General features: G+C 69.8%; 50 protein-coding genes, 1 tRNA gene and 1 riboswitch (1 of these 52 cut by a window edge). Of the genes, 31 read left to right on the plus strand and 20 right to left on the minus strand.

Features of this window, described 5'->3' with window-relative positions:
* The 5 genes from GZ64_RS0111120 to GZ64_RS0111140 form a co-directional block, all read right to left on the minus strand.
* A protein-coding gene (locus GZ64_RS0111120; protein WP_029260423.1) for a bifunctional 3,4-dihydroxy-2-butanone-4-phosphate synthase/GTP cyclohydrolase II crosses the window boundary here: on the minus strand, window positions 1–1,183 show its 5' portion. It extends 86 nt beyond the left edge of the window; 1,183 of the gene's 1,269 nt are visible here — the first part of the coding sequence; it begins with the start codon at window positions 1,181–1,183; its stop codon lies off the left edge, out of view.
* Entirely contained in the window at window positions 1,180–1,809 is a 630-nt protein-coding gene (locus GZ64_RS0111125; RefSeq protein WP_029266593.1) for a riboflavin synthase, read from the minus strand. Before GZ64_RS0111125 ends, GZ64_RS0111120 begins: the two co-directional genes overlap by 4 nt.
* Complete coding sequence (gene ribD / locus GZ64_RS0111130; protein WP_029266594.1) at window positions 1,809–2,864, minus strand: bifunctional diaminohydroxyphosphoribosylaminopyrimidine deaminase/5-amino-6-(5-phosphoribosylamino)uracil reductase RibD; 1,056 nt, start codon at window positions 2,862–2,864, stop codon at window positions 1,809–1,811. Before ribD ends, GZ64_RS0111125 begins: the two co-directional genes overlap by 1 nt.
* A 63-nt stretch (window positions 2,865–2,927) precedes the next feature.
* Window positions 2,928–3,072, minus strand: a riboswitch (FMN riboswitch).
* A gap of 93 nt (window positions 3,073–3,165) precedes the next feature.
* Window positions 3,166–4,029, minus strand: coding sequence for an Fpg/Nei family DNA glycosylase (locus GZ64_RS0111135; RefSeq protein ID WP_029266595.1), 864 nt, complete (start codon window positions 4,027–4,029; stop codon window positions 3,166–3,168).
* A gap of 51 nt (window positions 4,030–4,080) precedes the next feature.
* On the minus strand, window positions 4,081–4,644 hold the full coding sequence (locus tag GZ64_RS0111140) for a GNAT family N-acetyltransferase (protein ID WP_029260419.1): 564 nt from the start codon (window positions 4,642–4,644) through the stop codon (window positions 4,081–4,083).
* A 78-nt stretch (window positions 4,645–4,722) separates the two neighbouring features.
* Between GZ64_RS0111140 and mfd the strand changes: the two genes are divergently transcribed.
* From mfd to GZ64_RS0111160, 4 genes are all read left to right on the plus strand, one after another.
* A complete protein-coding gene (mfd, locus tag GZ64_RS0111145) occupies window positions 4,723–8,298 on the plus strand; it encodes a transcription-repair coupling factor (RefSeq protein ID WP_029266597.1) in 3,576 nt (1,191 codons plus the stop codon).
* A gap of 35 nt (window positions 8,299–8,333) precedes the next feature.
* Entirely contained in the window at window positions 8,334–8,960 is a 627-nt protein-coding gene (locus GZ64_RS0111150; protein WP_029260417.1) for a gamma carbonic anhydrase family protein, read from the plus strand.
* Window positions 8,957–11,926, plus strand: a complete 2,970-nt coding sequence (locus GZ64_RS0111155; protein ID WP_029266599.1) for an aminotransferase — start codon at window positions 8,957–8,959, stop codon at window positions 11,924–11,926. The genes GZ64_RS0111150 and GZ64_RS0111155 overlap by 4 nt, the downstream gene beginning before the upstream one ends.
* 159 nt (window positions 11,927–12,085) lie before the next feature.
* Window positions 12,086–13,513, plus strand: coding sequence for an APC family permease (locus GZ64_RS0111160; RefSeq protein WP_197020523.1), 1,428 nt, complete (start codon window positions 12,086–12,088; stop codon window positions 13,511–13,513).
* 71 nt (window positions 13,514–13,584) lie between these two features.
* On the opposite strand, the gene gdhA is transcribed toward GZ64_RS0111160, so the two are convergent.
* Together gdhA and GZ64_RS0111170 are read right to left on the minus strand one after the other, a co-directional pair.
* Window positions 13,585–14,955, minus strand: a complete 1,371-nt coding sequence (gene gdhA, locus GZ64_RS0111165; RefSeq protein WP_021199508.1) for an NADP-specific glutamate dehydrogenase — start codon at window positions 14,953–14,955, stop codon at window positions 13,585–13,587.
* Between the two features lie 132 nt (window positions 14,956–15,087).
* Window positions 15,088–17,784, minus strand: a complete 2,697-nt coding sequence (locus GZ64_RS0111170) for a phosphoenolpyruvate carboxylase (RefSeq protein ID WP_029266603.1) — start codon at window positions 17,782–17,784, stop codon at window positions 15,088–15,090.
* Window positions 17,785–17,894: 110 nt separating this feature from the next.
* Here GZ64_RS0111170 and nhaA point away from each other — a divergent pair, with 110 nt between their 5' ends.
* The 4 genes from nhaA to GZ64_RS0111190 all read left to right on the plus strand — a co-directional run bounded on the left by nhaA (window position 17,895) and on the right by GZ64_RS0111190 (window position 21,997).
* The gene (gene nhaA, locus GZ64_RS0111175) at window positions 17,895–19,064 is read left to right on the plus strand and encodes a Na+/H+ antiporter NhaA (RefSeq protein WP_029260412.1); all 1,170 of its coding nucleotides are present in this window, start codon (window positions 17,895–17,897) and stop codon (window positions 19,062–19,064) included.
* A 136-nt stretch (window positions 19,065–19,200) separates the two neighbouring features.
* The gene (locus tag GZ64_RS0111180) at window positions 19,201–19,806 is read left to right on the plus strand and encodes a MazG family protein (protein WP_208323757.1); all 606 of its coding nucleotides are present in this window, start codon (window positions 19,201–19,203) and stop codon (window positions 19,804–19,806) included.
* 69 nt (window positions 19,807–19,875) lie between these two features.
* The gene (hisS, locus tag GZ64_RS0111185; protein WP_029266605.1) at window positions 19,876–21,126 is read left to right on the plus strand and encodes a histidine--tRNA ligase; all 1,251 of its coding nucleotides are present in this window, start codon (window positions 19,876–19,878) and stop codon (window positions 21,124–21,126) included.
* A 64-nt stretch (window positions 21,127–21,190) separates the two neighbouring features.
* The gene (locus GZ64_RS0111190) at window positions 21,191–21,997 is read left to right on the plus strand and encodes an SGNH/GDSL hydrolase family protein (RefSeq protein ID WP_029266607.1); all 807 of its coding nucleotides are present in this window, start codon (window positions 21,191–21,193) and stop codon (window positions 21,995–21,997) included.
* On the opposite strand, the gene GZ64_RS0111195 is transcribed toward GZ64_RS0111190, so the two are convergent.
* Window positions 21,966–22,532, minus strand: coding sequence for a VOC family protein (locus GZ64_RS0111195; RefSeq protein WP_029266609.1), 567 nt, complete (start codon window positions 22,530–22,532; stop codon window positions 21,966–21,968). The genes GZ64_RS0111190 and GZ64_RS0111195 overlap by 32 nt on opposite strands.
* 87 nt (window positions 22,533–22,619) lie before the next feature.
* On the opposite strand from GZ64_RS0111195, the gene GZ64_RS0111200 reads away from it, so the two are divergent.
* Window positions 22,620–23,411: a helix-turn-helix domain-containing protein gene (locus GZ64_RS0111200; RefSeq protein ID WP_029266611.1), complete on the plus strand. Its 792-nt coding sequence runs from the start codon at window positions 22,620–22,622 to the stop codon at window positions 23,409–23,411.
* 79 nt (window positions 23,412–23,490) lie between these two features.
* Here the strand turns inward: GZ64_RS0111200 and GZ64_RS0111205 are convergent, their stop codons facing one another.
* From GZ64_RS0111205 to GZ64_RS0111225, 5 genes are read right to left on the minus strand one after another with little or no spacing between them, the layout of a single operon-like run.
* Window positions 23,491–24,720 carry an APC family permease gene (locus tag GZ64_RS0111205; protein WP_029266614.1) on the minus strand — a complete coding sequence of 410 codons (1,230 nt, stop codon included), beginning with the start codon at window positions 24,718–24,720 and terminating at the stop codon, window positions 23,491–23,493.
* A 4-nt stretch (window positions 24,721–24,724) separates the two neighbouring features.
* Window positions 24,725–26,428 (minus strand): CocE/NonD family hydrolase, encoded by a 1,704-nt coding sequence (locus GZ64_RS0111210; RefSeq protein ID WP_051667988.1) that lies wholly within the window; start codon window positions 26,426–26,428, stop codon window positions 24,725–24,727.
* Window positions 26,425–27,723 (minus strand): MFS transporter, encoded by a 1,299-nt coding sequence (locus GZ64_RS0111215; protein ID WP_029266617.1) that lies wholly within the window; start codon window positions 27,721–27,723, stop codon window positions 26,425–26,427. Before GZ64_RS0111215 ends, GZ64_RS0111210 begins: the two co-directional genes overlap by 4 nt.
* 35 nt (window positions 27,724–27,758) lie before the next feature.
* On the minus strand, window positions 27,759–28,775 hold the full coding sequence (locus tag GZ64_RS19110; RefSeq protein WP_051667990.1) for an alpha/beta hydrolase fold domain-containing protein: 1,017 nt from the start codon (window positions 28,773–28,775) through the stop codon (window positions 27,759–27,761).
* A complete protein-coding gene (locus GZ64_RS0111225; RefSeq protein WP_029266621.1) occupies window positions 28,772–29,782 on the minus strand; it encodes an alpha/beta hydrolase in 1,011 nt (336 codons plus the stop codon). Before GZ64_RS0111225 ends, GZ64_RS19110 begins: the two co-directional genes overlap by 4 nt.
* A 104-nt stretch (window positions 29,783–29,886) precedes the next feature.
* Here GZ64_RS0111225 and GZ64_RS0111230 point away from each other — a divergent pair, with 104 nt between their 5' ends.
* On the plus strand, window positions 29,887–30,891 hold the full coding sequence (locus GZ64_RS0111230) for a LacI family DNA-binding transcriptional regulator (protein ID WP_029266623.1): 1,005 nt from the start codon (window positions 29,887–29,889) through the stop codon (window positions 30,889–30,891).
* Here GZ64_RS0111230 and GZ64_RS0111235 read toward each other — a convergent pair.
* Window positions 30,872–31,342, minus strand: coding sequence for a PaaI family thioesterase (locus GZ64_RS0111235; protein WP_029266625.1), 471 nt, complete (start codon window positions 31,340–31,342; stop codon window positions 30,872–30,874). The genes GZ64_RS0111230 and GZ64_RS0111235 overlap by 20 nt on opposite strands.
* A 108-nt stretch (window positions 31,343–31,450) precedes the next feature.
* Here GZ64_RS0111235 and GZ64_RS0111240 point away from each other — a divergent pair, with 108 nt between their 5' ends.
* The 11 genes from GZ64_RS0111240 to GZ64_RS0111290 all read left to right on the plus strand — a co-directional run bounded on the left by GZ64_RS0111240 (window position 31,451) and on the right by GZ64_RS0111290 (window position 41,999).
* The gene (locus tag GZ64_RS0111240; protein ID WP_231479877.1) at window positions 31,451–31,879 is read left to right on the plus strand and encodes a GntR family transcriptional regulator; all 429 of its coding nucleotides are present in this window, start codon (window positions 31,451–31,453) and stop codon (window positions 31,877–31,879) included.
* The gene (locus GZ64_RS0111245; RefSeq protein ID WP_029266629.1) at window positions 31,876–32,946 is read left to right on the plus strand and encodes a DUF1648 domain-containing protein; all 1,071 of its coding nucleotides are present in this window, start codon (window positions 31,876–31,878) and stop codon (window positions 32,944–32,946) included. The genes GZ64_RS0111240 and GZ64_RS0111245 overlap by 4 nt, the downstream gene beginning before the upstream one ends.
* The gene (locus GZ64_RS0111250; RefSeq protein ID WP_029266631.1) at window positions 32,943–33,893 is read left to right on the plus strand and encodes a CPBP family intramembrane glutamic endopeptidase; all 951 of its coding nucleotides are present in this window, start codon (window positions 32,943–32,945) and stop codon (window positions 33,891–33,893) included. The genes GZ64_RS0111245 and GZ64_RS0111250 overlap by 4 nt, the downstream gene beginning before the upstream one ends.
* A 31-nt stretch (window positions 33,894–33,924) precedes the next feature.
* On the plus strand, window positions 33,925–34,584 hold the full coding sequence (locus GZ64_RS0111255; RefSeq protein ID WP_021199526.1) for an O-methyltransferase: 660 nt from the start codon (window positions 33,925–33,927) through the stop codon (window positions 34,582–34,584).
* A gap of 132 nt (window positions 34,585–34,716) precedes the next feature.
* On the plus strand, window positions 34,717–35,997 hold the full coding sequence (gene eno, locus GZ64_RS0111260) for a phosphopyruvate hydratase (protein WP_021199527.1): 1,281 nt from the start codon (window positions 34,717–34,719) through the stop codon (window positions 35,995–35,997).
* A 75-nt stretch (window positions 35,998–36,072) separates the two neighbouring features.
* Complete coding sequence (locus GZ64_RS0111265; protein WP_021199528.1) at window positions 36,073–36,648, plus strand: FtsB family cell division protein; 576 nt, start codon at window positions 36,073–36,075, stop codon at window positions 36,646–36,648.
* A 47-nt stretch (window positions 36,649–36,695) separates the two neighbouring features.
* Window positions 36,696–37,238 carry a DUF501 domain-containing protein gene (locus GZ64_RS0111270; protein ID WP_029266633.1) on the plus strand — a complete coding sequence of 181 codons (543 nt, stop codon included), beginning with the start codon at window positions 36,696–36,698 and terminating at the stop codon, window positions 37,236–37,238.
* The gene (locus GZ64_RS0111275; protein ID WP_029266635.1) at window positions 37,235–38,542 is read left to right on the plus strand and encodes a S8 family serine peptidase; all 1,308 of its coding nucleotides are present in this window, start codon (window positions 37,235–37,237) and stop codon (window positions 38,540–38,542) included. The genes GZ64_RS0111270 and GZ64_RS0111275 overlap by 4 nt, the downstream gene beginning before the upstream one ends.
* Window positions 38,543–38,567: 25 nt before the next feature.
* A complete protein-coding gene (locus GZ64_RS0111280; RefSeq protein ID WP_036271870.1) occupies window positions 38,568–40,094 on the plus strand; it encodes an NAD(P)/FAD-dependent oxidoreductase in 1,527 nt (508 codons plus the stop codon).
* A gap of 294 nt (window positions 40,095–40,388) precedes the next feature.
* On the plus strand, window positions 40,389–41,327 hold the full coding sequence (locus GZ64_RS0111285; protein WP_029266639.1) for a hypothetical protein: 939 nt from the start codon (window positions 40,389–40,391) through the stop codon (window positions 41,325–41,327).
* A gap of 6 nt (window positions 41,328–41,333) precedes the next feature.
* Window positions 41,334–41,999: a DedA family protein gene (locus tag GZ64_RS0111290; RefSeq protein WP_029266641.1), complete on the plus strand. Its 666-nt coding sequence runs from the start codon at window positions 41,334–41,336 to the stop codon at window positions 41,997–41,999.
* Window positions 42,000–42,023: 24 nt separating this feature from the next.
* Here the strand turns inward: GZ64_RS0111290 and GZ64_RS0111295 are convergent.
* Window positions 42,024–42,096 (minus strand) — tRNA-Leu (locus tag GZ64_RS0111295).
* Between the two features lie 86 nt (window positions 42,097–42,182).
* Here GZ64_RS0111295 and GZ64_RS0111300 point away from each other — a divergent pair.
* The 3 genes from GZ64_RS0111300 to GZ64_RS0111310 all read left to right on the plus strand — a co-directional run bounded on the left by GZ64_RS0111300 (window position 42,183) and on the right by GZ64_RS0111310 (window position 45,395).
* Window positions 42,183–43,430: an alanine racemase gene (locus tag GZ64_RS0111300; RefSeq protein ID WP_021199534.1), complete on the plus strand. Its 1,248-nt coding sequence runs from the start codon at window positions 42,183–42,185 to the stop codon at window positions 43,428–43,430.
* Window positions 43,427–44,740: a D-arabinono-1,4-lactone oxidase gene (locus GZ64_RS0111305; RefSeq protein WP_029266643.1), complete on the plus strand. Its 1,314-nt coding sequence runs from the start codon at window positions 43,427–43,429 to the stop codon at window positions 44,738–44,740. The genes GZ64_RS0111300 and GZ64_RS0111305 overlap by 4 nt, the downstream gene beginning before the upstream one ends.
* 88 nt (window positions 44,741–44,828) lie before the next feature.
* A complete protein-coding gene (locus GZ64_RS0111310; protein ID WP_021199536.1) occupies window positions 44,829–45,395 on the plus strand; it encodes a LemA family protein in 567 nt (188 codons plus the stop codon).
* A gap of 25 nt (window positions 45,396–45,420) precedes the next feature.
* Here the strand turns inward: GZ64_RS0111310 and GZ64_RS0111315 are convergent, their stop codons facing one another.
* Complete coding sequence (locus GZ64_RS0111315; RefSeq protein ID WP_029266645.1) at window positions 45,421–46,326, minus strand: hypothetical protein; 906 nt, start codon at window positions 46,324–46,326, stop codon at window positions 45,421–45,423.
* Window positions 46,323–47,576, minus strand: coding sequence for a winged helix-turn-helix domain-containing protein (locus tag GZ64_RS0111320; protein ID WP_029266647.1), 1,254 nt, complete (start codon window positions 47,574–47,576; stop codon window positions 46,323–46,325). Before GZ64_RS0111320 ends, GZ64_RS0111315 begins: the two co-directional genes overlap by 4 nt.
* An 87-nt stretch (window positions 47,577–47,663) precedes the next feature.
* Between GZ64_RS0111320 and GZ64_RS0111325 the strand changes: the two genes are divergently transcribed.
* Both GZ64_RS0111325 and ilvA read left to right on the plus strand, forming a co-directional pair.
* The gene (locus tag GZ64_RS0111325; protein WP_021199539.1) at window positions 47,664–48,860 is read left to right on the plus strand and encodes an AI-2E family transporter; all 1,197 of its coding nucleotides are present in this window, start codon (window positions 47,664–47,666) and stop codon (window positions 48,858–48,860) included.
* Window positions 48,857–50,086, plus strand: coding sequence for a threonine ammonia-lyase (gene ilvA / locus GZ64_RS0111330; RefSeq protein ID WP_029266649.1), 1,230 nt, complete (start codon window positions 48,857–48,859; stop codon window positions 50,084–50,086). The genes GZ64_RS0111325 and ilvA overlap by 4 nt, the downstream gene beginning before the upstream one ends.
* A gap of 69 nt (window positions 50,087–50,155) precedes the next feature.
* Here ilvA and greA read toward each other — a convergent pair whose 3' ends face one another.
* Complete coding sequence (gene greA / locus GZ64_RS0111335; protein WP_021199541.1) at window positions 50,156–50,644, minus strand: transcription elongation factor GreA; 489 nt, start codon at window positions 50,642–50,644, stop codon at window positions 50,156–50,158.
* A 98-nt stretch (window positions 50,645–50,742) separates the two neighbouring features.
* Complete coding sequence (locus tag GZ64_RS0111340) at window positions 50,743–51,129, minus strand: DUF4307 domain-containing protein (protein WP_021199542.1); 387 nt, start codon at window positions 51,127–51,129, stop codon at window positions 50,743–50,745.
* A 67-nt stretch (window positions 51,130–51,196) separates the two neighbouring features.
* On the opposite strand from GZ64_RS0111340, the gene GZ64_RS0111345 reads away from it, so the two are divergent.
* Window positions 51,197–51,496 carry a hypothetical protein gene (locus GZ64_RS0111345; RefSeq protein ID WP_021199543.1) on the plus strand — a complete coding sequence of 100 codons (300 nt, stop codon included), beginning with the start codon at window positions 51,197–51,199 and terminating at the stop codon, window positions 51,494–51,496.
* 7 nt (window positions 51,497–51,503) lie between these two features.
* On the opposite strand, the gene trhA is transcribed toward GZ64_RS0111345, so the two are convergent.
* Entirely contained in the window at window positions 51,504–52,235 is a 732-nt protein-coding gene (trhA, locus tag GZ64_RS0111350) for a PAQR family membrane homeostasis protein TrhA (protein ID WP_231479878.1), read from the minus strand.
* A 97-nt stretch (window positions 52,236–52,332) separates the two neighbouring features.
* Here trhA and GZ64_RS0111355 point away from each other — a divergent pair, with 97 nt between their 5' ends.
* The 4 genes from GZ64_RS0111355 to GZ64_RS0111370 all read left to right on the plus strand — a co-directional run bounded on the left by GZ64_RS0111355 (window position 52,333) and on the right by GZ64_RS0111370 (window position 56,930).
* On the plus strand, window positions 52,333–53,112 hold the full coding sequence (locus GZ64_RS0111355) for an isoprenyl transferase (protein ID WP_029266653.1): 780 nt from the start codon (window positions 52,333–52,335) through the stop codon (window positions 53,110–53,112).
* Between the two features lie 55 nt (window positions 53,113–53,167).
* The gene (locus tag GZ64_RS0111360; protein ID WP_036331437.1) at window positions 53,168–54,298 is read left to right on the plus strand and encodes an aminotransferase class V-fold PLP-dependent enzyme; all 1,131 of its coding nucleotides are present in this window, start codon (window positions 53,168–53,170) and stop codon (window positions 54,296–54,298) included.
* 158 nt (window positions 54,299–54,456) lie between these two features.
* Entirely contained in the window at window positions 54,457–55,839 is a 1,383-nt protein-coding gene (locus tag GZ64_RS0111365; protein ID WP_021199547.1) for a PhoH family protein, read from the plus strand.
* Between the two features lie 260 nt (window positions 55,840–56,099).
* Window positions 56,100–56,930 carry an endonuclease domain-containing protein gene (locus GZ64_RS0111370; RefSeq protein WP_081859747.1) on the plus strand — a complete coding sequence of 277 codons (831 nt, stop codon included), beginning with the start codon at window positions 56,100–56,102 and terminating at the stop codon, window positions 56,928–56,930.
* The last annotated feature ends 125 nt before the right edge of the window (window positions 56,931–57,055 follow it).

Here is a 57,055-nt window from a genome sequence, read left to right on the forward strand (position 1 = left end):
GGTACTGATGGTTGTTGGGTCCCACACCGACGATCAGCGGCACCTGCTCGACGACGTCGAGGCCGAGCTCGCGCAGCTGCGCGACCTTGTCGGTGTTGTTCGTCAGCAGGCGCACCTTCGACACGCCCAGGTCGGAGAGGATGCCGGCCGCCGCTGCGTAGTCGCGGGCATCGGCCGGCAGCCCCAGCGCGAGGTTGGCGTCGACCGTGTCGAGCCCCTCCTCCTGCAGGCTGTAGGCGCGCAGCTTGTTGATGAGGCCGATCCCTCGACCCTCGTGGCCGCGCATGTAGATGACGATCCCGCCTTCCTTCTCGATCGCGTCGAGGGCGGAGTCGAGCTGCGGGCCGCACTCGCATTTGAGCGAGCCGAACGCCTCGCCGGTCAGGCACTCCGAGTGCACCCGCACGAGCGCGGTCTCGCCGAGTTCGCCCGAGACGACGGCGATGTGATCGGTGCCGGTGATGCGGTCCTTGTAGGCGAGGAAGCGGAAGGTGCCGTGCGTGGTGGGCACGGTGGCGTCGGCGCGCAGGCTCACGCGACGGCCGCGATGCGCACTCGGGGTGGCGCCCTCGGGATCGATCTCGTTGAGGTGGGCGATCAGCTGCTCGATCGTGATGACCGGCACGCCGTCGCGCGCACCGAGCTCGATCAGGCCGGGAAGGCGCATCATGCTGCCGTCCTCCGCCACGACCTCCGCGATCGCGCCGACGGGGCGGAGACCGGCGAGCTTCATGAGTTCGACCGCGGCCTCGGTGTGGCCACTGCGCTCGCGCACTCCGCCGTCGACCGCCCGCAGCGGCAGCACATGGCCGGGCCGGATGATGCTGGTCGACGTGGACTCCGGGTTCGACAGCACGTTCAGCGTGTGGGCGCGGTCGTGGGCGCTGATGCCGGTCGTGACCCCCTGCGCGGCGTCGACACTCACCGTGTATGCGGTCGAGCGGGCGTCTTCGCTGGCGGCGACCATCGGCGGCAGGTTCAGGTGATCGGCGAGATCGGCGGGCATCGGGGCGCAGATGAAGCCCGAAGACCAGCGCACGGTCCACGCCACCCACTCGGGCGTCGCGAGCTCTGCCGACAGGATGACATCGCCTTCGTTCTCGCGGTTCTCGTCGTCGGCGACGAGGACGGGGCGCCCGGCGCGCAGCGCCTCCAGGGCTTCGGCGATGGTGGAAAGGCTCATCGCGAGCCTCCTTCCGGTGCGGCGCGGAACGCGAGCAGGCGCTCGACGTGCCGGGCGAGGATGTCGGTCTCCAGGTTCACGCGGTCGCCGACGGCGCGGACGCCGAGCGTGGTCGCGGCGAGGGTCTCGGGGATCAGCGAGACCTCGAACCAGGGGGAGGGGTCTGCAGGGGCGCTGACGGCGCTCACGGTCAACGAGGTGCCGTCGACCGAGATCGACCCCTTGTCGACCACGAGCGGGGCGAGGTCGAGGGGCAGGCTGATCCGCAGCACGCTCCACTGCGCGCCGGGGCGCACCTCGAGCACGTCGCCGGTGCCGTCGACGTGGCCCTGCACGATGTGACCGCCGAGACGGGCGCCGACCGGCATCGCCTTCTCGATGTTCACGCGGGTTCCGACCGTCGCCGACCCGATCGCGGCGACGTCGAGAGTCTGCTTCATCACGTCGGTGTCGAAGGTGTCGGCGGTCGAACCCACCACGGTGAGGCACACACCCGAGACAGCGATGGACTCGCCGTGCACGGCGTTCGCTGCGGCCCGGGGCGCGCGGACGGTCAGGCGCCAGCCGTCACCCGCGGGGGCGATCGCGGTGATCTCGCCCATCTCCTCGATGATTCCGGTGAACATCAGGCGGCTCCTTCGTTCTGCGGGTCTTCCGCGGGATCGGTGGCGTGCGCGGGGTGCGCGATCGCGAGCAGGTCATCTCCGAGGGGAAGCCACTCGTCGACGGTCAGGCGTCGGGCCTCGTCGATGGAGCCGACACCGATGTCGGTCAGGGCGAGTCGGCTGCCGCCGAGCAGCACCGGGGCGATGTAGGCGAGCACGCGATCGGCGAGCCCGGCCTCGATGAAGGCGCTGGCGAGCGTCGGGCCGCCCTCCACGAACAGGCTCTGCACGCCGCGGGTGTGCAGGTCGGCCACCACCGCACGCAGATCGCGGGTGTCGAAGAACAGCGGGGTGTGGGGATGCCGGTGCACAGCGGCGTCGGACGGGGTGGGCCGGGAGCCGATGACGACCGGGATCGGCTGGTGCGGCAGCAGGGCGTCGCCGTCGCGAGCCGTCAGAGCGGGGTCGTCGGCCAGCACCGTTCCGGTACCGACCGCGATCGCGTCGGCCTCCGCACGTCGGCGGTGCACGTCGGCGCGTGCGGTCGGCCCCGTGATCCACTGGCTCGATCCGTCGGCGGCGGCCGCGCGGCCGTCCAGGCTCTGCGCCCACTTGACAGTGACATGGGGGCGACCGAGTCGCTGGGCGGTCAGCCATCCGGCGATGAGCGCGTGTGCAGCGTCCGCCTGCTCACCCGACTCGACGTCGACGCCTGCGGACCGCAGGCGTTCCGCCCCGCCGCCTGAGGCGACGCCGGGATCGTCGAGCGCGTACACCACGCGTGCGACGCCCGCGTCGATGAGAGCGACGGCGCAGGGGCCCGTGCGGCCGGTGTGGTTGCAGGGTTCGAGGGTCACGACGGCCGTCGCTCCTCGCGCCTCGCCGGGGGCGAGCTTCGAGAGCGCGTCGACCTCTGCGTGGGGGGTGCCGGCGCCGTGGTGCCAGCCCTCGGCGATGACCCTGCCGTCGGGGGAGAGGAGGACCGCGCCGACCTGCGGGTTCGCCCCGCGCGGTCCACGGGCGGCGAGGTGGAGCGCGCGATCCATCGCGTGGCGCTCTGCCGCGTTCACTGCCATCCGTCGTCCTCCTCTGAGGCTCCGGGTTCAGACAGGGGTGGCGGAACGGACGCACGGATGCGTCTCGTGCTGCCTCCCTTCCGGACTAGCGAGGTCGCCCTCGCATCACCGTCGGTCCCGGAATTCCACCGGATCGGCATCCCGATCTCTCGAGACGCTCGCGGACTGTCACCGCCGGTTCGGATTCCCACCGACCCCGGAGCACGTTGTTGTTCTGAGTGTACTCAACGCGTTCGGGCGCATTTCATTCCGCGACAGATCATTCCGCGACAGACGACTTCACCGTGCGGCGCGTCCGCCGTCACTTCAGCAGTCGGGAGAGGCGGCGGTCGGCGAGTACCTTGCCACCGGTCTGGCAGGTGGGGCAGTACTCGAGCGAGCGGTCGGCGAAGAACACGCTGCGGACCCTGTCTCCGCACACCGGGCAGGCCTCTCCTCGACGCGCGTGCACCTGCATGCCGCGGCGCTTGGCATCCTTCAGGTCCGCCGGCGGTTTGCCGGAGGCTTGGGCGACCGCCTCTGTCAGCGTCTCGCGCATGGCTCCGAACAGGCGGTCGATCTCGGCGTCGTCGAGCTTTCCGGCGATCGCATACGGTGACATGCGCGCGGCATGCAGGATCTCGTCCGAGTACGCGTTGCCGATGCCCGCGATCACCGCCTGATCACGCAGCAGCCCCTTGATCTGCATACGCCGATCCTCGAGCAGGGCGGCGAACGCCTCGCGCGTGAACGCGGGGTCGAGGGGGTCGGGGCCGAGCCGGGCGATGCCGGGCACCTCCTGCGGATCGCGCACCACGTACACGGCGAGCGACTTCTTCGTCCCCGCTTCCGTGAGGTCGAAACCGCTGCCGTCGTCGAGGGCGATGCGCAGGGCGATGGGGGACTTGCCCGGTTTGATGAGCGTGGTCGGGAGCGTCTCGTACCAGCGCAGCCACCCGGCCTTCGCGAGGTGGAACACCAGGTGCAGCTCGTCGCCGCAGGAGAGCACGACGAACTTGCCCAGACGCGCGGATGCGGTGATCGTGGGTCCCTGGAGGGCGTTGATCGGAGGATCGTAGGTCTTCAACGCGGCGATCGCCGAGACGGTCGCGCGCGTGATGGTGCGCCCGACGGCGCGTTCGGCGAGAAAGGTGGTCAGGCCCTGGACTTCCGGCATCTCCGGCATGGGTTCATCCTGTCATCGGGCGCCGACGCTGTCACCCGGTGGGCGCACCCCTCAGAGGATCGGCCAGTCGACCGGCGTGCGGTCGTCCCCGGGGAGGAGGCCGGCCGTCCAGCCGTCGTCGCGCCCGCGCGGGCTCGTCAGCGCCTGCCGCTGCAGGCCCTCGTAGCGGAAGCCGAGGGCCCGGGCGGCGCGGGCCGAGGGGATGTTCCCCGCGACGGCCTGCCAGCGGATGCGGACGAGCCGGAGTCCGACGAAACCCCAATCGATCACGGCCGCTGCTGCTTCGGTGAGATATCCGCGGCCCCGTGCGCCGGCCGTCACCCAGTAGCCCAGCTCGGCGGTCGCGCCCGTGAAGTGATCGGTCATGTTGTGAAGACCGATCATGCCCACGAGCTCGCCGTCCGCATACATGCCCCAGACGACCTCGGAACCGGCGTCCCACTGCGCGGCTGACAGACGCACGAACTGCGCGGCGTCCTCGCGGGTGTACGGACTCGGCACGGTGGTCCAGCGCGGGATCTCCGGATCCTGGCACGCTTCGGTGATCGCGTCGATGTCCGCCTCCGTCGGGGCGTGCAGGACGAGTCGGGGCGTGGTGAGGGCGACGGATTCCATCCCGACAGCCTAGGCAGGCTGGCGTTCCTCGACGGGCGTGGCGGCCGGAGTGTCCGTGGGCGCGACTAGTCTTGTCCGGTGACTGTTCCGGGGATTCTGCGCGCCTTGGAAGAGGCGTCTCTGTACCGTGACGCCCTCAGCTGGGCGCGCACCGACGCCGACCTCGGCCTGGTCGACGGGCTCGACGCCCCGGCGCTCGCCGGCCTGCTCGAGAAGAGGGCGGCGGCGGGACACCCTGCCGCCCTCCTCGCCGTCGTCCCCACCGGGAGGCGGGCGGAGAGCCTCGCGCTGGCGATGCACGCCTACCTGCCCGACGCCGACATCCTCACGTTCCCCGCCTGGGAGACGCTGCCGCACGAGCGGCTCAGCCCGAGCCCGGACACGGTCGGTCAGCGTCTGCAGACGCTGCGCCGGATCGCGGAGTGGTCGGGCGACCACCCGCTCGTCGTCGTCGCGTCCGTGCGGGCCGCGCTCCAGCCGATCGCCGGCAACCTGGGCGAGATCGCCCCGCTCGAACTCGGCGTCGGCAGCCGGGGGCACGAACTCGACCGCGTGGTCGAGCAGCTGGTCGAACGGGCGTACTCCCGCGTCGACATGGTGTCGCGGCGCGGCGAGTTCGCGGTGCGCGGCGGCATCCTCGACGTCTTCCCTCCCACGTCGGAGCACCCCTATCGCGTCGAGTTCTTCGGCGACGAGATCGACCAGATCCGTGCGTTCTCCGTCGCGGACCAGCGCTCCCTTCCGGGCGATGTCACGGGCGTCGACCTGCCGCCCACCCGCGAGCTGCTGCTCACCGCCGAGGTCCGCGATCGGGCCCGCGCACTCGTCGGCGGCTTCCCCGCGATCTCGGGCATGCTCGAGAAGATGGCCGAGGGCATCCCGGTCGAAGGCATGGAGTCGCTGCTCCCCGCGGTCGCCGGACCCTTGAAGTCGCTGGCCGAGTACCTGCCGGCGGGAAGCGCCACGGCGGTCATCGATCCCGAGCGATCGAGTGCGCGCGCCATCACCCTGGGCGACACCAACCGCGAGTTCCTCGACGCCGCCTGGAGCGCCGCCACCTCCGGCGCCTCCGCGCCCATCGATCTGGGGGCCGGTGACTTCCTGACCATCGCCGAGCTGCGCGAGGTCGTGCGCGACCGGGGCGGGGTGTGGTGGCGGCTCAGCCCGTTCGGCGCCGGGCTCGGTGAGGGCGATGCGGAGGCCACGAACCTCGGCGCCGCCGTCATCCCCTCCTTCCACGGCAACGTCGACGGCGCGATCTCGTTCGTCGAGGCGAAGGTGACCGACGGCTGGCGGGTGGTCGTGATCGCCGCCGGTCACGGTCTGGTCGATCGTGCACGCGACGTGCTCGCCGACCGCGGCCTGGCCGCCCGGGTGGTCGAGACGCTCACCGACGCACCGGAGGGCGGTGTCGCGACCCTCGTCACCGGGTCCGTCGAAGCCGGCTTCCAGGTGGCGGAGGCGAAGCTCGCGGTCCTCACCGACAACGAGTTCTACGGCCGCACGATCGGCGGCGACCAGCGCGTCGTCAAGAAGCTCGCCTCGCGACGCAAGAACGTCGTCGACCCGCTGCAACTCAAGCAGGGCGACTTCGTGGTCCACGCGACCCACGGCATCGGCCGCTTCGTCGAGATGACAAAGCGCGAGGTCTCCACCGGCGGGCGGAACGCGACCAAGTCCACCCGCGACTACCTCGTGCTCGAGTACGCGCCATCCAAGCGCGGGTATCCCGGCGACAAGCTGTTCGTGCCCACCGACCAGCTCGATCTGCTCTCGAAGTACGTCGGCGGCGAGGCCCCGACGCTCTCGAAGATGGGCGGCAGCGACTGGTCGCAGGCCAAGGGCAAGGCGCGCAAGGCCGTGCGCGACATCGCGGTCGAGCTCGTGAAGCTCTACTCCGCGCGCATGAGCGCGAAGGGCCACGCGTTCGGCCCGGACACCCCGTGGCAGCGCGAGTTGGAAGAGGCGTTCCCGTTCGCGGAGACACAGGACCAGCTGCAGACGATCGACGAGATCAAGGCCGACATGGAACGGCCCATCCCGATGGACCGGCTGCTCTCGGGCGACGTCGGCTTCGGCAAGACCGAGGTCGCGGTCCGTGCGGCGTTCAAGGCGATCCAGGACGGCAAGCAGGTCGCGATGCTCGTGCCGACGACGCTGCTGGTGAAGCAGCACCTCGAGACGTTCACCGAGCGCTTCGCCGGCTTCCCCGTCAAGGTGCGGCCCTTGTCGCGCTTCCAGACCGACAAGGAGGCGCGCCTCACTCTGCAAGGCCTGCTCGAGGGTTCGGTCGACATGGTGATCGGCACCCACCGCATCCTCACCGACCAGGTGATGTTCAAGGACCTCGGCCTGATGATCATCGACGAGGAGCAGCGGTTCGGCGTCGAGCACAAGGACGCGCTCAAGAAGATGAAGACCAACGTCGACATCCTCGCCATGAGTGCCACGCCGATTCCGCGCACGCTCGAGATGGCGGTCACCGGCATCCGGGAGATGTCCACGCTGGCGACCCCGCCGGAGGACCGGCACCCGATCCTCTCGTTCGTCGGCCCGCGCAGCGACAAGCAGATGGCGGCGGCGATCCGTCGCGAGATCCTGCGCGAAGGGCAGATCTTCTTCGTGCACAACCGGGTGCAGTCGATCCAGCGCGTCGCGAGCGAGCTCGCCGAACTCGTTCCCGAGGCCCGGATCGCGGTCGCGCACGGACAGATGGGAGAGCACCAGCTCGAGCAGGTCGTCGACGACTTCTGGGAGCGCAAGTTCGACGTGCTCGTCTCGACGACCATCATCGAGACGGGTCTCGACATCGCGAACGCGAACACGATCATCATCGACCGCGCCGACAAGTACGGACTCAGTCAGCTGCACCAGCTGCGTGGCCGCGTCGGACGAGGGCGCGAGCGGGCCTACGCGTACTTCCTGTACGACGAGATGAAGCCGCTGAGCGAGACCGCGGCCGACCGTCTGCAGACCATCGCGGTCAACAACGACCTGGGCTCCGGCATGCAGGTCGCGCTGAAGGACCTCGAACTGCGCGGGGCGGGCAACCTGCTCGGCGCCGAACAGGCCGGACACATCGCGGGCGTCGGATTCGACCTGTACCTGCGCATGATCGGCGAGGCCGTGGCGACGTTCCGCGGGGACGAGGTCGAGACCGGGCAGGAGCTGCGCCTGGAACTGCCCCTGGATGCGCGCATCCCCGAGCACTACATCGACAGCGAGCGGCTGCGGCTCGAGGCCTACCAGAAGCTCTCCGCCGCCTCGGCGGCGACCGCCAAGGATGAGGCGATCGATCTGGTCGTCGAAGAGCTCGTCGACCGCTACGGCACGCCGCCCGAAGAGGTCGAGGGCCTGTTGGCGATCTCGCGTCTGCGCCGTCGCGCTGCCCGGGTCGGGCTGACCGACGTCGTCGTGATGGGCTCGAACCTGCGCATCGCGCCCGCGCGGCTCGAAGACTCGATCAAGGTGCGGCTGCAGCGGCTCTACCCGAAGGCGAAGCTCGTGGCCGGGGGAGAGGCGCTGGTCGTGCCGATGCCCACCGTCCCCGCGGCGGTCGGGGTGGGTCTCGAGCCGCTCCCCGACGCACAGCTGCTCGAGTGGGTCGGGCAGCTGTTCACCGCGATCTTCCCCGAGCCGGCCAAGACCGAGTAGCGCGCGACGGGGGGCCGCGGTACTAGTCTGGCCGCATGTTGTACGAGCACCTCGGGGCTCGGCCCCGCGTCCATGACACCGCCGTCATCGCCCCCACCGCCGTCGTCTCCGGAGATGTGGAGATCGGGCCGGGCTGCCAGGTGCTGCACGGCGCCGTCATCACCGCCGAGGGTGGGGCGATCACGCTCGGCGAGCACGTCATCGTGATGGAGAATGCGCTCATCCGGGCGACGGCGGCGAATGCGGTGCACATCGGGTCGCACACCCTGATCGGCACGCTGTCGAGCATCGCCGGTGCGACGGTGGGAGACGAGACGTTCCTCGCCTCGGGGTCGCGGCTGTTCAACGGCTCGCTGATCGGGCCGCGCTGTGAGGTGCGCGTGAACGCCATCGTGCTCCGTCGCGCCGTGCTGCCGGAGGGCACGGTCGTGCCGATCGGCTGGGTGGCGGTGGGCGACCCCGCACAGCTGTTCTCGCCGGACCGTGAGGAGGAGATCGCGGCGGCACAGCCCGATCTCGACTTCCCGGGGCACGTCTTCGGCGTCGATCGGGACACCCCCGACCTGATGGTGCAGCTGACCGAGCGCTACGGCAGCTCGCTCGCGCGGCATGCCCACGACGTGAGCCTCGACGACGCGCACCGCGGGCAGCACCGCGCATGACGGCGGGCGTGGGCCTGGTCCGTCCCGACGTCGATACGGCCGATGCCGCGCGCATCGCGCTCGAGTGCTGGGGGATCACGGCGACGGCGGAAGAGCTCGGCAGCAACCAGGACCGGAACTTCCTGCTCACGGCAGAAGACGGCACGAGGAGCGTGCTGCGGATCGACAACCCGGTGTTCGGCGACGACGAACGCGACGCCCAGCATGTCGCTCTCGAGGCCTACCGCGCTGCCGGCGTTCGCGTACCGGCAGCGCTCCCCGGCCTCGACGGCGCGATGACCCAGCGCTGGAACGGCTTCGCCGTGCGGCGCAGTGAGTTCGCGCCGGGCGAGCCGATGGTGGGTTCCGGGTATCTCGCACCCGTCGTGCTCGCGGAGTTCGGCGCGCTCGCCGCCGCCTCCGTGCGTGCGCTGGAGCCGCTCCGACACCCCGGGCTGGATCGTCGGCAGATGTGGGACATGCGCGTCGCGTATGAACAGATCGATGCGCTCGCGCCGTCGATCGCCGATGCCGCGCTCCGGGGACGGGTGCTGCGCGCCGCGACCAAAGCGCACGCCGCCGTCGAACCTCTCGCCGACCGGCTCCCCGTGCAGACGATCCACGGCGACCTCACGGACGACAACGTGATGGGCGAGCGGGGCGACGACGCACGGCTGCACCCGCGCACGGTGCTCGACCTCGGCGACCTCGGGCTCGGTTGGCGCGTCGCCGAACTGGCGGTGTGCGCGGCATCGATGCTGCACCACGAGCCGGAGCGGCCGCTGCGGGTGATCGAGACGATCGCGGCATTCCATCGCCAGGTGCCGCTGGGCGATGCGGAGGCGAGGGCCGTCTGGCCGCTCGTGGTGCTGCGCGCTGCCCTGCTGGTGGCGAGCGGGTGGCGTCAGCTCGAGATCGACGGGGACAACGACTACGCGCGCGAGAGGGTGTCGGGCGAGCAGGCGATCTTCGACGCCGCGACGCTGCTGCCGCTCGTCGAGATGACCGAGCACGTGCTCGCCGCGGTCGGGATCGACGCCCCGGGATTCTCCGCCCCCGAACTCGCAGGGGACGACGACGAGGCTCCGCTGCGCGCACTGCTGCCGGATCTCACCGGTCGCGTGGCCGTGATCGATCCGGGTGTCGAGTCCGCCGCCCTCGACAACGGGCGCTGGCTCGAGGAATCGGTCGAGCACGCTCTGGTCGCCGATGCATTCGACCTCGGCGTCGCCGTGGCAGTCATGCCGTACGGGGCGTTCCGCCTGACCCGCGCGACCGTCGACGAGGCGGACCCGGGGCATACCTGGGCGACCGCGACCGAACTGCATCTGCCTCCCGGCCCTCGGGTGCGGGTGGTGGCGCCGACGGAGGCACGGGTGACGCAGCGGGGCGAGATCGCCCGCTTCGCGCTCGACCTCACCGGTCCGGACGACGCCCACGAATGGGTGCTGGAGGTCTCGGGTCTCGATGCGGAAGAGCGGCGCGAGCGCCCCGTCGGTACCGGGGAGACCGTGGCGTGGCTCGCCGCGTCGTTCGAGCCGCGGCGCCTGACCGTCGGAATCCACCGCGACGATGCTCCGGAGCGCCAGGCGGACGGAGCGGCACTGATCGCCCCCGATCGGGTCGCGGCCTGGCGCCGCCTCACCGCAGATCCTGCGCCGCTGCTCGGGCTACCCTCCTTCGCCCAGCGGGATGAATCGGCGGCGGAGCAGGCGCGCCGTGAGCGCATCTTCGCGGCGGCGCAGGAGCGCTACTACGCGCACCCGCCGCAGATCGAGCGCGGCTGGCGGCACCACCTGGTCGACACCACCGCGCGCACCTACATCGACATGGTGAACAACGTCGCCGGTCTCGGCCACGCGCATCCGAAGGTCGCGGATGCGGCGGACCGCCAGCTGCGCACCCTCGCCACGAACTCCCGGTTCCTGTTCCGCGATCTCGCGGAGTACAGCGAGCGGCTGCTCGAACTGATGCCGGAGGGCAGCGACCTCGACACCGTCCTGTTGGTCAACAGCGGCTCGGAGGCGGTCGACCTCTCGATCCGTCTGGCCCAGGCCGCGACCGGACGGCGGACGGTCGTCGCACTGCGCGAGGCGTACCACGGCTGGACCATGGCGAGCGATGCGGTCACCACCAGCGCCTACGACAATCCCTCCGCCCTCGCGACGCGCCCGGACTGGGTGCACGTGGCCGATGTCCCCAATCGCTTCCGCGGCACCTATCGAGGCTCCGACGTGGCGGGCGACTACCTCGCCGATCTCGCTGCCGATCTCGACCGGCTGCAGGACGAGGGACGAGAGGTCGCCGCGTTCCTGTGCGAGTCGATCCTCGGCAACGCGGGAGGCGTGGTGCTCCCCGACGGCTATCTGGCCGGGGCCTACGCACAGATCAGAGCGGCGGGTGGACTGTGCATCGCCGACGAGGTGCAGGTCGGATTCGGGCGGATGGGATCGACCTTCTGGGGATTCGAGCTCGCGGACGTCGTGCCCGACATCGTCACGATCGCGAAGCCGATGGGCAACGGGTATCCGATCGGCGGGGTGATCACGACGAAGCGCATCGCGGACGCGCTGTCGACGCAAGGCCAGTTCTTCTCGTCTGCGGGGGGAAGCACGCTCAGCTGCCGGGTCGGCATCGCGGTGCTGGACGCGATGGCCGAGGACGACCTGCAGCACAACGCCGCAGTGATCGGTGCCCGCCTCGCCGAGGGCCTGCGCGGCCTCGCGGACCGGCATCCGCTCGTCGCCGTCGTCCACGGCGAGGGGTTGTACCTGGGCGTCGAACTCATGCGCGATCGCGAGACCATGGAGCCTGCCGCCGCCGAGGCTGCGGCGATCTGCGAGCGGATGCGCGAACTGGGGGTCATCGTGCTGACGACCTCGGAACGCTCGAACGTGCTGAAGATCAAACCGCCCCTGTGCCTCAGCGCCGAGAGCGCCGACCACGTCGTCGCGATGCTGGATCGCGTGCTCACCGAGGGATGGTGAGGTCGGGCGTCTCCTTCGAATCCCGCCGTCATTCGGAATGTTAAAAGCGCATTTCGAACCGAATTCACCGTAGCGCTGACGATTCCCTCCGGTCCATACTGTTGCTCAGCGTCGGACGACCCGAAGTCCGACCCATGCGCTGTCCCCCGAGGAGTACCCATGGCCACGAAGACGAAGCCGCTCGCGCACGGCGGAGGAACGCTCAGACGAAATCTCGGACTGTGGGCGATCGTCGGGCTCGGGCTCGGATACATGACGCCGACGGTCGTGTTCGACACGTTCGGCATGGTCGCCCGTGACACCGACGACGTCGTACCGGCCGCCTACCTGGTCGCCTTGGTCGTGATGGTCTTCACGGCGATCAGCTACGGCAAGATCTCGAGCGCGATCCCGAGTGCCGGTTCGGCGTACACGTACGTGCGCGAGTCGATCCACCCGAATCTGGGGTTCATGGTCGGGTGGACCTCGCTGATCGACTACGTGCTGCTGCCGATGGTCAACTGCCTCATCATCCGCAGCTACCTCGAAGCGCTGTTCCCCGAGATCCCGGGCTGGATCTGGGTCGTGCTGTACTGCATCCTCGTCACCACCATCATCTACCTCACGATGCGCGGCACCTCGAACATGAACATGATCCTCCTGGTGTTCTCGATCGTCGTCATGGCCGTGTTCGTGGTGATGGTGATCGCCCAGCTGATGCGCGGCGAGGGGGCGGGAACGGTCGCGTCGATGACCCCGTTCTTCCACGACGGCGCCACGATGGGCGCGGTGCTGATGGGCGCCACGATCGTCTGCTTCTCGTTCATCGGCTTCGACGCCGTCACGATGTACGCGGAGGAGGCGAAGGATCCGAAGATCATGCCGAAGGCCATCCTGTTGACGGTGCTGCTGGGCGGGGCGATCTTCCTGATCTCGGGTTACCTCACGCAGTTGCGCTTCCCCGACTGGAACGAGTTCGCGCCCGGCGGCGACATGCAGTTCGTCGAGGACTCCACCCTCCCGATCATCGGCAACCTGGTCGGCGGACCCGTGCTCATGGCGGTGCTCACCGCGGCCGGTTTCTGCGCGACCCTCGCCTCGGGCCTCGCCTCGCACGCCTCGGTGTCGCGCATGCTGTTGGTGATGGGGCGCAACAACGTGCTGCCGCAGAAGGCGTTCGGCTACATCAACCCGCGCACCCACACGCCGACGTTCAACATCGTGCTGGTCGGCGCCATCTCCCTGCTGGCGATCCCGTTCACCCTGGAGCTGATCGCGGCGTGGATCAACTTCGGGGCGCTGATCGCCTTCACGTTCGTCAACATCTCGGTGATCGCCTGGTTCGCGATCCGCAAGGGCCGTCGCAAGACGCCCGGCGACATCTTCAACTTCATCGTGATGCCCGGCATCGGCATGGTCCTCACCGGCCTGCTCTGGGCGAACCTGCATGAAGACGCTCTGCGCGGGGGCCTCGTGTGGACCGCGATCGGGGTCGTCTACCTCGCGATCATCACGAAGGGCTTCCGCAAGAAGGTCGTCGCGTTCGACGAGAACCAGGCGGTGACCGGGTACAACAAGGTCGTCAAGGTGCCCGTCGACGAGAGCTGACGTCGGCTCCGTGACGCAGAAGAGCCGCCTTCCGAAGAGGAAGGCGGCTCTTCGCCGCAGGAAGGGACGGATCAGATGACGCCCTGGGCGAGCATCGCCGCGGCGACGCGTTCGAAGCCGGCGATGTTGGCGCCGGCGACGTAGTCGCCCGCGACGCCATGACGCTCCGCGGCGTCGAAGGCGGCATCGTGGATGTCACCCATGATCTCGCGCAGCTTGTTCTCGCTGTCGCCGAAGCTCCAGCGCTGACGGGAGGCGTTCTGGCTCATCTCGAGCGCCGAGGTCGCGACACCACCGGCGTTCGCGGCCTTGCCGGGGGCGAACAGCACACCGGCCTTCTGGAAGGCGTCGACGGCATCCGGCACGCAGGGCATGTTCGCGCCCTCCGACACGGCGCGCACGCCGTTGGCGATCAGTGCCTCCGCGTCGGCGAGGGAGACCTCGTTCTGCGTGGCGGACGGCACGGCGATGTCGACCGGCACCTCCCACACGCTGCCGCCCTCGACGAAGCGGGCGCTCGGGCGGCGGTGGGCGTACTCGACGATGCGGGCGCGCTCGACCTCCTTGATCTGGCGCAGCAGGTCGACGTCGATGCCGGCATCGTCGACGACGTAGCCGGAGGAATCGGAAGCCGTCACCGCGGTGGCGCCGAGCTGGGTGGCCTTCTGGATCGCGTAGATCGCGACGTTGCCGGATCCCGAGATGCCCACACGCTTGCCGCTCAGGGAGTCGTCGTGCACGGCGAGCATCTCCTGCGCGAAGAAGACCGCGCCGTAGCCGGTGGCCTCGGTGCGCACTTCGGCACCACCCCACCCCGTGCCCTTGCCGGTGAACATGCCGGACTCGTGGCGGTTGGTGACCTTGCGGTACTGGCCGAACAGGTAGCCGATCTCGCGGCCGCCGACGCCGATGTCGCCCGCAGGAACATCGGTGTGCTCGCCGAGGTGGCGGTACAGCTCGTTCATGAACGACTGGCAGAAGCGCATGACCTCGGCGTCGGACTTGCCGTGCGGGTCGAAGTCGGAGCCGCCCTTGCCGCCGCCGATGCCCTGACCGGTGAGCGCGTTCTTGAAGATCTGCTCGAAGCCGAGGAACTTGATGATCGACAGGTTCACCGAGGGGTGGAAGCGCAGTCCGCCCTTGTACGGGCCGAGCACCGAGGAGAACTGGATGCGGTAGCCGCGGTTGACCTGCAGCTTTCCGGAGTCGTCGATCCACGGCACGCGGAAGAGGATCTGACGCTCGGGCTCGACGAGCCGTTCGAGGATGCCGCCGTCGACGTACTCCGGGTGGCGTTCCAGGACCGGGGCGATCGAGTGCAGCACCTCGTGGACGGCCTGGTGGAACTCCGGCTCGTGCGGGCTGCGGGAGAGCACCGTGTCGAACACGGGCTGCACCGATGCGGCGAGCGGATGGAAGTCGGCGGGAGACGAAGCGGTCACGCGGAAGAGCTTTCTGGTGGGGGATGGTGGTGCAGGCGATCGTGTCGCGTGAGGCTGTGCCGGATCCGGCAGAGATTTCACTCTAGTGGGCACCGAAAGCGGGGGTTCCCGCCGGTTCGGTGGCGACGTCGGTCACCCGGTGTTCTGCAGGCCGGCGGCCACACCGCTGACGGAGAGCAGCAGCAGTCGCTGCTGCTCTCCGTCAGCGCCGGAGCCCGTGGGATCCTCCGCGGCCGAGCGGAGGGCCCGCAGCGCACGCAGCTGCAGGAGCGAGAGCGCGTCGACGTACGGACTGCGCAGCTGCACGGCGCGCTGCAGCACGGGCTTGTTCTCGAGCAGACTTTCGCCGCCGGTGAGACGGATCACCCAGCGCCGCGTCGTCGCGAGCTCATCGAGCACGAGCCGCGCCAGGTCGTCGCGGTCGCCGAGGGCGAGGTACTGGCGGGCGATGCGCTCGTCGGTCTTCGCGAGGCTCATCGCGACGTTGTCGATCATGGTGCGCAGCAGTGGCCACTCCCGGTACGCCTCGACGAGCAGCGCCTCATCGCCGACGGCGTCCAGAGCGGTGCCGAGGCCGAACCATCCGGCCAGGTTGATGCGCGCCTGCGTCCACGCGAACACCCACGGGATCGCCCGCAGGTCTTCCAGCGACTCCACCGACAGTCCGCGGCGGGCGGGGCGGGAGCCGAGCGCGAGCAGACCGATCTCCTCCATCGGGGTCACGGTGGCGAACCAGGGAGCGAAACCCTCCGCCTTCACGAGGGAGAAGAAGCGCTCGCGGGAGGCGGCGTCCATGATCGATGCGACCTCGGCGTACCGCGCGGCCGCCCGGCTCGTGCGCTCCTCCTCGGTGGGGGAGGAGGCGAGCAGCGTCGCCGCGGCGACCTGGTCGATGTGACGCATCGCGATCGCGGGCTCACCGTAGCGCGCGAAGATCACCTCGCCCTGCTCGGTGAGCTTGAAGCGGCCGTCGACCGAGTGCGGCGGCTGCGCGAGGATCGCGGAGTTGGCGGGGCCGCCGCCGCGTCCGAGGGCACCCCCACGACCGTGGAAGAGGGTCAGCTCGATGCCGGACTCCCGGGCCCACCGCGCGATCTTCTCCTGCGCCTCGTACAGGGCGAGGTTCGCGGCCACCGGGCCGACGTCCTTCGACGAGTCGGAGTAGCCGAGCATGACTTCGAGCCGGTTGCCGGTGGCGGCCATGCGCTCGCGGAACTCCGGGAACGTCACGGCTTCCTCGAGGATGCCGGGAGCCGCCTGCAGGTCGGCGAACGTCTCGAACAGCGGCACCACGTCGAGCACCGGAGCGTCGTCGCCGAGGGCGTAGTGGGCGAGGCGGTGCACATTGGCGAGGTCAGAGGCGGCTTGGGTGAACGAGACGACGTAGCGCCCGGCGGCGCGCAGCCCGCGGTCGCGCTGGATATCCGCGATCGCGCGGAACACCTCCAGCACCTCCTCGGTCTGCGCGCTGACGGCCTCTCCCGCCTCGAGTTCTGCCAGTGCCTTCGCGTGCACCTGGGAGTGCTGACGCACCTCCAGCTCGGTGAGGTGGAAGCCGTAGGTCTCGACCTGCCAGATCAGGTGCTGCACGCCGCCGAACGCATGGCGCTTCGCGCCGGCATCGGCGAGCGACGCCTGCACGGCGCGCAGATCTGACAGCAGCTCCTCGGGACGTGCGTACGCCTGGGCGCTGTCGTCACCCCGGCGCGTGGCGGCGACGCGACGCGCCAGGATCAGCAGCACGCGGCGGTGCGGCTCGTCGGGAGAGCGGGTGGCGAGCTCGGCTGCCAGCGCGGGCTCTGCAGCGGCGAAGCTCTCCCAGAGTGCGGTGACCTCGGCGCTGGGCGGCGTGTCGTCTGAGGCGAGCGTGAGCGTCCGGCCGATGCGCTCCAGCGCACGCTCGAGCCCGCGCAACACGTGGTCCGCCGCGATCTGCGAGGCCTCGCGCGTGACGGACGCCGTGACGAAGGGATTGCCGTCGCGGTCGCCGCCGACCCACGAGCCGATCCGCACGAAGGCGGGGACGACGGGGGCGCTGGCACCCGAGTCCTCTCCCCGGAGCGCGTCGTCGATGCGACGGTACACATGAGGCACCGTCGTGAAGAGCGTTTCGTCGAAAACGCCCATCACGGTGCGGACCTCGTCTGTCGGAGACGGCTTCTGGGAACGCAGCGGAGCGGTGCGCCAGAGCGTGTCGATCTCCTCCAGCATCCGTCGGCGGGCACGGTGCTCTTCCGATCCGCCCTCGCTCGCGGCGTCGTGCTGCGTGAGCAGCTCCGACAGGCGGCGGATGCTCGACGAGACCGCACGGCGGCGGGCCTCGGTCGGGTGCGCGGTGAAGACCGGGTGGAAGCGGAGGCCCTCCAGGCGGCGGCGCGCCTCGTCATCGCCGACCTCGGTGCGCAGCCGGGCGTAGGCGGTCGCGACGGTGTCGGCGGCGTCCTCACGTCCCGGCTGTCCGGCACGCTCGCGCAGCACGCGCACACGCTGGTGCTCCTCGGCGAGGTTGACCAGGTGGAAGTAGCAGGTGAAGGCGCGGGCGACCTCGTCGGCCCGCTCGACCGTGAACGACTCGGCGATCGCGGCCGCGCGCTCGAACGCGTCGGGGGTCTCCTCGTCGTAGGCCTGGATCGTCGCGAGTCGCAGCCGTTCGACGTCTTCGAAGAGGCCTTCGCCGCCGGCTTCGCGCAGCACCTGCCCGAGCAGCTGCCCGAGCATCCTGACGTCTGTGCGCATCGCATCCGGGATGCCGCGGCCGGCTTCGAAGCGGCCGATCACGCGGATGGCCTCGGTGTTCGTGGGCTCGGAGAAGGAGTGTGCGGGGGTCACCCTTCGAGAGTATCCCTCGGGGAAGGGGTGTCCTGCACGCATGACGGACTGCGTCCGGGCACGCGATCGAGAGAAGCCCCGGGGCTTCCCGGCGACCTACGATGGGGGGAATGCGCATCTCAGCGAATCCCCTCCGCGGACAGCAGTTCCCTGCCGTCCTCCTCCTCGTCGCGGCCGGGCTCGGGCTGCTCCTCGCGAACCTCCCGACGCACGACGCGCTCGCCGCCTTCCTCGACTTCCACATCGCGATCCCCGGCACCGCTCTCGACCTGTCCATCGCGCACTGGGTGTCCGACGGTCTTCTCGCCGTCTTCTTCCTCGTCGTGGCCATCGAGCTGCGTCACGAACTGACCCACGGCGAGCTCGACTCCCCACGCAAGGCCGTGCAGCCCGCGATCGCGGCAACCGGAGGCGTGCTCGTCCCGATCGCGGTCTACCTCCTGATCGCCGGCGGCGACGGCACCACGGCGCCGGGCTGGCCCATCCCCACGGCGACCGACATCGCCTTCGCCCTCGGGGTGCTGGCGATGTTCGGCAAGGGGCTGCCGTCGCGGGTGCGCGTCTTCCTGCTCGCGCTGGCCATCCTCGACGACATCATCGGCATCATCTTCATCGCGGTGCTGTTCGCCGACGACGTGCAGTGGCTGCTGTTCGGCCTCGCGATCGTCGGCGTCGCGGTGTTCTGGGCGCTGAGCCGGCTCCTGCACGCCAAGGGGCACCCGCTGATCGCGGTGGCGATGGTCCTGGTCGGCGTGCTCACCTGGGGCCTGGTCGCTTCCTCCGGCATCCATGCCACGATCGCCGGTGTGCTGCTGGGCCTCGTGATGTCGCCCGTTCCCGCCGGTCGCACCCGGCATGCGCTCGAACCGACCGTGAACGGTGCGATCCTGCCGCTGTTCGCGTTCGTCGCGGCGTTCGTCGTGATCCCCGCCGTGTCGATCACGCAGCTGTCGCCGGCGTTCTGGGCCATCGTGGTGGCCCTGCCCGTGGGCAAGATCATCGGCATCTCGCTGTTCGGCTGGCTGGCGATGCGCATCCGCCCGAAGGGCGCCGATCCGGCGCTGCCGTTCGCCGACATCCTCGCCGCGGGAGCCCTCGGCGGCATCGGCTTCACGGTCTCTCTGCTGCTGGCGAATCTCGCCTTCGCCGACGACGGCGGCATCAGGGACCAGGCGATCCTCGGCGTGCTCGTGGGGTCGCTGATCGCTCTCGTGCTCTCCGGGATCATCGTGTCGCTGCGGGCCCGCTGGTACCGTCGGGTCGCATCCGCAGCATCCTGAGAGGCATCATGACGGGAAGTCCGACTCGGGGCCTCTCCGCGCCCGACCGATTCGAGGAGGAAGCGTGAGCGCTCAGCCCGAGACCGATGCCGGCGTCGACGACGCACAGGATCCGCTCCGTCAGGCCGCCGACACCATGCACGCGGTCAGGGACCGCTGCGTGTGGTCGCAGCAGATCACGCACCGCGACCTCGTGCCGTACCTCATCGAGGAGTCGCACGAGGTGATCGACGCGGTCGAGGCCGGCAGTCGCGACGACCTTCGCGAGGAGCTGGGCGATCTGCTGTGGCAGGTGCTGTTCCACTCCGCCATCGCGGCTCAGGACCCGGATGATCCGTTCGACATCGACGATGTGGCGCGCACGCTCACCGAGAAGATGGTGCGTCGCCATCCTCACGTGTTCGCCGGGGAGGTCGCCGACACCCCCGAACAGGTGCTGGTGCACTGGAACGCGGCGAAGGCGGCCGAGAAGCGCACGCGACGCAGCGTGCTCGACGGTGTGCCGCGGGGGATGCCGGCGCTCGCGCTCGCACAGAAGCTCGCGGGCCGCGCCGCCGGTGCGGGCGTGACGATCGACCCGACACCGGCCGCCGTCTCGCCGGACTCGGAAGCGGAGCTCGGCGAAGCGCTCCTCGCCCTCGTCGCGACGGCGCGCGCCGAGGGCTGGGATGCCGAGCGGGCGCTGCGCGAGCGGCTGCGGGTGCTCGAAGACGACGTGCGCGCGGCCGAAGCCGCCTCCTGACGCCCGGCGCGACGACGCCGACAGACCTGGGAAGATGGAACCGTGGCTACCGTGAATCCGCCGCGCGGCATGCGCGACATCCTCCCCGCCGACAAGGCCCGCCGTGAGCGTGTGCTCTCCGTCATCCGCGAGCGCTACCTCGCACACGGATTCGACGAGATCGAGACGCCCGTCGTCGAGGACTACGAGCGACTGCATGCCGGTATCGGTGGCGACAACGAGAAGCTCTCCTACAACATCCTGCGCCGTGGTCTCGATGCCGATGCGATCCGCGCCGCCGCCGACGACCCGGCCGCGCTCTCCGATCTCGGCCTCCGGTACGACCTGACCGTGCCGCTCGCGCGCTTCTACGCGAGCAACCGTGGTCAGCTCCCCACCGTGTTCCGCTCGATCCAGATCGGTCCGGTCTGGCGCGCCGAGCGTCCGCAGAAGGGCCGCTACCGTCAGTTCGTGCAGTGCGACATCGACATCATGGGCGATGACTCCTCGCGCGCCGAGGCCGAGCTGATGGTCGCCTCGCTCGACGCCGTCGACGCGCTGGGCCTCGAGGGCGCGACCGTGCGCATCAACGACCGCCGGGTGCTGGATTGGATGCTCGACAGCTTCGGGTTCACGGCGGAGGAGCGCCCAGGGGTGCTCATCACGATCGACAAGCTCGACAAGATCGGCCCCGAGGGGGTGGCGACCGAGCTGCGGGAGCGCAGTGCCTCGACTGCGGCCGCCGACGCGTTCGACGCCTTCCTGCGACGTCCGCAGACCATGGAGTATCACCCGTTCGGCGAGCGGCAGATCCGCAAGGCGCTGCCCGAGGGGGCACCGGCCGAGCTGATCGAGCACCTGGTCGGCATCGGCGAGGCCGTGGCCGCGGGGCGCGGGCAGTCCGACATCCCGCTCGTCTTCGATCCGTTCCTCGTGCGTGGCATGGCGTACTACACGGGCACGATCTTCGAGCTCGCGCACCCCTCCGTCGGGTACTCGCTCGGAGGTGGCGGCCGGTACGACGGCATGATCGGGCGCTTCCTCGGGCAGCAGGTACCGGCGGTGGGCTTCTCGCTCGGATTCGAACGCCTGGTCGACTTGATCGCCGATGAGGCCGATGCCGGGGCGCGGGCGGTCGTGCTCATCCACGATGCCGAAGTTCCGGTGCACGAGCTGGTCCGGCACAAGGCGGCACTGATCGCCGGCGGGGCCAGGGTGCGGCTCGAGCGACGCACCAAGAACGTCAAGGCGCTGCTGGAGCGATCGGCTGCCGACGGCTACACCGCCTTCGCGACCGTCTCCACCGGTGCCGACGAGCTGGAGCTCAAGCCGCTCTCCTGACGAGCCGGGGTCGTCGCCGGATCCCGTTCACGCCGCGTTCACGGTGTCGGGATGGAATCAGGGCGTGAGCCGCTTCCGCATCCCCGTTCTGGCCGGGGCGACACTCGTCGCGCTCCTCATCGGCTTCCGGCTCGTGCTCGGCCGACAGGCGGCGCTCGCGCGACGGCGGATCGGGAAGCCGCTGGGGGAGGAAGCACTCGATGCGGATCGCCTCTGGCGTCGAGGTCTCGACGGAGCGCCCCTCGACCTGCTGGTGCTCGGCGACTCGATCGCCGCGGGTCTCGGAGCCGAGCACCGCAAGGAGACGCTCGGCGGGCGTCTGGCGAAGTCGACAGGACGCCGGATGCACCGCCCCGTGAGGCTGCGCACGGCGGCAGCGGTCGGTGCGGAGTCGCCCGATCTCCCCGCTCAGCTCGACGCCCTGCCCGCCGAGTACCGCCCACACGTGGCCGTGATCGTCGTCGGAGGGAACGACGTGACCCACCGGCTGCCGGTGGGGCTGTCCGCGCAGCATCTGCACGAGACGATCCGCCGGCTGCGCGAGATGGGTGCCGAGGTCGTCGTGGGCACCTGCCCCGACCTCGGTGCGTTGCGCGCCGTGCCGCAGCCCCTCCGGCGGATCGCGTCGAGCCTGTCGCGCCGTCTCGCTGAGATCCAGGACGAGACGGCCCGACAGGCGGGCGCCGAGCCGGTGGATCTGCGCCACGCGGTGGGATCGATGTTCTTCGACGAGCCCGAAGCGATGTTCAGCCTCGACCGCTTCCATCCGAGCGCGCTCGGGTATCGCCGCACAGCCGAGGCGCTGCTGCCGGCGGTGTATCGCGCGGCGGAGAGGTCGCTCAGCTCGCGCCGTCCGTCGGCTCCGCGCTGAACGACGCTGCCCATTCGGCCACCCGGCGGCTGCTCTCCTCGTCGGAGATGTCCTCGACCCGGGTCATGACCGACCAGCGCACACCGAACGGATCGCGGATGCTGGCGAACCGGTCGCCCGAGACGAAGGGCGCGGGCGCTTCACGCACGGCCGCTCCCGCGGCGACGGCCTTCTCGACGACCGCATCGACGTCCGAGACGTACAGACCCATGGAGTAGCAGTCGTCGTCGCCGTCGGGGGAGCGCACGAGGTGGTAGTCGGGGTTCGGCTCTCCGAGCTGGAGCAGGCCGAGACCGAAGTCGAGGTCGGCGTGCGCGACCACCCCGCCGAACTCCGTGACGTCGATGACGCGGGCGCCGAAGACGTCGCGGTAGAACTCGATCGCCTGTTTCGCGTCGGGGATCGCCAGGAAGGGCGTGAGGGAGGTGGCGCTGTTCGGGCGCCCGTTCGTCGTGTATGTCCCGTTCGCCCCGGTCGTCGGGGCGTTCGCGGTGGTCTTCGCGGTGGTGTCGTTCGTGGTGTCGTCAGTGCTCATGCCGCCACGTTAGGCGGGTCGGGATGGCGGTGGCTTGAAGATCTGCGACAGCATCCGGATGTCGGGTCCGGAGCCTACGCTGGGGCTATGGTGAACCCGAGCCGCGGTGTGCTGTATCCCGCACGTCTGCCGCAGTTCCATCGGTTGCCGGCACCGTCGTCGGTGGCGGATCTGGTCGCGTGGTTCTGGATTCCGGAGTGGGACATCGAGCCCGGGCGCTCGTCGCGGCAGGAGGTGGTCGCCTATCCGGCGCTCAACCTCGTCGTCGATGCGGATGCCGTGACGCTGTCGGGCGCGACCACCCGCCTGTCCCACCGCGATCTGCAGGGGAGCGGATGGGCTGTCGGTGCCCTTCTGCGACCGGCAGCAGTCGTCGCGCTGATCGACGATCCGTCATCCCTGGTCGACGCGGAGCGGGTGCTCGACGCGGGAGAGGTCGTCGCCGACCTCCGCCGTGCCGTGGCCGACGCGATGGAGGCGGGTGAAGGGCGCCGGGAACGGGCGGTCGAGGCTGTCTCCCGGTGGCTCGAGAAGCGTGTGGGACCGGTTGGCGAACCTGCACGCCAGGCCAATGCCGCCATGGAGGTGCTGATGGGAGACGGGGCCGCCCTCACCACAGAGGAGGCCGCCACACGCCTGGCGGTCTCGGTGCGGACCCTGCAGCGCATGACGCACCGCCACGTCGGGCTCTCGCCGGCCGCGATGATCCGGCGTCGGCGCCTGCAGGAGGCGGCGCAGCGGGTACGCGACGAGCCGGGAGTCGACCTGGCTTCGATCGCCGCAGAACTCGGGTACGCCGATCATGCGCATCTCACGCGGGACTTCCAGGCTGTGCTCGGCATCGCGCCGCGGGTGTACCGTTCCGAGACGCGCGGCTGAGATCGGACAGGCGGAGCCCCGGAGTCGCGAGAGCTCGACCCCGAGGGCTCAACCCCGAGGAGCTCAGCGCCCGAGGAGTTCAGGCCCGTGTGAGCCGCAGACGCAGCAGGCGGTATCCGATGCCGAGCAGCACGACGGCGGTGCCGATGATCGACGCGAACACGGGCAGGGTGTTCACCAGGACCAGACATCCGAGGGCACCGAGAACCTGCAGCGCTCGCGGGTAGCGTCGCGCACGCCCGCGCTGCCGGAAGGCCGCGGCGTTCGCGATGAGGTAGTAGAGGAGGACACCGAAGGAGGAGAAGCCGATGGCACCGCGCAGGTCGGCGACGAGCACGATGGCGATCACGATGAGGGCGATGGTGATCTCGGCACGCTGCGGAACCTGGTGGTTCCGGTCGATCTTCGCGAGGAACCGCGGAACATCGCCCTCGCGGGCCATCGCCAGGGTCGTGCGGCCGATTCCGGTCAGCAGCGCCAGGAGCGCGCCGAGCGAGGCGGCAGCCGCGGCCACGCGGAGCACCGGAATCCACACCGATGCACCGGCTGCGGCGAGCAGATCGACCAGCGGCGCCGTCGCCCCGATCGCTTCGGCACCGAGCACGAGCACGACGACCGACCCGACCAGTGCGTACACGACGACGGCGCCGCCCAGGGCGAACACGATCGCACGGGGGATCGTGCGGGCGGGGTCGACGACCTCTTCGCCCATCGTCGCGATGCGCGCGTATCCGGCGAACGCGAAGAACAGCAGCCCGGCTCCCTGGAGCACCCCGTAGACCGTCGCCTCGGGCAGCGGAGGAGGAGCGGCCGTCGGGGCAGCTGCTATACCGAATCCGACCGCGACCGCGAGCCCGAGCAGCGAGCACACCACGAGGATGCGGGTGACCAGTGCTGTGCGGGTCACACCGAAGCAGTTCACGACGGCGAGAAGCACGACGGCCGAGACGGCGACGGGCACCTGCCAGCCGGCGGGGGCTGCATAGGCGGCGAACGTCATGGCCATGGCTGCGCAGCTCGCGATCTTGCCGATCACGAAGCTCCACCCCGCGATGAAGCCCCACCAGGGGCCGATCTCGGCGCGGGCATAGGCATACGTGCCGCCGGCGACGGGGTGGGCGGCGGCGAGCTGCGCCGACGAGGTGGCGTTGCAGTACGCGACGACGGCGGCGATCGCGAGGGCGATGAGGATCCCGCTCCCGGCGACCCCGATCGCGGGTGCCCACACCGCGAAGACGCCGGCGCCGATCATCGATCCGAGGCCGATGGCGACGGCATCCGCGAGTGTCAGGCGACGGGCGAGGGGCATCCCGTCATCGTGGCACGCGGCGGTGAACGGCGGGTGACGCCGCCCCCGCGTGCGCCCCAGCCGTCACTGCGGCGGGCAGGGTGAGGGTGGCGGGATCGGAGCCTCCCACACGCACGGTCTGCTCGCTGGCGATCAGGCGCGAGTGATCGCGCACCGGATCATCGGTGCCGGAGTTGCGCAGATGCAGCGGGTGGGCGCCGGACGACACCTGCACGCGCAGACGCGACCCTGCGGCGAAGCGGTGGGCAAGGGGCGCGAGTTCGAGCCGGATACGGCCGGTGTCGTCGGTGCCGGTGTCGTCGGTGCCGGTTTCGTCGGGCGAGAGACGTCGATACCCGTCGGTGACCGCTCGGGAGACGCCCCTGGAGTCGACCTCGCAGAGACGCACGAACAGGTCGGCTCGAGGATTCGACGATGCGAGACGCAGGGCGATCTCGGGCACTCCGATGACGATCAGGTCTTCCGGAAGCGGATCACCGGTGAACACGAGGACATCGTCCCGGCGTTCGCGGGTGCTTTGTCTGCGTCGCCCTGCGGAGAAGGGATTGAGCGTGCGTCCGCCCCCGTCCGGCGTCGGGTCCGCCGGGTCGTAGCGGTATGTCAGCTCGGCGGTGGGGTGCTCGACACCGCTTCGGTCGAGTCGTCCGTCGGCGGTGAGGGCCATCGACATCGCCGAATGCGGCGGGGGCCAGATCTCCAGCTCCCGCGGGCCACCTCCTCCGGTCACGTCGAGGCGTACGCCCTCCGCGGCGGCGTCCGCGCGGAAGGAGCGCAGTACCTCGCGGGCGCCGATCACCGTGATCTCGGGGGCACCGTGCACCCAGTCGCCGATGATGAGGCGCACCGGGCGCCCCGCATCGCGGAGTGCGGCGTAGTCCGCCAGCTGACCGACCAGGAACAGGTCCTGCCATCCGGCCACGAGAGTGACCGGCGGGATGCTCTCGATGTCCTGTGCGAAGTGCATCGGCTCCCACCAGGGGTCGCCTTCGTCGCTGTGCTCGACCCAGTCGCGGAAGAACTGCGGGTCCGCGCCACGTGCCACGCGCACCGCGTCTGCAGGCGGGATCGCGAGCGCACCCCGACGGAAGGCGCGGCGGGCGCGCAGCAGTGCCCACGCCTTCGACGGCAGCGACCGCTCCTGGATGTCCAGCGCGTACGCCCACGTGAGCGGCGTGTCGATCGAGAATCCGCCGCCCGGGTAGAGGATCGCGTCGTCGAACCGCCGTGCCGAGATCGCGATGCCCAGGGCGTCCGGACGCACGTCGCCGTCGCAGTAGGCCCACTGGGTCACGCCGAAGTAGCTTCCGCCCCAGGAGTGCACGCGTCCTGTCGCCCACGGCTGCGCGCGCAACCACCGCATCGTCGCCTGTCCGTCGGAGACCTCGTCGTGCAGCGGGTCGAACACTCCTCCCGACCCGAATGTGCCCCGGCAGCTCTGCACCACGACATGGTGCCCGCGTTCGGCGAGGAACAGGGCCACCCCGGCGATGCCGTCACGCCCGTACGGGGTGCGGATCAGCACGGTGTGCCCGTCGGATCCCTCCGCATGCCAGTGGTCGGTGAGGAGTGCGGCTCCGTCGTCCGCCGAGACCGGGATGTCGGCCGTGCGCGTGACCTTCCGATGCGTCTGTGGGGGCATGTCGACGGATCGGGAGAGGCGTCGGTACTCACGGCGGGCTGTGCCGCCGAGACGGGGAGCATCGGTCATCGCACGCCCTTCACTCTGGTGACCGCGAATGCGGCGATCACGGCCATCACGACCGCGCCGATGTAGAGGGCCGCGAAGTTCTCACCTGTCGGCGAGCCTATGCGGGTGGCGAAGAATCCGAAAACGGGCACGAGGATGCCCGGCAGCAGATAGGCGAGGGCCACGATGCCGAGATCCTTGCCGGCGTCATCCACGGAGGGGAGGCACTCCGTCATCAGGGCGACATCGGCCGCGATGTAGGCGCCTTGACCGGCCCCGACGACCGCGATCCCGACGAGGAAGAACGCGATGTCACCGAAGGAGATCGCCAGTATCAGGCCTCCCGCGCTGGCGAGTGCGCCGATGACGACGCTCGGCTTGCGGCGGCCCGTGCGATCGGAGATCACCCCGAACACGAATGCCATCACCAGGTTCATGAGCGTGAAGGCCGCCGTGGCCTGCGTCTGCACCGCGGCGATCTCCGTCGGGTCGTCGATGCCGAAACGGCCCGAGATCGTCAGGTAGAGGTAACTCGTGACCGACACGATCGATGCGGTCATGAAGAAGCGGCACAGCCAGGCCCAGGCGAAGTCGGGGTAGCGGCGCGGGCTCAGCCAGAACGTCGCCAGAACGGCGTTCCAGTCCATCGGGTCGGCGGGCTGCCGGCGACGGATGTCCTTCAGCGTGAAGAACAGCATCAGTGCCAGGAGCACGGAGAACCCGCCGGGGATCAGGAACATGCCGACCTGGCCGATCGGGGCGACCACTCCGGCAAGCGAGACTCCGCCGAGGATCCCGATCGCGGTGGCGGCCCCCGTGACGGCCGACATGATGGCGCGGATGCTGCGGCGGATCTGGTCGGCGAACAGCGTGTGGACCGTCATCGACACGGCGCCCCAGCCGACCAGGACCAGGATGGTGCCGGCTCCGAGCACGAGGAGGGAGGGGGCGGTCGCCTGCACGACGTACCCGGCCAGGGCGATCAGCGAGCCGGAGAGGATCCAGGGGCGGCGGATGCCGAGGCGGGACATCGATCGATCGCTCAGGCGACCGAAGATCGGCGTCGTGATGAGGATGGCGGCGCCGCCGAGCGTGAGGATGATGCTGAGGTCGCCCGTCGCCTGGTCGGGGTCCCACTCCTTGAGGAGCTGGGGGATCGCGACGCTGGCGACGCCCTGGGCGATGCCGGATCCGAGCCACGCGAGCACGAAGGCGATCCAGAACCAGCGTGTCTGGCGCTGACCGGGGATCGCGTCGGTGGTGAGTGGCGGAGCGGGGTCTGCGGGGAAGACAGGATCGACTGCGTGGGTGGACATCATCGTCTCCGGATCTCGGTCGGGGTGGGGAAGGGTCACAGGTGCGCTCCCGTGGTCGTCACTGCATCCGCGGGGGAGTGGCCGGCGGAGCGGTAGGCATCGGCGAGTTCCCGGACGAAGACGTCGCGCCACTGGCGTGCCCCCTCCCACCGACCGGTCAGGCCGGGGGAGGCATGGTCGTGGCCGGCGCCGATGCGCAGGACCACGGGGACTCCGGCCTCGTGTAGCGCGTCGGCGTACGCCGTCGCGCCGTCCAGGAGGGGATCGAATTCGGCCGCGAGGATCAGGGCGGGAGCGAGGTCGCGGTGGTCCGGCGCGTCCAGCGGAGAAGCGTCGGCGAGGGGAGCGCCGGCGCGATAGACCTCGGCGAGGTGAATGGCCGCCTCCCAGTCCGCGGCGGCGAGGCGGCGGGGCATCGATGCGTCGACGAGGCGCAGCGCGGCCGGAAGCACTTCGAGCGCCTGGTGGTGCAGAGATGTTCCGGCGTCGCGCTCGCGCAGCGCGGCGGAGGCCGCGATGGTCGCGCCGGCGGAGTTGCCGCCCACGCCCAGCCGATCCGCATCGATCGCGAGCTCGTCGGCACGTTCGCGCAGATCCGCTAGGGCCGCGACGGCGTCGTCGACCGGAGCGGGGAACGGGTGCTCGGGTGCCAGCCGGTACTCGAGCGACATGATCTGGACGCCGGAGCGCAGTGCGCGATCCGCACAGAGCCGATCGTTGAGCGACTCGTCGATCGTGCCGCCGGTCCAACCGCCGCCGTGCAGCCACAGCATCGTGGGGAGGGCGCCCGGCGCAGCTGCGGTGCGGAACCGTCGGGCGCGCAGCGGACCTTCCCCTCCCGCCACCGTCAGATCGTCGATCTCCACGCCCGAGGGGACCGGCGCGGTGAACTCGGAGGCCAGGAGGTCGCTCAGCTCCCGCTGCGCCCGGCGACGCGCACCCATGGCGGGCGACTCCAGCTCGGGGAGGGTCGCGGAGAGCTCGCGGATGCGCTGGATCCACTCCAGGATCGCCGGACTCAGCGGCGACTCGTGCTGCTCCTGGTCGCTCATGACGGCGTCCTTCCATGGAGGGTGCGCAGCTCGGAGACGACCAGGCGATGCGCGGCATCCGCTGCGGGCACGAATCCAGTCGAACCGAGCGAGCCGTGCGTCTGCCCGATGAAGCGCATCGCGGTCACCGGGACCCCGGAGGTGGAGAGCGCTCGGGCATAGGCTTCTCCGTCGCCGCGCAGGGGGTCGAGCTCGGAGGTGAGGATCACGGCGGGAGGAAGCCCCTCGTGCGATGCGGCCCGCAACGGGGACGCATACGGGAGGCGAGCGGCCGCGGCATCCTCGCCGACATACTGCCGGACCAGGGTGCGGCCGACCGCGCGCACGATGACTCCCGGCATCCGCGCATCGATGCCGGCCATGTCGGCATGACCCATGGTCAGATCGAGTGCGGGGTTCTCCAGCAGCTGCAGGGCGATCGGATGCGCCGAGCGATCGCGGTTCATCAGCGTCACGGCTGCGGCGAGGTCGCCTCCCGATGAGGCCCCGCCCACGGCGAGGCGGTCCGGCGATGCCCCCAGCTCCGTCGCGTGGGTGTGCGTCCACTCGAAAGCCGCCCAGCACTGCTCCGGTTGGGTCGGGAACTGCTGCTCCGGGGCGTGGGCGTAGTCGGCGGCGACGATCACGATCCCCGCATCGCGTGCTCGGGCTCGGAACCGCGCGTCCCACGAGACCCAGTCGATCCCGGCGATCGTGAATCCGCCGCCGTAGAAGTACACCAGCGCGGGGAGGCCCGAGTCGGGTGGCGTGCGCTCCTCGCCGGGCCAGTAGACGCGCACGCGTACGTCGGGGTGCCCGTCGACCGGAACGATGTGCTCCTCGGCGGCGGTGGGGAGCGGCGTGATCCCGAGCGCGGCGCTCACGGTGTCGTCGTTCCTGGCAGCGACCCGGCGTCGTCCTGCGGGGTCTGCGGGTTCCTCCTCGAGCAGAGGCGCGACCCGCTCCTCCCACGCCGCCACGGCGCTGTCGAGGGTCGGGCGCCGGAATCGGGACCGGGGTGTCGGCATCGGGCATCTCCTTCGACGGTTCCGCACCGGTGGGTTCCGACCGGGGCGGGTTCCGACCTAGTCTGAGCAATCGAAGAACTTCGATGAAGAAGGGAGGTCCGAGCATGCGCGCACGACCGGGACGGGTCACCATCTACGACGTCGCGGAGCGCGCGGAAGTGAGCATCTCCACCGTGTCGCTGGCGGTGAGTGCGCCGCACAGGGTGCGACCCGAGACCCGCGAACGCATCGTCGCCGCGGCCACCGCGCTCGGGTATCGGATGACGCAGGGGCGGCGCGTGGGGGCCGCGCGCATCGCGGTCGCTGCACCGTTCACGACCTACCCCTCGTACCTGCGTCGCCTGTCCGGGATGCTCCGCAGGGCCAGGGATGCGGCGGTCGACATCATCCCCTACGACCTCGATTCGGCGGCGGCCGCCGATGAGCCGCTGCTCGACGTGCTGCCCACGCGCACGGACGCCACCGGCCTCGTGGTGATGGGGGTTCCGCTCGGCGGCGCGGCACGACGGGCGAGCAGGGCCGCGCGCATCCCGGTGGTCCACGTCGACGTGGTGCCGACGCGGTCGGACGTGGGAGGCCCGGTCGTCCTCGTCGACGACCGTGACGGCGGTGCGCAGATCGGCCGACACCTCGCCGGCCTCGGACATCGCCGTGTCCTGTTCGTGCACGAGCCGCAGCGCTCGCCGGCCTACGTGTCGGCCGGAATGCTCCGTATCGAAGGGCTCACGCAGCACCTGGCGATGACCGACCTGGCGGTCGCCGATCCCTCCGCGGTCGACGGCCGGGTGATCGCTGCGGCCCGCGCCGCGGGTGCGACGGCGATCGTCGCGAACCACGACCAGTTCGCCGCCGCGGTGCTGTCGGCGTTGCGCGCGGACCCCGACACCGCTCCGCTCGCTGTCGTCGGCTACGACGACGGCGAGGTCGCTGCGGCGCTCGACCTCACGACCGTGCGGCAGCCGTTCGAGGAGAGCGGTCGCACGGCTCTGGAGCTCGTCCTCGGACTGGTGTCGGGCGCATCGACCGCGCACGACACCGTGCGCCTCGCCCCCACCCTGATCGCGAGGGCGTCGACGCTCGCCGGCGGGATCAGCCCCGCGACGCGGTGACGCGCTTCTTCTCCCGGATGTAGACCTCGCGGCGCACCTTCGCGACGACGTCGCCCTCACGGTCGGTGATGACGGTCTCGAACCACTCGAGCACCTTGGCTCCGCCGCGTGCACGCTCGCGGATCTCCTCCGCCTTCTCCTTCGACACCTCGAATTCGGCGGTGAGCACGCCTCGGCCGGGCTTGAGGAACTCGATCTCGCCGCGGGTGTCCCACACGAGGTGGTCGCGTCCGAGCTGGTGCATGACCAGCATGAAGAAGTACGGGTCAGTCATCGCCGACATCGAGCCGCCGAACGCGGTCTTGACGTAGTTGCGGGTGAAGACGTTGACGTGCAGCTCGACGGTCGCGTGCGTCCAATCCTCGCTGAAGCGGCGGATGCGGATGCCGCTGAAGAGGTTGGGGATCCACAGGCTCATGCCGATCGCGAGACGGCGGGGAGTGATGCGCATGAAGGCCAGTGTGGGGCACCAGGGCGGAGCGACGAAGACGTCTGGAGGGTTGGCACAGTTGTTATAGTTCGCATAGAATAAGTAGCGATTATAGGAGAGGAGGGTCGGATGCTCATCCGCGTCGATCCCGACAGCCCCCGCGCGCTCTACGACCAGGTGGCGGCCTCCATCCGCTCCGACATCCTCACCGGGGTCCTCGCGCCCGGCGATCGCCTTCCCGCGGCCCGCGACGTCGCCGAAGCGCTCGACATCAACCAGCACACCGTCCTGCACGCCTACCAGCGGCTGCGCGATGAGGGGTTGGTCGATCTGCGTCGCGGGAGGGGAGCGGTCATCGCGGCCTCGGCGGCACCCCTCACCGAACTCGCTCACGACATCGACGAGCTGGTGCGCCGTGCCGCAGCCCTCGGCGTCTCCGCCGACACGCTCGCCGGCATCGTTCATGCGCACCGTGACGCCCGATCCGATCTCGACCGTTCTGATCTCCCCCGTTCCGATCCCGACCGCCCCGACAGCCGCGAGGAGGACTCGCCATGACCATCCACGACCTCACCCGCACGCCGCCTGCGCTGCTGCGACGCGCTCGGCTGACCTTCTTCGTCGTCGCGGTGATCCTGCCGATCGTGATCACCGCCGTCGCCGTCGTGATCCTGCTCGCCTGGCTGCCCACGCTGCCGCCACAGGTGGCGACCCATTGGGGTGTGAGCGGCGCCGACCGGTTCGGCCCGCCGTCCGTGTATCTCTGGATCCTCGTCGGGGTCGGGCTCGGCTTGCCGGCGCTGATGGCGATCGTCACCCTCGCGTCCGTCGGTGCGCACTGGGGTGGGGCGGCGCGGCTGATGGGCGCACTCTCCGCGGGGATGTCCGCCTTCGCGGCCGTGATGAGCCTCGGATCCCTCGCGATCCAGCGTGAGCTCGCCGACCCCGCGGAATCGCCCGGCATCGGGGGCACCATGGCACTCGCGTTCGCCGCACTCCTTCTGGTCGGCGGCATGGCCTGGGCCGTGCAGCCGCGCGTGCGGCCGGAGCAGGGGCGCACGCTCGAACCCCGCTACTCGGTGCACGTCGCGAAGGGCGAACGCGTCGTGTGGGTCGCCACGACGACGATGCCGCGCGGCGCGCTCGCCTTCCTGCTGTTCGTGCTCCTCGGTCTCGTCGCGCTCGCCGCGTACATGCTCGGCACCGGCGTCGAGGGTGGCTGGATCGTCGCGCTGGTGGTGGTCGTCGTGGGCTTCGCCCTCGCGGCGACCGCCTCGTTCCGCGTCACGGTCACACCGGAGGGCTTCTCCGCTCGTGCCCTGCTGGGCTGGCCGCGCATCCGTGTCCCGCTCGACGAGGTCGAGGCGGCGCGCGCTGTCGACATCTCCCCGTTCGGCGAGTTCGGCGGCTGGGGATGGCGCATCGCCGTCGACGGGCGCACCGGGATCGTCATGCGCCGCGGATCTGCGATCGAGGTCTCCCGACGGGGCCGGCGACCCTTCATCGTCACCATCGACGGCGCGGAAGAAGCCGCGGCGCTGCTCCAGGCCTATGTCGACCGCGCGCGGACCGTGGCCATCCCCTCGACCGATCGATCGACGGACTCCGGAAAGGAGACCTCATGAACGACCAGACCCTGAACCCGCGCCGTGTGCCGTGGACCGCGGTGATCGTCTTCGTGGCGGTCTCCTTCGTCCTCTCCTGGCTGGTCGCCCTGCCCCTGTGGCTGGGCGACGGGCTCGCCGAGCCGAGCTCGGTGTTCCTGCTGCCGGTGATGATGTTCACGCCTGCGGTGGCGGCTCTCATCGTCACTTTCGCGATGCGCGTCCCCGCACCCGGGCAGCGCGCCCGCTTCCTCGGACTGTGGCCGCTGCGCCCCGCGAAGCGCGTGATCTGGCTCATGGTCGCGGGGTGGCTCGTTCCGCCGCTGCTGGTGGGCCTGGGCGTCCTGCTCTCCGCCGCGCTCGGTTTCGTGCAGCTCGACCTGACGTTCTCGGCTCTCGCAGCCGAGCTCGAGAAGGCAGCGCCGGCCGGAACGCCACTGCCTCCTGTCCAGGTCGTCGTGTTCGCGCAGCTCGCGATGATCCCCGTCGGCGCGCTGTTCAACAGCCTCTTCGCGTTCGGCGAGGAGCTCGGCTGGCGGGGGTGGCTGCTTCCGGCGCTGCGCCCGCTCGGCACGTGGCCGGCCCTGATCCTCAGCGGCGTGATCTGGGGCGTGTGGCACAGCCCGATCATCCTGCTCGGCTACAACTTCGGGCGCACCGACATCACGGGCATCCTGTTCATGATCGGTGGATGCGTGGCCTGGGGCGTCCTGCTCGGCTGGCTGCGGCTGCGGTCCGCATCGGTGTGGCCGGCGGTCATTGCGCACGGATCTCTGAACGCCGCGGCGGGGCTCATCCTCATCGTCGCCGCGACGCAGCCCGATCTGGCGTTGGCGGGACCACTCGGCGTCGCGACCTGGGTCGTCCTCGCGCTCGTCGCGGTGGTGCTGCAGCTGACGGGACAGTTCCGTGCCCAGCCCGAGCTCGCCGACGCGTCGGGGCGGCTGCTCTCGGCACCGCGGCCTTGACGGAGGGCGGCGCCGGGGGTTGGCTGAGGCCATGGAATCCACTCCCGCCGCCTGGTCCGACGCCGACAGCTTCCTCTCCGATCTGCTCGTCGGTCCCGATCCGGCGCTGGAGTCGGCCCTCACTGCGCAGCGGGCCGCCGGCCTCCCGGAGATCGAGGTCGCGCCCGTCGCCGGCAAACTGCTGAACCTGCTGGTCCGCATCAGCGGCGCGCGCCGCGTGCTCGAGATCGGCACGCTCGGCGGCTACTCGACGATCTGGCTCGCCCGCGCCGTCGGCGCCGAAGGACGGGTCGTGACGATCGAGGCGGAATCGGACAACGCGGCGGTCGCCCGTGCCAGCATCGACGCCGCGGGGGTCGGTGATCGCGTCGACATCCGGGTGGGGCGGGGAGCGGACGTGCTGCCGACCCTGGTCGGCGGATTCGATCTGGTGTTCATCGATGCCGACAAGGAGTCGAACACGATCTACCTCGATTGGGCGGCGAAGCTCGGGCACCCCGGCACGGTGATCGTGCTCGACAACATCGGGCGCGAGGGCGAGATCGTCCGCGACGACAGCACCGATCCCAAGGTCGTGGGCACCCGCGACGGACTGCGGATGCTGGGGGAGGATCCGCGCTTCGATGCCACGGCCCTGCAGACCGTGGGCGTGAAGGGATGGGACGGCTTCGCGATCGCCGTGGTCGTCTGACCTTCCGGGGCTTCCCGCCGCGGGCGATTCGCGTCCGGGCGAGTCCCGGAGTCCGTCGGGAGGCCGGGCTAGACTGGGCGCGGATCGACGACGCTCCACACAACGTTTTCCCCCTGAGCAAGGAGCACATCAGTGGCACTGATCGAGGCTGTAGGCGCACGCGAGATTCTCGACTCGCGCGGAAACCCGACCGTCGAGGTGGAGGTCCTCCTCGACGACGGCATCGTGCAGCGGGCGGCCGTTCCGTCCGGCGCATCCACGGGCGCGTTCGAGGCGTACGAGCTCCGCGACGGAGACAAGAGCCGCTACGGCGGCAAGGGCGTGCTGAAGGCCGTCGAGGCCATCATCGATGAGCTCGGACCGGCGATCGAGGGTGTCGAGGCGAGCGAGCAGCGCATCGTCGACGAGATCCTGATCGATGTCGACGGCACCGAGAACAAGAAGCGCGTCGGCGCCAACGCCATCCTCGGCGTGAGCCTGGCCGTGGCCAAGGCCGCCGCGGACTCGGCCGACCTCCCGCTGTTCCGCTACCTCGGCGGCCCGAACGCGCACGTGCTGCCCGTTCCGCTGTTCAACGTCATCAACGGTGGCGAGCACGCCGACAACGGCATCGACATGCAGGAGTTCTTCCTCGCGCCGATCGGCGCCGAGACCTACTCCGAGGCACTCCGGTGGGGTGTCGAGACCTACCACGTGCTGCGTGCCGAGCTGAAGGCCGCCGGCTACGCGACCGGTCTGGGCGACGAGGGCGGCTTCGCTCCCGACCTGCCCAGCAACCGTGAGGGCCTCGACTTCCTGGTGAAGGCGATCGAGAAGGCCGGGTTCACGCCCGGAACCGACATCGCCCTCGGGCTCGACGTCGCCGCGACCGAGTTCTTCAAGGACGGCGTCTACCGTCTCGACAACAAGGACTGGGACGCCGCCGCGCTCACCGAGTACTACGTCGGACTCGTGAACGACTTCCCGATCGTCACGATCGAAGACGCTCTCGCCGAGGACGACTGGGACAACTGGAAGCACCTCACCGACGTCCTGGGCTCCAAGGTCCAGCTGGTCGGCGACGACCTGTTCGTCACCAACCCGCAGCGTCTCGCCGACGGCATCAAGCGTGGCGTCGCCAACTCGCTGCTCGTCAAGGTCAACCAGATCGGCACGCTCACCGAGACGTTCGACGCCGTCAGCCTGGCGCAGCGCTCCGGGTACACGGCGATGCTCTCGCACCGCTCGGGCGAGACCGAGGACACCACGATCGCCGACCTGGTCGTCGCGACCAACGCGGGCCAGATCAAGGCGGGCGCCCCTGCCCGCAGCGAGCGTGTCGCGAAGTACAACCAGCTGCTGCGCATCGAGGAAGAGCTCGGCGACGCCGCGGTCTTCGCCGGCCGCTCGGCGTTCCCGCGCTACCAGGCCTGAACGCACGACACATCGAAGAAGCCGCCGACACGGCGGTGAACACCGCCGCTGAGCCGGCACGACGAAGGAGGAGCCGTGGCACGACGACCGGCTCCTCCTTCGTCGTCTCCGCGAGCGCAGCCGACGCCCTCGCCCACGAAGAAGGGCGCGAAGCCCCGGGCGCAGGCAGCGACGACGTCGTCTCGGCGTGCGTCGAGCGCGTCCCGAGGCGAGGCGCCTCGCGTCGACGTGCGCGAGTGGGCATCCGGCATCCGGCTCTCGGCGTTCTCCGTCATCATGCTCTCTCTCGTGGTGCTGGGAGCCTGGGTGCTCGTGCCCACGCTCGGGACCTTCATCGATCAGCGTCAGAAGATCGCTGCTCTCGAGGCATCGGTGAAGGTGAGCGAAGACCAGATCGAGGCGCTCGTCGCGGAACGCGAGCGTTGGAACGACCCCGCGTACATCGCCACCCAGGCCCGCGAACGCCTCTACTACGTCAAGCCCGGCGAGGTCGTCTACCTGGTCGACAACGACCTCGACCCCGCAGCACTTCCGCGTGAGCAGGACCCCGTGAGCGAGACGCTCGTCGAGACGCCGACGGACTGGATGCCGCAGTTGCTGCGCACCGTGGTCTCGACCGGGCTCAGCGACACGGCCGCCGTCGCTCCCTGAGCATTCGCTCCGAGCATCCTCCCTGGCGGCTCCCCTACGCTGGTGGGGTGACCACGCCGCCGTTCCCCGCCCCCACGCCCGCCGAACTCGCCGTCGTATCGGCTCAGCTCGGTCGTCCCGCCCGAGGCATGGTGGGTATCGCGGCCCGCTGCGTGTGCGGCAACCCGACGGTCGTCGCGACCACCCCGCGTCTGCCGGACGGCACGCCGTTCCCCACGTTCTACTACCTGACGCACCCGGCGGCGACCGCGGCGATGTCGACGCTCGAGGCCACCCAGGTGATGCCGGAGCTCGCCGCCCTCCTCACCGACGACGAAGACGTGGCCGCGGCCTACCTCGCAGCCCACGAGGCCTATCTCGCCGACCGTGGGCAGTTCGGAGAGGTCTCCGAGATCGACGGCATCTCCGCCGGAGGCATGCCCACGCGTGTCAAGTGCCTGCACGCCCTGGCCGGACATGCCCTGGCTGCGGGCCCCGGGGTCAACCCGATCGGCGACGCCGCACTCGCACGCTCTTCATGGTCGCCCTCGGTCTGCCGCTGCGAAGACCCCGGTGCCGCCGTGCGCGACGGGGCGGCCCCCTCGGCATGACCGCGCGCCGGAAGCTGCGCAGCGCTGCCGCCATCGTGGTGGTCGCGGCGACCGTGCTGCTCATCGGCGCCTCCGCCACGCCGCCGCCGATCCCCGATGACCCCGCGGATCCGGTCCGCGCCTCGGAGTACTGGCTCGACGGCGCACGCATCCGCGAGGCCTGGCAGACGACCCGCGGCAAGGGCGTGACGATCGCGGTGATCGACACGGGCATCGGCAAGGTGCCGTCGGTCTTCGGCGACGCGGTCGTCGGGGGCACGGACGTGTCGGGGGCCGGGACTCCGGACGGACGCACCCCGCTGGGCGCCGTCGACGGCAACCACGGATCCTGGGTGGCTTCGCTGGCTGCCGGACGCGGTGCACCGGACGGAACGGGCATGATCGGCGTGGCTCCGGAGGCCAACCTGCTCTCGATCTCCGTGGGTTTCGGTGCGGCCGCGGCGGTGCCGTTCACGGAACAGGTGGCGAAGGGCATGAAGTGGGCCGTCGACAACGGGGCCGACGTCATCAACCTGTCGTTCACCACGAACACGCTCGATTGGGACGAGAGCTGGGACGAGGCGTTCCTGTACGCCTTCGAGCACGACGTGGTGGTGGTCGTCGCCGCCGGCAACCGGGGGAGCGGGACGAACATCATCGGCGCCCCGGCGACCATTCCCGGCGTGCTCACCGTCGGCGGCGTCGACCAGACGGGCACGGCCAGCATCGAGGCGTCGACGCAGGGCATCACGATCGGGATCTCGGCGCCCAGTGAAGGCCTGATCGGTGTCTCGGCCGACGGCTCGGTCGTCCCCTGGCGCGGCACCAGCGGTGCGGCGCCCATCGTCGCCGGAGTCGCGGCGCTGATCCGCTCGGCGCACCCCGACATCAAGGCGATCGACGTCATCAATCGCATCATCAAGACCGCGATTCCGGTCGAAGATGCGATCAAGCCCCAGGATCCGCTGTACGGGTACGGGCTGGTGGATGCGGCGGCGGCGATCTCTGCGAACATCCCCGCGGTGAGCGAGAACCCCATGGGAGACCTGGCGGAGTGGATCCGCGTGTTCCGCCGTGCGCAGTCGGAACCGCAGCCGGTGGAGACGAGGACTCCGGTCGCCGTTCCCCCTCTTCCGGCCGCAGACGCGCCGACCGAGGCCGGTTCACCGTTGCTTCCCAGCGCGGATTCACTGCGCTACGGTACCCTGCCGCTCATTGCGCTCACCGTCCCTGGTATCCTGGTAGCGCTTGGCGTCACCGCAGCTGCCCGGCGCATCCGATCGGCGCGCATTTCCGTACGCCACACCCCCGACTCCGAGGAGTAGTTCTTCTGTGCCTCAGAACAGCACTGTGCCCAAGATCCTGATCGTCGGCGGAGGGTACGCGGGTTTCTACACCGCGTGGAAGCTCGAGAAGCACCTGCGCAAGGGCGAAGCCGACGTGACCATGGTCGACCCGCTGCCGTACATGACGTACCAGCCGTTCCTGCCCGAGGTCGCCGCCGGCTCCATCGAGGCGCGACACTCGGTGGTCGCGCACCGTCGTCACCTCAAGCGCACGAACGTCCTCACCGCCAAGGTGACGAACATCAACCACGCGCAGAAGGTCGCGACCATCACGCCGCCCGTGGGCGAGCCGTACGAGTTCGCGTACGACCAGATCGTCGTCACCGCCGGTGCCGTGTCGCGTACCTTCCCGATCCCCGGCATCGCCGACAACGCGATCGGTCTGAAGACGATCGAAGAGGCCGTCGCGATCCGCGACAAGGTCATGTCGAACTTCGACAAGGCCGCCTCCCTCCCGGCCGGGCCTGAGCGCGACCGTCTGCTGACCGTCGTGGTCGTCGGTGGTGGCTTCGCCGGCATCGAGGTGTTCGCCGAGCTGCGTTCGCTGGCGTCCGCGCTGGTGGCCAAGTACCCGCAGATCAGCTTCGACGACACGCACTTCCACCTCATCGAGGCGATGGGCCGCATCATGCCCGAGGTCTCGCTGCAGACCAGCGAGTGGGTGCTCAAGGACCTGGCCAAGCGCGGAGCCAACGTGCACCTCGACACACAGCTGACGAGCGCCGTCGACGGCAACGTCGAGCTCTCCACCGGTGAGGTCATCCCGACCGACGTCATCGTGTGGACCGCGGGTGTCATGGCCAACCCGACCGTCGTCCGCGGCGGAGACCTGCCGGTCGAGGAGCGCGGTCGCATCCAGACCCGCGCCGACCTGCGCGTCGGAACGCCGGAGGCGTTCGTCGAGGGAGCGTGGGCGGCCGGTGACGTCTCGGCGGTTCCCGACCTCTCCGGTGGTGGGGTCGGCGGCTTCTGCGTGCCGAATGCCCAGCACGCGGTCCGCCAGGCCAAGCTGCTCGCGAAGAACCTCGTCGCGGTCCTCCGGGGAGAGAAGCCCAAGGAGTACTTCCACAAGAACCTCGGTGCCGTCGCCGGCCTCGGCCTGTACAACGGTGTCTTCCAGTCCGGCAAGATCGCCCTCAAGGGTTTCGTGGCCTGGGTCGCGCACCGCGGCTACCACGGTCTCGCGATGCCCACGTGGGAGCGCAAGTTCCGCGTCATCTGGGGCTGGTGGAACAACCTGTGGCTCGGCCGCGACCTGGTGAACCTCGAGACCGTGCAGAACCCGCGCTACGTCTTCGAGGAGTTCGCGGCGCGCCCGCGCCCGGCTGCTCCGGCCGCGCCCGTGGCAGAGGCTGCTCCGGCCGCGAAGGCTGCTCCCGCTGCGAAGAAGTCGGCGGCCAAAGCCGCTCCGGCCGCATCGGCCGAGGTGACGGAGAAGCCGGTCGCGAAGAAGCCGGCGGCGAAGAAGCCCGCGGCGAAGAAGCCCGCCGCCGAGAAGGCTCCGGAGCCGGCCGAGGCTGCCGCCAAGTAGCAGACACGCTCGCACACGAACATCGGCCCCACGCGCTCCGCGTCGGGGCCGATGTTCGTCTCTGCGGGGCGGCTCCGAGGTCATGCATAGGTACGGCCGGTATCGTCACGCGAGCAAGGGGAGTACTCCCGAATGCGGCGACGTCGTCATTACGAGCACGAGATCGTGCTCCGGCCCGCCGGCCCGTGAGGGTGGAGGAGACCTTGGCACCCGCATCGCGGGCTGCCGAGAGAACCCTGCCGTCGTCCCGGCGTCGTGGATCCGCGGTGGTCCGCACCACGAAAGGGACCACTCATGGGAAAGCTCTCCCGACTGATCGGAATGGCGTCCGAAGCACTCGAGAAGAACGCCGGCACGGGGCGCGACCCTCACGCGGCCGACCGATCGCGCTCGCAGGACGGGTCCCGGTCGACGGACTGGGGAGGCATGCTCCGTGGTGCCGTCGACGCGGTCCGCGGTCCGGCCGACCCCGCACGGTCGTCGGGCCAGGGCAGGCCTTCGCCGGCCGACCCGTACGCGCCGCCGGCCGCGTCCGGTGGACGACCGCGTCCCGCGCACACGGCACCGGCTGCTGCAGACCCGTACGCACCGCCTCCTCCCGGAACCGTGCGGGGCGCACACGCCGTGACCGACGCCGATCGAGCGGCCATCGCCCGCTACGACTACCTCCTCCAGACGGCGGATCCGCAGCGTGTCGAACAGATCCACCGCGAGGCGTTCGCCCGCCTCACACCTGACCAGCGCGCGCAGGTCGAGGCCCGGATGAGGCAGGAGCTCGAACCCGGTGAGCGGCCGCGGTCCTCGTCGGCGGACGACCTCGCCCGCGCCGCCGGACGTGCTGAGGCCATGAAGCCGGGCCGGATGCGCGGACTGCTGTCGCGAGCACGTGGAGCCGGTATCGGTGGCGCTGCCGGTGGTGCGGCGGTCGCGGCTGGTGGCGCGGCCGTCGGATTGCTCGGTGTGGTGGCGGGCGGGGCCGTCCTCAGCACCGTGGCGGGGCCCCTGTTGGAGCAGGCCGCGAACATCGGCGTCGACTTCGGCGCGATGGCGGAGGGCATCGACATCGAGTCCCTGGCCGCCGGCATCGACGTCGAGTCGCTCACGGGAGGTGCCGGTGAGCTCCTGGGCTCGGCCGGCGAGACCGTGTCGGGTCTGGGCGATGCGGCGAGCGGGTGGGGCGAGCAACTCGGCAATCTCGGCATCCCCGGTATCGGCGACATCTTCGGGCGCTGATCGCGGATGGTCCTCACTGCTGCCGCCGATCATGGCTTCACCGGGCTCACCGGATTCGCGGCCGACGTCCTCACCGCACTCGGGGATGTCGGGGTGGGCGTGCTGGTCTTCCTCGAAGTCCTGGTGCCCCCCATCCCGAGCGAGGTCATCCTGCCGTTCGCGGGGTACCTCAGCCAGAGCGGCGCCCTGAGCCTGGGGTGGTTGATCTTCTGGAGCACTCTCGCGTCCCTGCTGGGCGCTTTGCTGCTGTACGGACTCGGTGCCGCGATCGGCATGGATCGGGCCGTGCGCATGCTGGCGGCCACTCGGCTGGTGAGCCGGTCCGACCTCGAGCGGGGAGGGGACTGGTTCGTGCGCAGCGGCGGTTGGACCGTGCTGGTCGGGCGGATGGTCCCCGGCGTCCGCAGCCTCATCTCGATCCCGGCGGGCGCATCCCGCATGAACCTCGTGACGTTCAGCATCTACACGGTCATCGGCAGCGGCCTCTGGAACACACTCCTGCTGGGCGTCGGCGCAGCGCTGGGCACGCAGCACGAGCAGTTGGAGCAGTATCTCGGCTATCTCGACTACGTCGTGTACTCGGCGATCGCGATCGCACTCGTCGTCCTGATCGTGCGGAGGATCCGTGAGGCCTCGGGCGAGAAGAAGCAAACCGTCGACGTCGAGGACTGAGAGGGCGGGGGCCGAACCCCGGTGTGCCCCCGCTGGGACTCGAACCCAGACTGAAGCGATTTTAAGTCGCCTGCCTCTGCCATTGGGCTACGGGGGCCTCGCCGCCAGCCTATCGCCGTGCCCGCATGCGACGCGGTGCCGCAGGGGGTGATCCCGAGTCCGATGAGGCCTTAGGGTGGGGGAGTGCTCGACCTCATCGACGAACTGAGCCCCGTCCATGGTGCGCCCGCGGTCGCCCCCGAGTGGGAGGACCCGGCCCGCTACTGGCCGCGCCTGTCCGCCGTGACCGGGCATCTCCCCGCCCCGGTCGCGGTGATCGACCGGGAGGCGCTCCGGTACAACGCCATGGACCTTCTGGTGCGGGCCGGCGGGCTGCCGATCCGTGTCGCCTCGAAGTCGGTGCGCGTGCGATCCGTGCTCGATGCCGTGCTCGCGCTGCCCGGGTTCCACGGCATCCTCGCCTTCACGCTGGAGGAAGCGCTCTGGCTCGCCGAGACGCACGACGACATCATGCTCGGCTACCCGACCGTGGATCGCGGAGGACTGGAACGGCTGTTCGCCGACGAGCAGGCCGCGCAGCGCATCACCCTGATGGTCGACGACCTCGTGCATCTCGATCTGATCGACAGCGTCGCCGGCCCGGGGTCGCGCCCCGAACTCCGCGTCGCGATCGACGTCGACGCCTCCTGGCGCTCGTCGCTCCTCGGCCACATCGGCGTCCGACGCTCGGCGCTGTTCAGCGCCGGAGAGGTGGCGGCATTCGCTCGCAAGGTCGTCGCGCGGCCAGGGTTCCGGCTCGTCGGACTGCAGATGTACGACGCGCAGATCGCGGGACAGGGCGATGACGCCGGCCCCGATGCGCCGTTGATCCGGATGGTGCAGGCCCGCTCGCGCAATGAGCTGCGGGAACGCCGGGCAGCCATCGTCTCCGCCGTCGGCGCGATCGCTCCGCTGGAGATCCTCAACGGCGGTGGCACCGGATCGCTCGAGTTCACCGGAAGCGATGAGTCCCTCACCGAGGCGAGTGCGGGGAGCGGGCTCCTGGGCGGCCATCTGTTCGACGGGTACCGTTCGTTCCGACCAGCCCCAGCCTCGGCGTTCGCGTTCGACGTGGTGCGGCGCCCGGCCGTCGACATCGCCACCGTGCTCGGCGGAGGCTGGATCGCCTCCGGCCCTGCAGTCGCGTCCCGTCAGCCGCGTCCCGTATGGCCGGAAGGGCTCCACACGCTCTCCCGGGAAGCGGCTGGAGAAGTGCAGACACCGCTCCAGGGTCCGACGGCCACGTCGCTGGGCGTGGGGGACCGGGTCTGGTTCCGTCATGCCAAGAGCGGCGAGCCGGCCGAGCGCATCGAGAGTTACCACCTGGTCTCGGGCGACGAGATCATCGACGAGCTGCCGACCTACCGCGGCGAGGGAAAGGCCTTCCTGTGACGAGAATCGGCGGCACCTGGCAGAACTGGGGCCGCTCGGCCTCGGTCCGACCCGTGCGTGTGGAGCGTCCGCGCAGCCCGGAGGGCGTGCAGCGCGCGGTGATCGCCGCAGTCAAGCACGGGTTGCCGGTGAAGGCCGTCGGCGCCGGTCACAGCTTCACGGGCATCGCGGTGGCCCCGGGCGTCCTGCTCGAACTCGACGACCTGCAGGGCCTCGTCTCCGCGGACGCCGCCACCGGGCGGGTGACGTTGCTCGCCGGCACTCGGCTGCACCGCATCCCGGCTCTGCTCGCGCCCTATGGGCTCGCGATGGAGAACCTCGGCGACATCGATCGGCAGTCGATCGCCGGTGCGATATCGACGGGCACGCACGGAACGGGAGCCGGATACGGCGGCCTCGCGACCCAGGTGGTCGGTGTCACGATGGTCACGGCGGCCGGCGAGTTCCTCCGCATCGACGAGGAGCACGAGAATGAGCTCCTGCCCGCCGTGGCGTTGGGCCTCGGCGCGCTCGGCATCGTCGTCGAGGTGACTCTCCAGTGCGTGCCCGCGTTCGTCATGCACGCGATCGACGAGCCGGTGGCCCTGGACGAGGTGCTGGCCAGCCTCGACGAGCGCGTCGCTGCCGCCGATCACTTCGAGTTCTACTGGTTCCCCCACACCGATGTGGCCCTGACCAAGCGCCAGACGCGCATGCCGGAGGCGACGGTCCGCAAGCCGCTCCCGGCGGTCGGGCGATGGATCGATGAGACGCTGCTCTCGAACGGCGTGTATCGCGTGGTGTGCGCGGCGGGCCAGGTCATCCCCGCAATCACTCCACCCTTCAGCCGGCTCGCCGTCAAGCTCACGGGCGATCGCGAATACACCGAGCTGTCGCACCGAGTGCTCATCCAGAGCAGGACCGTGAGATTCCGCGAGATGGAGTACGCGATCCCCGCCGAGAACGCCGTGGCCGCCTTCCAGGCGGTCCGGGCGCTCATCGACCGACGAGGGTGGCGGATCGAGTTCCCGATCGAGGTGCGGTTCGCGGCCGCCGACGACCGCTGGCTGTCGACGGCCCATGGGCGTGCCAGCGCCTACATCGCCGTGCACCGGTACTGGCGAGCCGACCCCACGGAGTACTTCGGTGCCGTCGAAGAGATCATGCACGAATACGGGGGACGCCCGCACTGGGGCAAGCTCCACACGCTGACCGCGGAGACGCTCCGGGAGCGGTACCCGCGGTTCGACGATTTCGTCGCGCTGCGCGATCGCCTCGACCCCGAACGTCGATTCGCCAACCGCTATCTCGAACGGGTCCTCGGCAGCTGATCGGTCTGCGGTCGTCGCCGGGCATGCCCAGTCCACGTGCAGGCTGCGCGTCTAGGATGAGAGAAACACGAGGAAGGGTGGGCCTCTGATGGAATGGCTCGTGCCGGTACTGATCGTTGTCGGAGTGATCCTGCTCGTCGGCATCTATCTGTGGGCCACGTACAACTCGCTGGTGCAGCTGAACGTCCGCGTCGATGAGGCGTGGAGCGGAATCACGGTGCAGCTGAAGCGACGAGCCGACCTCATCCCCAACCTGATCGAGACGGTCAAGGGATATGCCTCCCATGAGAAGGCCGTCTTCGAGAACGTGACTCGCGCGCGTGCCGAGACCCTGTCGGCGGGAGGCCCCGGGGAAGCGGGCATCGCCGAGGGACACCTGCAACAGGCTCTGCGCAGCCTGTTCGCGGTCGCCGAGGCGTACCCGCAGCTGCAGGCGAGCACGAACTTCCTCCAGGTGCAGCAGGCACTGGTCGACACCGAGGACAAGATCCAGGCCGCACGCCGTTTCTACAACGGCGGTGTGCGCGAGCTCAACACCAAGATCAAGGTGTTCCCGAACAACCTGTTCGCGAAGGGCTTGGGCTTCTCCGAGCGGGAGTTCTTCGAGGTCGCCGACAGCAGCGCCATCTCCGAGCCACCGCGCGTGCAGTTCTGATGACCTCCGCCTGACCAGACCCCTCTCACCACGGTGAGAGCACGAGACCGTCGGCGGTGAATGAGACATCGCCGCGCAGGCTCCAGGAGTCGGTGCGATACGTGGTGGTGCGAGGTTCGCCGTTCTGGCCGGTCCCGGTGACGGTGGCCACGAGAACTCCACCCTCCGCTGTGAAACCGGCTGGGGACAGCGCGATGGTCGGTGACTCGTCGATCCGATAGCGGATGCCGGTCACATCGCGGAACTCCGTCCCCCAGGGGATTCGGATTCCGCAGCCCTCCGCCTCCGTGGTGGCTGGGGCGGTACAGGTCTCGAGGAGCTCGTCGAGACTGTCCTGTGCGGCAGCAGTCGCTTCCGGGCGCACGGCGACATCGACCGTCGCCGAGGTCTTCGTGCCGGGCAGCACCGACACCGATCTCTCGCCGTCGAGCAGCGTCGTCGGCGCGGCAGCCACGGTGTAGGTCGCAGGCAGCAGCGGAACACCCTTCCCTGCCGGAATGGTCGCGTCGCCGATCGCCACGTCGGAGCCGATGCCCGACTCGATGGTCAGGCTGCCCAGACCCGCGGAGTCGACGATCCAACGGTCCTCCACGACGCCGAGGCTCAGCTGCGCCTCCTGCTCCGCGCCGTCCAGGCGGAACGAGATGTCGGCGACGGCGGATGCCCCGTCGGTGTCTTCACGGACGCGCGTGACCTCCGCATCCTCGATCAGAGAGGTCGCGGCGTCGAACGCGTCAAGGGCGGTCGTCGAGACCATCATCCCGGTGGCTGCCACAGCATCGGGGTTGCCGGATTCCAGGGCGTGCAGGTAGTCGAGTGCCGCCTCCTCGGGAGTGGACGAATGGGCTGTCGACTGCCAGATCCACAGGCCCGCGGCGGCCAGGACGAGTCCCGCGGCACCGCCGATGAGCCACCAGCGCGCCCTTCTCACGTCCGGTTCTCCCGCGCATGCAGATGACGGCCCACGGCACGGCTGTTAGCCAGCGCTGCATGCAGGGCATCGGTGGCGTCGCCCCAGCCGGAGACCGAGACGTTCTCCAGACCCTGCCACTCCGCCGCGAGGGTGAGCTCTGCCGCGATCGGTTCCGCATCGCCGGGGCGCGCCTGCGGTTCCCACCAGGCGGACTGGACCTGCAGCGTCGACGTCGCGCGGTCGGCCTTGAGGTCGACCCGCGCCACGATGCGGTCGCCGACGAGGACGGGCAAGGAGTAATAGCCGTACCGACGCTTCTCCGCCGGCACATAGATCTCGATGCGGTAGTCGAGTTCGAACGCGCGGAGTGCTCGATCGCGGAACCACACGACGGGGTCGAACGGGGTCAGGATCGCGGCCGCATCGATTCCCCGGGGAAGCACCGCGTCACGATGCCGCCAGGCCGCGAGCGGACGCCCGCCACGCTCCCAGCCGCGCACCTGCACCGGCTGCAACTCGCCCGCATCGGCGAGGTCGGCGATCGAGCGGGCGACGGCCGCCCGGTCGCGGATCCGGTAGTAGTCTGCGAGGTCGGGCTGCGTCGCGACACCGCTCGAACGGGCCGCGCGACGCGTCAGCTCGAGAATCGCATCGGCGCGGGAGACCTCCTCCGAGCGGATGCCGTCGGGGATCACATGCTCGGCCAGCGCATACGTGCGCTCGAAACCGCGGCGCCCGCTGATCGCGACGTCGCCGACACGCCACAGGTGCTCGAGGGCGAGCTTCACATCGTCCCAGTCCCACCACGTTCCCCGCTCTCGGGGTGCATCGGCGCGGAGGTCGGCCGGCCGCAGCGGCCCACGCCCGCGCAACTCGTCCTGCACCCACTGCACTGTGCGCGCGTTGCTGCTCATCCAGGAGTCCTCGCCGGCCCACCGCCGACGGAAGTCCTCCATGCGGAACCGCCACAGCGGCCAGTCCTGGACCGGGATGAAGGTCGCCTCGTGCGCGAGGTACTCCACGTAGTGGGTCGTGCGGGAGAGGAAGACGCGGTCGAGGAGAGCGGGTTCATATGCGCCGAGCCGCGAGAACAGCGGCAGGTAGTGGGACCGGGCGAACACGTTGACCGAATCGATCTGGAGCACCCCGAGCCGGTCCATGACCCGGTGCACGTGCCGGCCCGTGACCGATGCGGGGCGGGTGCGTGTGAAGCCCTGAGCAGCCAGAGCGATGCGGCGTGCCTGGGTGGAGCTGAGGGTGTCGGTCACACGGCCAGGCTATCTCCGACCGCCGACATGCCACCCTCGGAGGAAAGATGCGTCCGACGGCATACGGCATGACCGTAGACTTGGGCGATGAGCGAGGACCAGCGACCCCGGCTGCGAGATCTGTTCCGTCCGCGCCCGGTCTCCACCGACCGCACCGTGACGACCGAGGCCGACGAGGCGGTGCCCCTGCCCCTGCGGATAACGGCGGGATATGCCTGGCGGCTGCTCCTGATCGCCGCCGCGATCGGCGTCTTCATCTGGCTGGTGATGCTGCTCAAGCTCCTCGTCATCCCGCTGATGGTGGGCATCCTCATCACGGCGTTGCTGTGGCCGGCGTTCTCGTGGATGCTGCGACGTGGTCTTCCGCGCTGGCTGGCGATCGCGCTCTCGCTGATCGGCACGGCCGCCATCGTCACCGGATTGATGTGGCTCGTCGTCTGGCAGGTGCGGGCTCAGCTTCCCGACGTGCAGGCGCGCTCGACCGAAGCGTTCGATCAGTTCCAGGTGTGGCTGCACGACGGTCCGCTGAACCTCTCGGACACGCAGATCGCCGACTACCTCCAGCAGGGTCTGGATCTCATCAGCGAGCAGGCGCAGGTCCTCTGGACGGGCGCGCTCGCCATCGGCACGACGGTCGGTCACGTCGCCACGGGCGCCCTGCTCGCGCTGTTCATCCTCATCTGCCTGCTGGCCGATGGTGCGGGGATCTGGCGCTGGACCCTCAAGATCTTCCCGCGTCGCGCCCGCCCGGCCGTCGATGGTGCCGCGCGCAACGGCTGGACCACGATCGTGAACTACGCGCGCACCCAGCTCTTCGTGGCCACCATCGACGCGATCGGCATCGGCCTCGGGGCGTTCCTCCTCCAGGTGCCCCTCGCGCTCCCGGTCGCCGTGCTCGTCTTCCTCGGCTCGTTCATCCCGATCGTGGGTGCGGTGGTGACCGGCGCCGTCGCCGTGTTCCTCGCGCTCGTGTACAACGGTCCGTGGATCGCGCTCTGGATGCTCGTGGTGGTCCTCGCCGTCCAGCAGATCGAGGGGCATATCCTGCAGCCGATCATGATGGGTTCTGCGGTCAAGGTGCACCCGCTCGCCGTCGTCCTCGTGGTGGCGGGTGGCGCGATGATCGCGGGCATCCCCGGCGCCCTCTTCGCTGTGCCGCTGGCGGCCTTCGTCAACGTCGCCGCGGTGACCATCAGCTCGGGCTCCTGGCGCACCGGCGTCGGGCCGAGCGGAGACCTTATCTGGAGCACAGTTCCGCGCGAGCGGAGACGGAGGAATCGATGAGCGCAGTCCCCAGCCTGACCGAGTTCGAGCACGCCGCTCAGAGTCTGGCTGAGGTGATCTCGCACACGCCGACGCTGCCCTCGCGAGCCCTCTCCGACATCCTCGGAGCCCCCGTCCTGCTGAAGATGGAGAATCTCCAGCGCACCGGGTCGTTCAAGATCCGCGGGGCGGCGTACCGGCTGTCGAAGCTGAGCGCCGAGGAGCGCTCGCGCGGCGTGGTCGCGGCGTCCGCGGGAAACCATGCGCAGGGAGTGGCGCTCGCCGCGCAGGAGCTCGGCATCCCCGCCACCATCTTCATGCCGTTGGGCGTTCCCGTGCCGAAGCTGCTCGCCACGCGTGGCTACGGAGCGGAGGTCGTGCTGGAGGGCGAGACGGTGGCGACATCGCTGCGTCTCGCCGCCGAGTTCTCGGAGCGCACGGGGGCGGTGCTGATCCACCCGTTCGACCACCGCGACGTGGTGATCGGGCAGGGAACGCTCGGTCTCGAGCTTCTCGAAGATGCACCCGACGTCGACACCGTCGTGCTCGGCATCGGCGGGGGAGGTCTCATCGCCGGCGTCGCCGCGGCGGTGAAGGCACGCGCCGCCGAGCTCGGGCGCACGGTCCGCATCATCGGCGTGCAGGCCGAGAACGCGGCAGCGGTCCCGCCCTCGCTCGAGGCCGGAGAGCCCGTCGACATCGTGACGCGACCGACCATCGCCGACGGCATCCTGGTCGCTCGCCCGGGCGCCGTCCCCTTCGACATCATCAAAGAGCTCGTCGACGAGGTCGTCACCGTCTCCGACGACGACCTGGCGAGGGCCATTCTCATCCTGCTCGAGCAGTCGAAGGTCGTGGTGGAGCCCGCCGGTGCGGCCGGTGTGGCGGCGATCCTGGCCGGCAAGGTGTCGGCCACGGGGACCACGATGGCCGTGTTGTCGGGCGGGAACATCGATCCGCTCCTGCTGCAGCGCGTGGTCTCCCACGGACTCGCCGCCTCCGGTCGCTACCTCACGATCCGCATCCCTCTGCCCGACCGTCCCGGCCAGCTGGCCCGCGTGTCGGAGCTCATCGCCGAGGCCGGTGCGAACGTGATCGAGGCGATGCATACCCGCCACGGCCACGGCCTCCAGATCAGCGAGGTCATCCTCGAGCTCAGCGTCGAGACGCGTGGACCCGAGCACTCGGAGCACACGCTCGACACGCTGCGCCGCGCCGGCTTCGAGCCCATCCTCGTCCCCGATTGAGCACACCGATCGATCACGCAGAAGCGCCCCCGCGTCCGACAGGATGCGGGGGCGCGTCTGACAGGATGCTCAGCCCGTGTAGGTCTCGACGTTCACGATCTCGACGCTGATCGAGCGCCCGTTGGGAGCCTCGTAGGAGGACTTCTCGCCGACCTTCAGGCCGAGGATGGCCTGACCGAGCGGGCTGGCTTCGCTGTACACGTCGAGGTCGCTGCCGGCCGCGATCTCACGGCTGCCGAGGAGGAAGACCTCTTCACCGCCCGCGACGAGGGCGGTGACCACGGTGCCGGGCTCGACGATCCCGCGGCTGGCAGGAGCCTCGCCGACCTTTGCGGTCTTCAGCAGGCCTTCGAGAGTGCGGATGCGCGCCTCCTGCTTGCCCTGCTCGTCCTTGGCGGCGTGGTATCCGCCGTTCTCCTTGAGATCGCCCTCTTCGCGGGCCGCCTCGATGCGCTTGGCGATCTCGTCGCGGCCGAAGGTGGACAGGTGCTCCAGCTCGGCGACGAGCCGGTCATACGCTTCCTGCGTGAGGAAGGGAACCTGAGCATCGGTGGACATGACGAAGCTCCTTCTTTCGGGATCCCTCCGGCATGCTGCGGGGGATATGCCAAGACGCCCCGGCACGGTGCCGGGGCGTCGTCTTGTCTGGCACGAGTCTAAGCGACCCAGCAGGCGTTCACCAAACCTGTGGTGGCCGCCGAGACGGTCGGAATGGTGACGGAGCGGGCCTGGGAGTGGCTGTCTCCGGCCTCGATCTCGACGATCTTCCAACCCACTACGCCGAACTCCTCGTCGAGGGCCTCCACGGCGCACACGACATCCTTGCCCTGCACGCCGGTCACCTGGAAGCTGATGTTCACGGAGTGCTCGTCGACGAGTTCGAAGCCCAGGTCGTCCGCGTCGACGGACGCCATCGACTGGGCGACGGTCATCCAGCTGAACGCGCCCACGATCAACAGCGCGATCACGCCACCGATGATCCACGGCGTCCGGCGTCGTCGGGTTCGGCCATAGCGTTCGTCGAGCTCTTGTGCGGTCGTCACAGGTGGGTCTTCCGGTCGTTAGGCTGGTGTTACCAGGTTATGCGACCTGCGTACGAAAGGCCGATTCATGTTCTCTCTGTCCGAGACCCCGATGCCGACGCCGAGCATGACCGTCGATCCGGTGTCGGTCACCCCGGGGTTCGTCGGCTTCGCCGCGATCGTCGTGGTCGTGATCGCGGTGATCCTGCTGATCTGGGACATGAACCGTCGCATCCGCCGGGTCCGGTACCGCGAAGAGGTGCGTGACGAGCTGGACGCCGAAGAAGCGGCGCGGGCCGAGGGCGGTGCCGCTGCACCCGGAGCGAACGAATCGACAGCCGACGGCACGACCTCAGCGGAGGGCGAAGGCGACACGCCCGCTCGCTGACCGACCGCTACGGTGCGCCCAGCGAGGGCGACAGCGGTGACAGCGCGATGAGCAGGCACGCGGTCCAGTGGCACAGGAACGCGAGCACCGTGCACACGTGGAAGATCTCGTGGAACCCGAAGTGCCCCGGCCAGGGGTTGGGCTTCTTGAGCGCGTAGACGACGGCGCCCCCCGTGTAGAGAAGGCCTCCCACGATCACCAGCACCATCATCGCGAAGTTCGCGTTCATGAGGTCGACGATGTACATCACGGCCGCCCAGCCGAGCAGCAGGTACAGGGCGACATAGAGCCAGCGGGGCGCGTGGATCCAGAAGACCCGGAAAAGGATGCCGACGAGGGTTCCGCCCCACACCAGGCAGAGGAGCAGTACGCCCTTCGAGGGCGGGAGCGCCAGAACCGCCAGGGGAGTGTAGGTACCGGCGATCAGCAGCAGGATGTTGGCGTGGTCGATGCGCTTGAGCAGCACCTTCACCTTCGGCCGCCAGTCGATGCGGTGGTAGAGCGCCGAGTTGCCGAAGAGCAGCAGCGAGGTGAGCATGAACACGGCGGAGGCCCACTTCGCCGGGGCGCCGTCGGCCACGACGATGAGGACGATGCCCGCGATCAGAGCCACCGGGAACGTGCCGGCGTGAATCCATCCGCGCCAGGTCGGTTTGACCTCGGTCGCCGCATCCACGGCGGCCGCTTCGAGCAGGGGCAGCTGGGGGATGTCGGGGCCGGAGGGCTCGGGAGTGCTCACGTGCTCACTCTAAGCCGACGCGCATACCCCACAGGGCACATATCCCCAGCGTGCACACACGATGCCGCACGCCTCGGCACGGTAGCGTAGGGAGGTGATGTCACGCGAGAGCCCGGGGCGAGGGCCGCTGTATCGGCTCTACACCAGCCGGCTGCGTCGCCACCTCGATCCGAGCAGGGTGCCGCATCACGTCGCCATGATGATCGACGGCAACCGTCGCTGGGCGCGTCAGCTCGGACTGGACACGCCCGCAGAGGGCCACCGGGCGGGCGCCGCCAAGATGCGCGAGTTCCTCGGCTGGTGCGACGAGCTCGGTGTGCGCGTGGTGTCGCTGTATCTGCTCTCGAGCGACAACCTGCGAAAGCGCGATTCCGCGGAGCTCGCCGACCTCATCGAGATCATCGCCGAACTCGCCGAGGCTCTGTCGCGTGAAGGCAACTGGCGGGTCAAGCACGTCGGCCGATCCGACATCCTCCCGGCGGAACTCGCGCGCGTCCTCTCCGACGCCGAGAAGCGCACGAAGGATCACACCGGATTGCACGTGAATCTCGCCGTCGGCTACGGCGGACGCAATGAGATCGTCGACGCGGTGCGGAGCATCATCACGAAGCACGAGGCATCCGGCGGCACGCTGGAAGACCTCGCCGCCCATCTCACGCCCGAGATGATCGGCGAGCACCTCTACACCGGCGGTCAGCCCGATCCCGACCTGGTGATCCGCACGAGTGGGGAGCAGCGGCTGAGCGACTTCCTGTTGTGGCAGAGCGCGCACAGCGAGTTCTACTTCGTCGAGGCGCTGGGTCCTGATCTCCGACAGGTGGACTTCCTCCGTGCGATCCGCGACTACGCCGATCGGGACCGACGCTTCGGGCGCTGAACGGGTGTCGGGAGGCCGGGGACCAGGGACCTGTGAGCCGTGCCACAATGACGCAGTGAGCACTTTCCGGGACTATGTCGACACGTTCGACACCGAGTCCGGCTATCTGAACTGGGCGGCCTTCGGTCCGCTGTCGCCGTCCGTCCGTGAAGAGGTCTTCGCCGACGCCGATCTGCTCGGCAGCGGGCGGCCGTCATCGCTCTCCCTGGTCGCCGAGCGCATCGGTCAGGCGCAGGAGCTCGTCGCCGAGCTGCTGGACGCGGAGGCCGACGACGTCACGTTGCAGCCGTCGTCGACCCACGGGCTCATGCACGCGCTGTTCGGGCTCTCCGGCGACGTGATCGCGAGCACCGCCGAATTCCCGAGCGTCAGTCTGACCTTGGAGCGCGCATCCACGGCATCGGATCGAACGGTCGCACCGCGCTGGATCACACCCGACGACGGGCGGGTGACGCCCGACACCGTGATCGAGGCCCTCGATGACGAGGTGGTCGCGCTGGCGGTGAGCCACGTCGACTTCCGCACCGGATTCCGCGTCGATCTCGCGGCGCTTCGCGAGGCGATCGGGCCCGACCGCCTGCTCATCGTCGACGCCGTCCAGTCGTTCGGTGTGATCGACGCCGACTACTCCGCTGCCGACGTGGTGGTCGGACACGGCTACAAGTGGTTGCGCGCGGGTCGTGGCAGCGCCTTCGCGTGGTTCTCGCCCCGCGCACGGGAGCGCATCACCCCCGTGTTGTCCGGTATCACCGGCACGACGGCTGCGGGGCTGTTCGTCGACGAACTGCCTGCACCGGCGCCGTCGGCCCGCGCCTTCACCGTGAGCCAGCCCGACACGCTCGCGGCCGGCCGACTCGCGATCGGCGTGCGCGACGTGCGCGATGCCGGCGTCGACTCGATCGAGGAGCGGCTCGCCCAGAACGTCGACACCGTGATCGAGATCGCCGACCGCCACGGCATCGACGTGAGCTCCCCGCGCGAGCGCAGCCGGCGTGCGGGCATCGTCGCGCTCGCTCCGGAGGAGCCCGCGCGACTCGCCGCGGCACTCGCCAACGCCGGAGTGGTCGTCACGGCACGGGGCGCCTCGGTGCGGATCGCGCCGCACGCGGGCACCGACGCCGCGACATTCGAGCTCCTCGACGATGCGCTGCGGGCGTTCGGCAACGAGACGTTCATCAGCGCGTAACGAATCATTGGCGTGTCGAATTCGGGTTAATCACCCGCACGGTCGTACGTTCTAGGCATCGGGCAAGGCGCCCGTTCGAGTCGGCCTCAGGTTGACGACTCGTGACCCCCTGGTCGACTCGTTCGAATAGCCGGGATTCCCCGGGTCGGGAGTGGGTCGTGACCACACGTACAGCGCAGCAGGCCACCAGCACCGCGCAGCAGTCCACCCGTAAGACGTCGAGCCGGGCATCGTCCGCCGATCCGGATCAGGATCTGCGCACGTATGTCCTCGACACCTCTGTCCTGCTGAGCGATCCGCAGGCGTTCTTCCGTTTCGCGGAGCACTCGGTCGTCCTTCCCGTCGTCGTGATCACGGAACTCGAGGGCAAACGCCACGACCCGGAGATCGGCTACTTCGCACGGCAGGCCCTGCGCCACCTCGACGACCTGCGCATCGAGCATGGACGGCTCGACTTCCCGGTGGAGGTCGGCGAGGGGGGCACGCTCCGCGTCGAGCTGGCGAACACCGACTCCTCCGTGCTTCCCGCCGGCATCCGCCTCAGTGACAACGACACGCGCATCCTCTCGGTCGCCATGCACCTCGCGCAGGACGGGCAGGACGTCACGATCGTCTCGAAGGACCTGCCGATGCGCGTCAAGGCCGCCTCTCTCGGTCTGCGCGCCGAGGAGTACCTCGCCGAGCAGGCGGTGGACTCGGGGTGGACCGGGATCTCGACGCTCGACCTCTCCGGTGACGACATCAGTGACCTGTACGAGAGCGAGGTCGGCATCAGCGAGCAGGCACGCGGTCTCCCGGTGAACACCGGACTGATCATCCACTCCGAGCGCGGTTCCGCGCTCGGCCGGGTGACGGGCGACGGCGAGTACCGACTCGTACGAGGAGACCGCGACATCTTCGGTATGCACGGCCGTTCGGCCGAGCAGCGCATCGCGATCGACCTGCTGCTCGATCAGGAGGTCGGCATCGTCTCCCTCGGCGGACGTGCCGGTACCGGCAAATCGGCGCTCGCGCTCTGCGCCGGACTCGAAGCAGTGCTGGAGCGGCAGCAGCAGAAGAAGATCATCGTGTTCCGGCCGTTGTTCGCCGTCGGCGGGCAGGAACTCGGCTACCTTCCCGGCGACCAGGGCGAGAAGATGGGGCCGTGGGGTCAGGCGGTGTTCGACACGCTGGGCTCGGTGGTGTCGGGAAACGTGATCGAGGAGGTCATCGAGCGCGGACTGCTCGAAGTGCTCCCGCTGACCCACATCCGCGGACGCTCCCTCCACGACGCGTTCGTGATCGTCGACGAAGCCCAGTCGCTCGAGCGCAACGTGCTGCTGACGGTGCTGAGTCGGATGGGCCAGAATTCCCGGGTGATCCTCACTCACGACGTCGGTCAGCGCGACAACCTCCGGGTCGGACGTCACGACGGAATCGCCAGCGTGATCGAGACGCTGAAGGGGCACGACCTCTTCGGGCACGTGACTCTGACGCGCTCCGAGCGTTCGGCCATCGCCGCGCTCGTCACCGAGCTCTTGGAGGGTGGAGAGCTCAGCTGACGACGGAAACAGCGGATGCCGCGGGGACTCGCTCCTCGCGGCATCCCCGGTTTCGGCTCGGTGCCGTTTCGTCCGTTCGCATGGACCCCGCCCGATCGCATGATGCTTTGTCGTGCTCGGTCATTCATTCGTCGGATGGTCATGCGCCTGAGACGCGGAAGCGAATCAATCGGACTGCACGGCGGCGCGTTCCGCACTCGTGCTCACCGTTTACGTGAAGGAGCACTGTCCGAGTGGGCGCACGCCCCCAGAATCGGACGATGATCGACGTCAACGTGTTCCTCGAACGCCTGGGAGGCGTCGCACGCGGAACCCGGCTGCAGGCCTTCGGATGCTCGCGATCGCGGCTGGGCGCGGAGTGCAGAGCGGGTCGTATCGTCCGCGTGCGTCCGGGCGTGTTCGCATCTCGACGCGCAGCGACCGATGTGGTCGCTGCAGCGGCTCACGGGGGCGCCCTCACGTGCGCGAGTGCCTTGAGGATCAAGGAGGTGTGGACGCTGGAGGTTCCGACGGAAGTGCATGTCTGGATGGGGCTCGGCGGGCGGCGACATCACCCGGAGCACTGCGGCTGCGTCGGCCACTTCACCCGCGGTCGCATGGAGGTCGGCATCGCGCCGATCGAGGTCGCGTTGACCCACGCATACGCCTGCTACGGGGAGGAGTTCTTCTTCGCCGCATACGAGTCGGCTTGGAACAAGCGGATGCTGACGGCTGCGGCGCGTGCGCACGTCCGCTCTGCGCTTCCTGCGACGGCGCGCTGGCTCGTCGATTTCGCGCGTCCGGACGCCGAGAGCGGCCTGGAGTCCCTGGTGCGGCTGAGGCTCCATCTCATCGGAGTCGCTGTGCGCACCCAGGTGGCCGTCGACGGGGTCGGGCGGGTCGACTTCGTGATCGAAGATCGTGTCATCCTCGAGGCCGACGGTCGCGAGAACCACGACGGTGCCGCGAAACGGCATCGTGATCTCATGCGAGACGCGCGCGCATCCGACCTCGGCTTCGAGACGCTCCGCTTCGACTATTCGATGATCGTGTACTCGTGGGACGTGGTCGAGGCGGCGATTCTGGCCGCGCTCGCACGGGCTCGTGCGTGAAGTGGCGCACCTGCATGAGGTGATGCCGGATGCACGTGCCGTCCCGCCGAATGGTCATGCAATCGTCGATTGGTCATGCGTGTGCACCGAGAGCGGGGAAGCCGGGCCTGGAAACAGCGGATGCC

The sequence above is a fragment of the Microbacterium sp. Cr-K32 genome, from assembly GCF_000708345.1.
Taxonomy (GTDB): domain Bacteria; phylum Actinomycetota; class Actinomycetes; order Actinomycetales; family Microbacteriaceae; genus Microbacterium; species Microbacterium maritypicum_A.

What these genes read in the sequence shown, in the direction of transcription:
- GZ64_RS0111205 (WP_029266614.1), bottom strand. Translation starts at nt 24,720, where the DNA reads ATGCCCCTCGCCCGTCGCCTGACACTCGCGGATGCCGTCGCCATCGGC.
- GZ64_RS0111195 (WP_029266609.1), bottom strand. Translation starts at nt 22,532, where the DNA reads ATGAGCACTGACGACACCACGAACGACACCACCGCGAAGACCACCGCG.
- GZ64_RS0111290 (WP_029266641.1), top strand. Translation starts at nt 41,334, where the DNA reads ATGGTCCTCACTGCTGCCGCCGATCATGGCTTCACCGGGCTCACCGGA.
- GZ64_RS0111200 (WP_029266611.1), top strand. Translation starts at nt 22,620, where the DNA reads ATGGTGAACCCGAGCCGCGGTGTGCTGTATCCCGCACGTCTGCCGCAG.
- GZ64_RS0111235 (WP_029266625.1), bottom strand. Translation starts at nt 31,342, where the DNA reads ATGCGCATCACTCCCCGCCGTCTCGCGATCGGCATGAGCCTGTGGATC.
- GZ64_RS0111285 (WP_029266639.1), top strand. Translation starts at nt 40,389, where the DNA reads ATGGGAAAGCTCTCCCGACTGATCGGAATGGCGTCCGAAGCACTCGAG.
- GZ64_RS0111255 (WP_021199526.1), top strand. Translation starts at nt 33,925, where the DNA reads ATGGAATCCACTCCCGCCGCCTGGTCCGACGCCGACAGCTTCCTCTCC.
- GZ64_RS0111210 (WP_051667988.1), bottom strand. Translation starts at nt 26,428, where the DNA reads ATGACCGATGCTCCCCGTCTCGGCGGCACAGCCCGCCGTGAGTACCGA.
- GZ64_RS0111225 (WP_029266621.1), bottom strand. Translation starts at nt 29,782, where the DNA reads ATGCCGACACCCCGGTCCCGATTCCGGCGCCCGACCCTCGACAGCGCC.
- GZ64_RS0111240 (WP_231479877.1), top strand. Translation starts at nt 31,451, where the DNA reads ATGCTCATCCGCGTCGATCCCGACAGCCCCCGCGCGCTCTACGACCAG.
- GZ64_RS0111135 (WP_029266595.1), bottom strand. Translation starts at nt 4,029, where the DNA reads ATGCCGGAGATGCCGGAAGTCCAGGGCCTGACCACCTTTCTCGCCGAA.
- GZ64_RS0111230 (WP_029266623.1), top strand. Translation starts at nt 29,887, where the DNA reads ATGCGCGCACGACCGGGACGGGTCACCATCTACGACGTCGCGGAGCGC.
- GZ64_RS0111140 (WP_029260419.1), bottom strand. Translation starts at nt 4,644, where the DNA reads ATGGAATCCGTCGCCCTCACCACGCCCCGACTCGTCCTGCACGCCCCG.
- GZ64_RS0111155 (WP_029266599.1), top strand. Translation starts at nt 8,957, where the DNA reads ATGACGGCGGGCGTGGGCCTGGTCCGTCCCGACGTCGATACGGCCGAT.
- ilvA (WP_029266649.1), top strand. Translation starts at nt 48,857, where the DNA reads ATGAGCGCAGTCCCCAGCCTGACCGAGTTCGAGCACGCCGCTCAGAGT.
- GZ64_RS0111355 (WP_029266653.1), top strand. Translation starts at nt 52,333, where the DNA reads ATGTCACGCGAGAGCCCGGGGCGAGGGCCGCTGTATCGGCTCTACACC.
- GZ64_RS19110 (WP_051667990.1), bottom strand. Translation starts at nt 28,775, where the DNA reads ATGAGCGACCAGGAGCAGCACGAGTCGCCGCTGAGTCCGGCGATCCTG.
- GZ64_RS0111180 (WP_208323757.1), top strand. Translation starts at nt 19,201, where the DNA reads ATGCACGCGGTCAGGGACCGCTGCGTGTGGTCGCAGCAGATCACGCAC.
- GZ64_RS0111345 (WP_021199543.1), top strand. Translation starts at nt 51,197, where the DNA reads ATGTTCTCTCTGTCCGAGACCCCGATGCCGACGCCGAGCATGACCGTC.
- GZ64_RS0111150 (WP_029260417.1), top strand. Translation starts at nt 8,334, where the DNA reads ATGTTGTACGAGCACCTCGGGGCTCGGCCCCGCGTCCATGACACCGCC.
- GZ64_RS0111160 (WP_197020523.1), top strand. Translation starts at nt 12,086, where the DNA reads ATGGCCACGAAGACGAAGCCGCTCGCGCACGGCGGAGGAACGCTCAGA.
- GZ64_RS0111245 (WP_029266629.1), top strand. Translation starts at nt 31,876, where the DNA reads ATGACCATCCACGACCTCACCCGCACGCCGCCTGCGCTGCTGCGACGC.
- GZ64_RS0111250 (WP_029266631.1), top strand. Translation starts at nt 32,943, where the DNA reads ATGAACGACCAGACCCTGAACCCGCGCCGTGTGCCGTGGACCGCGGTG.
- GZ64_RS0111215 (WP_029266617.1), bottom strand. Translation starts at nt 27,723, where the DNA reads ATGTCCACCCACGCAGTCGATCCTGTCTTCCCCGCAGACCCCGCTCCG.
- greA (WP_021199541.1), bottom strand. Translation starts at nt 50,644, where the DNA reads ATGTCCACCGATGCTCAGGTTCCCTTCCTCACGCAGGAAGCGTATGAC.
- GZ64_RS0111125 (WP_029266593.1), bottom strand. Translation starts at nt 1,809, where the DNA reads ATGTTCACCGGAATCATCGAGGAGATGGGCGAGATCACCGCGATCGCC.
- GZ64_RS0111275 (WP_029266635.1), top strand. Translation starts at nt 37,235, where the DNA reads ATGACCGCGCGCCGGAAGCTGCGCAGCGCTGCCGCCATCGTGGTGGTC.
- GZ64_RS0111310 (WP_021199536.1), top strand. Translation starts at nt 44,829, where the DNA reads ATGGAATGGCTCGTGCCGGTACTGATCGTTGTCGGAGTGATCCTGCTC.
- ribD (WP_029266594.1), bottom strand. Translation starts at nt 2,864, where the DNA reads ATGGCAGTGAACGCGGCAGAGCGCCACGCGATGGATCGCGCGCTCCAC.
- nhaA (WP_029260412.1), top strand. Translation starts at nt 17,895, where the DNA reads ATGCGCATCTCAGCGAATCCCCTCCGCGGACAGCAGTTCCCTGCCGTC.
- GZ64_RS0111370 (WP_081859747.1), top strand. Translation starts at nt 56,100, where the DNA reads ATGATCGACGTCAACGTGTTCCTCGAACGCCTGGGAGGCGTCGCACGC.
- GZ64_RS0111325 (WP_021199539.1), top strand. Translation starts at nt 47,664, where the DNA reads ATGAGCGAGGACCAGCGACCCCGGCTGCGAGATCTGTTCCGTCCGCGC.
- hisS (WP_029266605.1), top strand. Translation starts at nt 19,876, where the DNA reads ATGCGCGACATCCTCCCCGCCGACAAGGCCCGCCGTGAGCGTGTGCTC.